Origin of the sequence: Stenotrophomonas sp. SMYL20, assembly GCF_036320045.1 — a bacterium.
Lineage (GTDB): Bacteria > Pseudomonadota > Gammaproteobacteria > Xanthomonadales > Xanthomonadaceae > Stenotrophomonas > Stenotrophomonas maltophilia_A.
This window is the reverse complement of sequence record NZ_JAWIRT010000015.1, coordinates 1-57,168: the sequence shown is the minus strand read 5'-3', so window position 1 is coordinate 57,168 and position 57,168 is coordinate 1. Positions and strand designations below refer to the sequence as shown.

General features: G+C 63.8%; 48 protein-coding genes (1 of these 48 only partly in view). 29 read left to right on the top strand and 19 right to left on the bottom strand.

Annotation, left to right across the window (positions count from 1 at the left end):
* From aceE to V3B48_RS12930, 5 genes are all read left to right on the top strand, one after another.
* Positions 1–676 carry the 3' portion of a pyruvate dehydrogenase (acetyl-transferring), homodimeric type gene (aceE, locus tag V3B48_RS12950; RefSeq protein WP_099551316.1) on the top strand. The gene continues 2,012 nt to the left of window position 1, outside the view, so 676 of the gene's 2,688 nt are visible here — the last part of the coding sequence; its start codon lies off the left edge, out of view; it ends in the stop codon at positions 674–676.
* A 143-nt stretch (positions 677–819) separates the two neighbouring features.
* A complete protein-coding gene (locus V3B48_RS12945; protein WP_329893838.1) occupies positions 820–1,539 on the top strand; it encodes a hypothetical protein in 720 nt (239 codons plus the stop codon).
* Between the two features lie 7 nt (positions 1,540–1,546).
* On the top strand, positions 1,547–3,811 hold the full coding sequence (locus V3B48_RS12940) for a DEAD/DEAH box helicase (protein ID WP_329893837.1): 2,265 nt from the start codon (positions 1,547–1,549) through the stop codon (positions 3,809–3,811).
* Between the two features lie 470 nt (positions 3,812–4,281).
* Positions 4,282–5,982 (top strand): DUF3578 domain-containing protein, encoded by a 1,701-nt coding sequence (locus V3B48_RS12935; protein ID WP_329893836.1) that lies wholly within the window; start codon positions 4,282–4,284, stop codon positions 5,980–5,982.
* A gap of 3 nt (positions 5,983–5,985) precedes the next feature.
* Positions 5,986–7,332, top strand: a complete 1,347-nt coding sequence (locus V3B48_RS12930; protein ID WP_329893835.1) for an McrC family protein — start codon at positions 5,986–5,988, stop codon at positions 7,330–7,332.
* 22 nt (positions 7,333–7,354) lie between these two features.
* Here V3B48_RS12930 and V3B48_RS12925 read toward each other — a convergent pair whose 3' ends face one another.
* The 3 genes from V3B48_RS12925 to V3B48_RS12915 all read right to left on the bottom strand — a co-directional run bounded on the left by V3B48_RS12925 (position 7,355) and on the right by V3B48_RS12915 (position 9,524).
* Positions 7,355–7,723: a hypothetical protein gene (locus tag V3B48_RS12925; protein WP_329893834.1), complete on the bottom strand. Its 369-nt coding sequence runs from the start codon at positions 7,721–7,723 to the stop codon at positions 7,355–7,357.
* Between the two features lie 453 nt (positions 7,724–8,176).
* A complete protein-coding gene (locus tag V3B48_RS12920) occupies positions 8,177–8,602 on the bottom strand; it encodes an energy transducer TonB (protein WP_329893833.1) in 426 nt (141 codons plus the stop codon).
* Positions 8,603–8,876: 274 nt separating this feature from the next.
* Positions 8,877–9,524 carry a HEPN domain-containing protein gene (locus V3B48_RS12915; RefSeq protein WP_182267144.1) on the bottom strand — a complete coding sequence of 216 codons (648 nt, stop codon included), beginning with the start codon at positions 9,522–9,524 and terminating at the stop codon, positions 8,877–8,879.
* A 906-nt stretch (positions 9,525–10,430) separates the two neighbouring features.
* On the opposite strand from V3B48_RS12915, the gene V3B48_RS12910 reads away from it, so the two are divergent.
* The 7 genes from V3B48_RS12910 to V3B48_RS12880 all read left to right on the top strand — a co-directional run bounded on the left by V3B48_RS12910 (position 10,431) and on the right by V3B48_RS12880 (position 24,091).
* Complete coding sequence (locus V3B48_RS12910) at positions 10,431–11,435, top strand: WYL domain-containing protein (RefSeq protein ID WP_004139622.1); 1,005 nt, start codon at positions 10,431–10,433, stop codon at positions 11,433–11,435.
* Between the two features lie 88 nt (positions 11,436–11,523).
* Positions 11,524–13,287, top strand: coding sequence for a dynamin family protein (locus tag V3B48_RS12905; RefSeq protein WP_032968364.1), 1,764 nt, complete (start codon positions 11,524–11,526; stop codon positions 13,285–13,287).
* Positions 13,284–15,503, top strand: a complete 2,220-nt coding sequence (locus V3B48_RS12900) for a dynamin family protein (protein ID WP_329893832.1) — start codon at positions 13,284–13,286, stop codon at positions 15,501–15,503. Before V3B48_RS12905 ends, V3B48_RS12900 begins: the two co-directional genes overlap by 4 nt.
* Positions 15,500–17,323 (top strand): dynamin family protein, encoded by a 1,824-nt coding sequence (locus tag V3B48_RS12895; RefSeq protein WP_329893831.1) that lies wholly within the window; start codon positions 15,500–15,502, stop codon positions 17,321–17,323. Before V3B48_RS12900 ends, V3B48_RS12895 begins: the two co-directional genes overlap by 4 nt.
* Before the next feature lie 530 nt (positions 17,324–17,853).
* Complete coding sequence (locus V3B48_RS12890) at positions 17,854–19,044, top strand: DUF6361 family protein (RefSeq protein ID WP_329893830.1); 1,191 nt, start codon at positions 17,854–17,856, stop codon at positions 19,042–19,044.
* 35 nt (positions 19,045–19,079) lie between these two features.
* Positions 19,080–20,879 carry a phospholipase D family protein gene (locus V3B48_RS12885; protein ID WP_232274004.1) on the top strand — a complete coding sequence of 600 codons (1,800 nt, stop codon included), beginning with the start codon at positions 19,080–19,082 and terminating at the stop codon, positions 20,877–20,879.
* On the top strand, positions 20,879–24,091 hold the full coding sequence (locus V3B48_RS12880) for a helicase-related protein (RefSeq protein WP_329893829.1): 3,213 nt from the start codon (positions 20,879–20,881) through the stop codon (positions 24,089–24,091). The genes V3B48_RS12885 and V3B48_RS12880 overlap by 1 nt, the downstream gene beginning before the upstream one ends.
* A gap of 54 nt (positions 24,092–24,145) precedes the next feature.
* Here V3B48_RS12880 and V3B48_RS12875 read toward each other — a convergent pair whose 3' ends face one another.
* Both V3B48_RS12875 and V3B48_RS12870 read right to left on the bottom strand, forming a co-directional pair.
* The gene (locus V3B48_RS12875; protein ID WP_049462930.1) at positions 24,146–25,438 is read right to left on the bottom strand and encodes an XVIPCD domain-containing protein; all 1,293 of its coding nucleotides are present in this window, start codon (positions 25,436–25,438) and stop codon (positions 24,146–24,148) included.
* 27 nt (positions 25,439–25,465) lie between these two features.
* On the bottom strand, positions 25,466–26,326 hold the full coding sequence (locus V3B48_RS12870; RefSeq protein ID WP_329893828.1) for a hypothetical protein: 861 nt from the start codon (positions 26,324–26,326) through the stop codon (positions 25,466–25,468).
* Positions 26,327–26,544: 218 nt separating this feature from the next.
* On the opposite strand from V3B48_RS12870, the gene V3B48_RS12865 reads away from it, so the two are divergent.
* Positions 26,545–27,471: an XVIPCD domain-containing protein gene (locus V3B48_RS12865; protein WP_329893827.1), complete on the top strand. Its 927-nt coding sequence runs from the start codon at positions 26,545–26,547 to the stop codon at positions 27,469–27,471.
* 42 nt (positions 27,472–27,513) lie between these two features.
* Here the strand turns inward: V3B48_RS12865 and V3B48_RS12860 are convergent, their stop codons facing one another.
* Positions 27,514–28,296 (bottom strand): hypothetical protein, encoded by a 783-nt coding sequence (locus V3B48_RS12860; protein WP_134951349.1) that lies wholly within the window; start codon positions 28,294–28,296, stop codon positions 27,514–27,516.
* Between the two features lie 219 nt (positions 28,297–28,515).
* Between V3B48_RS12860 and V3B48_RS12855 the strand changes: the two genes are divergently transcribed.
* From V3B48_RS12855 to V3B48_RS12840, 4 genes are all read left to right on the top strand, one after another.
* A complete protein-coding gene (locus tag V3B48_RS12855; RefSeq protein ID WP_049421153.1) occupies positions 28,516–29,661 on the top strand; it encodes a YncE family protein in 1,146 nt (381 codons plus the stop codon).
* 143 nt (positions 29,662–29,804) lie between these two features.
* Positions 29,805–30,380 (top strand): hypothetical protein, encoded by a 576-nt coding sequence (locus tag V3B48_RS12850; RefSeq protein WP_329893826.1) that lies wholly within the window; start codon positions 29,805–29,807, stop codon positions 30,378–30,380.
* 77 nt (positions 30,381–30,457) lie between these two features.
* Positions 30,458–31,033 carry a hypothetical protein gene (locus V3B48_RS12845; RefSeq protein WP_329893825.1) on the top strand — a complete coding sequence of 192 codons (576 nt, stop codon included), beginning with the start codon at positions 30,458–30,460 and terminating at the stop codon, positions 31,031–31,033.
* A gap of 40 nt (positions 31,034–31,073) precedes the next feature.
* Positions 31,074–32,141: an XVIPCD domain-containing protein gene (locus V3B48_RS12840; protein WP_329893824.1), complete on the top strand. Its 1,068-nt coding sequence runs from the start codon at positions 31,074–31,076 to the stop codon at positions 32,139–32,141.
* Positions 32,142–32,204: 63 nt separating this feature from the next.
* On the opposite strand, the gene V3B48_RS12835 is transcribed toward V3B48_RS12840, so the two are convergent.
* The gene (locus V3B48_RS12835) at positions 32,205–32,621 is read right to left on the bottom strand and encodes an XVIPCD domain-containing protein (RefSeq protein WP_329893823.1); all 417 of its coding nucleotides are present in this window, start codon (positions 32,619–32,621) and stop codon (positions 32,205–32,207) included.
* 75 nt (positions 32,622–32,696) lie between these two features.
* Positions 32,697–33,176 (bottom strand): nuclear transport factor 2 family protein, encoded by a 480-nt coding sequence (locus tag V3B48_RS12830; protein WP_329893822.1) that lies wholly within the window; start codon positions 33,174–33,176, stop codon positions 32,697–32,699.
* A 221-nt stretch (positions 33,177–33,397) separates the two neighbouring features.
* Here V3B48_RS12830 and V3B48_RS12825 point away from each other — a divergent pair, with 221 nt between their 5' ends.
* On the top strand, positions 33,398–34,210 hold the full coding sequence (locus V3B48_RS12825; RefSeq protein ID WP_329893821.1) for an alpha/beta hydrolase: 813 nt from the start codon (positions 33,398–33,400) through the stop codon (positions 34,208–34,210).
* Between the two features lie 9 nt (positions 34,211–34,219).
* Positions 34,220–34,393: a hypothetical protein gene (locus tag V3B48_RS12820; protein ID WP_097048477.1), complete on the top strand. Its 174-nt coding sequence runs from the start codon at positions 34,220–34,222 to the stop codon at positions 34,391–34,393.
* Positions 34,394–34,484: 91 nt separating this feature from the next.
* On the opposite strand, the gene V3B48_RS12815 is transcribed toward V3B48_RS12820, so the two are convergent.
* Entirely contained in the window at positions 34,485–35,165 is a 681-nt protein-coding gene (locus V3B48_RS12815; protein ID WP_329893820.1) for a hypothetical protein, read from the bottom strand.
* A 133-nt stretch (positions 35,166–35,298) separates the two neighbouring features.
* Between V3B48_RS12815 and V3B48_RS12810 the strand changes: the two genes are divergently transcribed.
* Both V3B48_RS12810 and V3B48_RS12805 read left to right on the top strand, forming a co-directional pair.
* On the top strand, positions 35,299–35,958 hold the full coding sequence (locus V3B48_RS12810) for a hypothetical protein (RefSeq protein ID WP_182267155.1): 660 nt from the start codon (positions 35,299–35,301) through the stop codon (positions 35,956–35,958).
* A gap of 70 nt (positions 35,959–36,028) precedes the next feature.
* Positions 36,029–36,997, top strand: a complete 969-nt coding sequence (locus V3B48_RS12805; protein ID WP_329893819.1) for a polysaccharide deacetylase family protein — start codon at positions 36,029–36,031, stop codon at positions 36,995–36,997.
* 3 nt (positions 36,998–37,000) lie between these two features.
* Here V3B48_RS12805 and V3B48_RS12800 read toward each other — a convergent pair whose 3' ends face one another.
* From V3B48_RS12800 to V3B48_RS12790, 3 genes are all read right to left on the bottom strand, one after another.
* Positions 37,001–37,843: an MnmC family methyltransferase gene (locus tag V3B48_RS12800; protein ID WP_121504770.1), complete on the bottom strand. Its 843-nt coding sequence runs from the start codon at positions 37,841–37,843 to the stop codon at positions 37,001–37,003.
* Positions 37,844–37,970: 127 nt separating this feature from the next.
* Positions 37,971–38,294, bottom strand: a complete 324-nt coding sequence (locus V3B48_RS12795) for a hypothetical protein (protein ID WP_049399132.1) — start codon at positions 38,292–38,294, stop codon at positions 37,971–37,973.
* 69 nt (positions 38,295–38,363) lie between these two features.
* Positions 38,364–38,780, bottom strand: a complete 417-nt coding sequence (locus tag V3B48_RS12790) for a hypothetical protein (protein ID WP_164079999.1) — start codon at positions 38,778–38,780, stop codon at positions 38,364–38,366.
* 90 nt (positions 38,781–38,870) lie between these two features.
* Between V3B48_RS12790 and V3B48_RS12785 the strand changes: the two genes are divergently transcribed.
* A complete protein-coding gene (locus V3B48_RS12785) occupies positions 38,871–39,155 on the top strand; it encodes a hypothetical protein (protein WP_132809020.1) in 285 nt (94 codons plus the stop codon).
* 119 nt (positions 39,156–39,274) lie between these two features.
* Here the strand turns inward: V3B48_RS12785 and dmeF are convergent, their stop codons facing one another.
* Positions 39,275–40,252 carry a CDF family Co(II)/Ni(II) efflux transporter DmeF gene (dmeF, locus tag V3B48_RS12780; protein ID WP_329893817.1) on the bottom strand — a complete coding sequence of 326 codons (978 nt, stop codon included), beginning with the start codon at positions 40,250–40,252 and terminating at the stop codon, positions 39,275–39,277.
* Between the two features lie 48 nt (positions 40,253–40,300).
* Between dmeF and V3B48_RS12775 the strand changes: the two genes are divergently transcribed.
* Complete coding sequence (locus tag V3B48_RS12775; protein ID WP_032130410.1) at positions 40,301–40,585, top strand: metal-sensing transcriptional repressor; 285 nt, start codon at positions 40,301–40,303, stop codon at positions 40,583–40,585.
* Positions 40,586–40,854: 269 nt separating this feature from the next.
* Here V3B48_RS12775 and V3B48_RS12770 read toward each other — a convergent pair whose 3' ends face one another.
* Positions 40,855–41,229 (bottom strand): MerC domain-containing protein, encoded by a 375-nt coding sequence (locus tag V3B48_RS12770; RefSeq protein ID WP_107431316.1) that lies wholly within the window; start codon positions 41,227–41,229, stop codon positions 40,855–40,857.
* Positions 41,230–41,298: 69 nt separating this feature from the next.
* Between V3B48_RS12770 and V3B48_RS12765 the strand changes: the two genes are divergently transcribed.
* Entirely contained in the window at positions 41,299–42,624 is a 1,326-nt protein-coding gene (locus V3B48_RS12765) for a GTP-binding protein (protein ID WP_032130408.1), read from the top strand.
* Between the two features lie 72 nt (positions 42,625–42,696).
* Here the strand turns inward: V3B48_RS12765 and V3B48_RS12760 are convergent, their stop codons facing one another.
* Together V3B48_RS12760 and V3B48_RS12755 are read right to left on the bottom strand one after the other, a co-directional pair.
* Entirely contained in the window at positions 42,697–44,304 is a 1,608-nt protein-coding gene (locus V3B48_RS12760) for an ATP-binding cassette domain-containing protein (RefSeq protein WP_329893816.1), read from the bottom strand.
* Between the two features lie 306 nt (positions 44,305–44,610).
* Positions 44,611–45,510, bottom strand: coding sequence for a LysR family transcriptional regulator (locus tag V3B48_RS12755; protein WP_285302111.1), 900 nt, complete (start codon positions 45,508–45,510; stop codon positions 44,611–44,613).
* Positions 45,511–45,738: 228 nt separating this feature from the next.
* Between V3B48_RS12755 and V3B48_RS12750 the strand changes: the two genes are divergently transcribed.
* Together V3B48_RS12750 and V3B48_RS12745 are read left to right on the top strand one after the other, a co-directional pair.
* Positions 45,739–46,917 carry a serine hydrolase domain-containing protein gene (locus V3B48_RS12750; protein WP_329893813.1) on the top strand — a complete coding sequence of 393 codons (1,179 nt, stop codon included), beginning with the start codon at positions 45,739–45,741 and terminating at the stop codon, positions 46,915–46,917.
* Positions 46,914–48,098, top strand: coding sequence for an MFS transporter (locus tag V3B48_RS12745; RefSeq protein ID WP_329893812.1), 1,185 nt, complete (start codon positions 46,914–46,916; stop codon positions 48,096–48,098). The genes V3B48_RS12750 and V3B48_RS12745 overlap by 4 nt, the downstream gene beginning before the upstream one ends.
* A 317-nt stretch (positions 48,099–48,415) precedes the next feature.
* Here V3B48_RS12745 and V3B48_RS12740 read toward each other — a convergent pair whose 3' ends face one another.
* Positions 48,416–50,032 (bottom strand): EAL domain-containing protein, encoded by a 1,617-nt coding sequence (locus tag V3B48_RS12740; RefSeq protein WP_032130444.1) that lies wholly within the window; start codon positions 50,030–50,032, stop codon positions 48,416–48,418.
* A gap of 228 nt (positions 50,033–50,260) precedes the next feature.
* Here V3B48_RS12740 and cycA point away from each other — a divergent pair, with 228 nt between their 5' ends.
* A complete protein-coding gene (gene cycA, locus V3B48_RS12735; protein WP_049399140.1) occupies positions 50,261–51,634 on the top strand; it encodes a D-serine/D-alanine/glycine transporter in 1,374 nt (457 codons plus the stop codon).
* Positions 51,635–51,852: 218 nt separating this feature from the next.
* On the top strand, positions 51,853–52,629 hold the full coding sequence (locus V3B48_RS12730) for a lytic transglycosylase domain-containing protein (protein WP_125892404.1): 777 nt from the start codon (positions 51,853–51,855) through the stop codon (positions 52,627–52,629).
* A gap of 42 nt (positions 52,630–52,671) precedes the next feature.
* Here the strand turns inward: V3B48_RS12730 and V3B48_RS12725 are convergent, their stop codons facing one another.
* The gene (locus V3B48_RS12725; protein WP_329893811.1) at positions 52,672–54,192 is read right to left on the bottom strand and encodes a hypothetical protein; all 1,521 of its coding nucleotides are present in this window, start codon (positions 54,190–54,192) and stop codon (positions 52,672–52,674) included.
* A 165-nt stretch (positions 54,193–54,357) separates the two neighbouring features.
* Here V3B48_RS12725 and V3B48_RS12720 point away from each other — a divergent pair, with 165 nt between their 5' ends.
* Positions 54,358–56,439, top strand: a complete 2,082-nt coding sequence (locus V3B48_RS12720; protein ID WP_329893810.1) for a gluconolaconase — start codon at positions 54,358–54,360, stop codon at positions 56,437–56,439.
* Here the strand turns inward: V3B48_RS12720 and V3B48_RS12715 are convergent.
* On the bottom strand, positions 56,417–56,824 hold the full coding sequence (locus V3B48_RS12715) for a YciI family protein (RefSeq protein WP_100437764.1): 408 nt from the start codon (positions 56,822–56,824) through the stop codon (positions 56,417–56,419). The genes V3B48_RS12720 and V3B48_RS12715 overlap by 23 nt on opposite strands.
* Positions 56,825–57,168: the final 344 nt, after the last annotated feature.

Below are 57,168 nucleotides of genomic sequence, written 5' to 3'. Positions count from 1 at the left end.
AGTGACGGTGATCCTGCAGCACGGCACCAAGGCGATGATGGAAGATCAGATTGACGAGTATTACTACGTCACCCTGATGAACGAGAACTACACCCACCCGGAAATGCCGGAAGGCGCGGCCGAAGGCATCGTCAAGGGCATGTACCTGCTGACCGACGCCGGCAAGCCGAAGAAGGGCGAGCTGCGCGTGCAGCTGCTGGGTTCGGGCACCATCCTGCGCGAAGCCATTGCCGCTGCCGAGCTGCTGGACAAGGACTTCGGCGTGACCGCCGACATCTGGAGCTGCCCGAGCTTCAACGAACTGCGTCGCGATGGTTTCGACGTGGAACGTGCCAACCGCCTGCATCCGGAAGGTGAGCAGCGCAAGGCCTACGTGACCGAGCTGCTGGAAGGCCGCCAGGGCCCGGCGATTGCCGCCACCGACTACGTGCGTGCGTATGCGGACCAGATCCGTGCGTTCGTGCCGATGTCGTACACGGTGCTGGGTACCGATGGTTTCGGCCGTTCGGATACGCGTGCAAACCTGCGTCGGTTCTTCGAGGTTGACCGGTACTACATCGCGCATGCCGCGATTGCGGCGCTGGCGAAGGAAGGGAAGATGACCGCGAAGGATGTGGCCCGGGCGATCAAGCAGTACAAGATTGATCCGGAAAAGGCTAATCCTGTTGGGGTTTGATACACAGCTATGAAGTAGAAAAAGCGGCCTTTGTGGCCGCTTTTTTTTGGCTGACCTAGGTGGCTTGCGTATAGAACTAAAGAAGGTCACTGCCTCCCCGATATTTGGTAAGTTGTACAAATGCATTGCATACGGGGGAAGGGATGTCCGCTGGAACTAGTTGTACAGATGTTGACTGGGGGTGCGAGCACTCACCAATGGCGGGGGACGCCGCCCTTTCCATCGTATCCTGCAGAGTTTCTGTAAAGGATATCTCCAAGCTTTCCGCGCGATTGGCCGAGACTGTCGTCGACACATCGTGGATGGCCGCTCTCGACAAAGGTACTCAGCGTGCATACCGAAAGACTGTTGAGGAAACTTCGGCAATTCTCTGCGAGATCTTCAAAGTCGTGCCGGGATCTCCGGTAGCGGAAGAATTTGGCGAGCTCATGGTGTCGATGGGGTCCGCTCGAGCCCTTAAGTCGCTTCTCGGCCATACAGAGGTCCCGTTGGCAGAGCTGTGGAAGCCTCAGCGGAAGCAGAACGAGGGCTTCGACTTCCACACAATATGCGGAAATGGAAGGCTGAACTTCGGGGAGGCAAAATACTCTGGAAACGGATCACCTCATGGTTTGGCAATTTCCCAGGTGTCTGACTTCATTGAGGCTGAAAAGCATCACCGGGACTATGTCCATCTATCTAGCATCTGCCCCGAGCCCGCAGAGCTCTTGGCAAATGACGAGTTTGGAGTGGTAGCAGCCTTCTCGATTAACGGGAAGAACCACGTGACTATCATGAACAATGCTCTGGCGTCAGCCATAGAGCTCTCCAAAAAATTCGGACTCAAGCAAATTTTTCTGGTGGGGGTTTCTAATGACGCCTGAGTTTGTTATGAATGATCCCGCTCCAATTCAGACGCTATCTAAAGTTCTTGAGGATCTTCATAAGAATGGGCCAGACTCCCAGGAAAAGTTGGAGGCAATAAGCCTTTATAGGGAATTTCACCCTCAGTGCTTCGAAAGATTCGAGCAAGATATAATCGCCTCTATGGGGCTGTTCTACAAACTTGGAGCGCCTGAAAGCCTTTACTCATTTCTCATTTCTAGAATGGGTGAGGCAAATAGAGTGGATGGTGATCATATCCTTACTCCTGTGCAGGCGAGCCTGGTGTCTGCCATTAGGGATCATAATTTGGTCTCTATCTCGGCACCGACAAGTGCTGGAAAATCTTACTCAATTAGAGATTTTATCTCTAAAGGGGAAGGTGACGCCGTTATAGTCGTTCCATCTCGGGCGCTAATTGCTGAATATGTAGGGTCTCTTCGGCAGTACTTTTCTGGAGAGAAGGGCGTTATGGTGATGCCCTTCGTCGATTCTGTATTTAAGGCTAGATCTCCAAGAAAAATACTGGTGCTAACTCCGGAGCGCGCCAGGGAAATATTTGACAATTCTCTCGATCTGAATATTAGGGTCTTCTTCTTTGATGAGGCTCAGGTTTCTGAAGAGGGTATGAGGGGTGTGGTTTTCGATCATCTTGTCAGACGGGTGTCTAAGGACTTTCCTAATGCCAAGATGATATTTGCTCATCCTTTCGTGGCCAATCCTGATGCGCAGTTTAAGAAGCATGGATTTGACAGCAAAAGTGCCTTCTCAAGATCGTATGAGCAAGGGGCTGTTGGTAAAATATTCATACAGAGACACTCGAACGGAAAGGATTACTACTTCAGCCCGTTTGCTGATCGCGGCAATTTGCTTTCCTCGTGTATTGAATTCCAAGGGGGGTTCTCGGAATTCGCTTTTAGTTCAGGAAAATCGATACTCGCCTACGTAAGCAAGCAGTCGATTTATGATGGCAAGTTTATGGGCGAATTTGAGAGCTACGTCGGCTCCCTGCCTTCGCTCTCAAACGAAAAGGCTCTATCGATAATTGATGAGATCAGTCAGATTGTCGGGGCAAATCATATTAATCATCGATCAAAGATGATTGAGCTTTTGCGCAAAGGAGTGGTCATTCATCATGGCTCCGTTCCTCTTGAGGTTAGATTCATGCTGGAGGATTATATTAGGCTTGGATACTGCCGGATTTGCTTCGCGACTAGCACCCTCGCTCAGGGCGTGAATATGCCTTTCGACGTCGTATGGCTGAATACTATGTCGATTCGCGCTGAAGATGAGGCTAAGCGCTCCTTAGCATTTAAGAATCTTATTGGTCGTGCTGGTCGATTGTCCGATTCTGGAAATTTTGATTTTGGTTATGTTTACACCAAAAGTGCCAGGCTTCTTATGGATCGTTTGAAGGATGAGTACAGGCTGTCCGATGAGTCAGTAATCGAGTTTATTGACGGAGAAGCGGCGGGTCATGACATGGAAGTGGTGGAGGCAATAAGAGATTCTGAATTCGATGACGAGCTACATATCCCGAATAGTAGGGCCGCGCGCCTCCAGTCGAGTCCATCCATTGAAGCAATGAATTCCGTTCTTGGTCTCCTGTATGTGGAAGGAACGCCGGTTAAGCAGGCACTTCGAGGAGATGAGAGGCGAACGGAGCGAGCACAGTTGGAGGCGGGCCTGAGGCTGATCTACGAAGCCTACATGGGTAGAGCGCTATACGACGGAGAGAGTGCTGTTTTCAAAGAAGCGATATTTATACTAATTCAATCCTTCTCCGGAAGGACTTTTAGAGAGATCGTCGGCATGCGCTACAGTTCGATCTCTCGCCGCGATGAGAGGGATAAAGTACACGCAGACTTTTCCCAGCCCGCGACCACTCTCCCCGACTCCGCACTGAAGAGAAGGTTCTCGCTCTATCCTGAAAATACGCCAAAGAGTCGCGTTAGCTATGATGTTGTAATGTTTGATACATATGACTATCTTGACAAGGTTATATCATTCAGCTTGTTTGACGTATTCGCTGCTGCAGCGCGCATCTACTACAGCCAAACAAAGGATGAGCGCGCACAGAAGTTTATTGAGCTACTTAGATTCGGAACTAACGATCAGGTCACTGTGCTTTTGATGCGGTATGGTTTTCTTCCTGATCAGATAGAAGAGCTCATCCCCCATGTCCTCCGAATAAGCGATGAGGAGATTGTGTTCAAGAGGAGTGTTTCGGATGTCAACCAAAAGCTCAGACCTGTGGTTGATTGGTATCTATAAATGACTTGGGTGAGTTATGCCTGCAAAACCTGTAAAGATCGGAGAGCGAGAATTCGCGCGCCAAAAAGATGCTTTGGAATTCTACCGTAATATGCTTAATTCGTATCGTCGGGGCGAGCGCGTATCCGATGCAGACGCAATCGAACTGAATTCGCTTCTGTCTCGGCATATCAGCGTGAAGGAAAAGATTGGGGTAGGAGTGGACTACTTCGTGGTTGATTCAGATGAATACGGTGGGCAGTGCTTCTGGATTGTTCGCCTCGATTCCACCCGCGTAGACTTTACCTACAAACGATGCGTGACAGGCATTTGGTAGGAGCACCGGATAAATTAAGAGCGTTGGCACTGTTCTCGATTAACCTTGTGGAATTCCACCCATTCTTACGGTTTCGTTGAAGATGTTGCCCAGTGAAGTTGATGGATTCAGAGCCTTACGCTACTGTTGTCGTATTCGGCTCTGTTGACGGGGCGTGGCTTATCAGGTGCGGGTGGAGATGGAAAGTGAACAGCAGAATGGGGCTGAATCGATCGGTTGGCTGATTTCCTCTATTCTTCGCCAGTATGGAAAGGCTCGTTCAGAGGTCGCCTTCAGTAGCGGCAGTGATGTCCAGGTACTTTTTGGCTCTCTCAAGCGGCGCATTGAAGATAGTTCGCCAGTGCAGGCGAACGGCAATCTCAAGGTTGTCGCGGGCTATGGAAAAGGGAACTGGGCTACGATCCCGTGGCTGTCGATTTTGGATGGAAGAGAGACCGATAGCACCCAGCGGGGCATTTACATCGTATATCTGTTTAGTCAGACGGGTGACGAGGTCTATCTAACCATAGCCCAGGGTGTCACTGAACTAAATTCGCTTGCTCGCAAGGAAGTGGTTCGAACTCTCAGTGAAAGGGCTGTGGAAATGAGAAGCCTGATTCCTGAGCTGAGTTCGGCCGGTTTTAAGTTCGATGAAGGGATTAATCTGCGGTCCTCGCACGATAAGGCGAAGATGTACGAAGCATCTACCATCGCGTATCGACGCTATGGAGTCGAAGAACTTCCTGAAGACGTAGATTTGATAGCCGACCTGGATGCCGCTATCCGATCCTACGATGCCCTGGTAAAAATTCGTCAGCTGAATTCCATCCCCTCGCCAGCCATTAGCGGGGAACGCGGGAGCCAGAGCACGTCCGCTGCCCAGTCTAAGCTAGCTCCCTCCAACACCATCTTCTTTGGCCCCCCCGGTACCGGCAAGACCTATGGTGTGGTGGATAAGGCTCTGGAGATCCTCGATTCGGAGTTGCTGGCCGCCACCAAGGGCCAGGGGGCTGGCGCGCGAGCCGTGCTCAAGCAACGCTTCGATGCTCTGCATGAAGAAGGACGCATCCGCTTCGTCACCTTCCACCAGAGCTTCGCTTATGAGGACTTCGTGGAGGGCCTGAAGGCTCGTGCAGGTGCAAGCGGTGCGCTCGAATATGGCGTTGAGAGCGGGATCTTCCTCGAACTCTGCATCGATGCGCAACACAGTGACCTGCCATACGTGCTCATCATCGACGAGATCAACCGGGGCAACATCGCCCGTATCTTCGGCGAGCTCATTACCCTCATTGAGCCCAGTAAGCGGCAGGGTATGGATGAAGCGTTGTCCGTTCGCTTGCCGTACTCCAAGCAAGATTTTGCGGTGCCAGCTAACTTGCACATCATTGGCACAATGAACACTGCGGATCGCTCGCTAGCTGCGATGGACGTAGCACTGCGCCGACGCTTCCGGTTCATCGAAATGCCGCCCCAGCCGGAGCTGCTTGATTGGGACGTCGACGGTATTCGCGTGGGTGAACTGTTAAGTACCCTAAACAACCGTATCGAAGTGTTGCTCGGCCGGGACCATCTCATCGGTCATGCGTACTTGATGGGCGCCAAGGATCTGCCTGGGCTGGCTGAGGCGTTCCGCTTGCGCATTCTGCCGTTGCTGCAGGAGTACTTCTTCGAAGACTGGCGTCGCATCGCTTGGGTACTGAACGACGATGCGAAGCCGCTGGGTGAGCGCTTCTTGCGCCAGCGAGAGCTGCAGTTGAACCGCCTGTTTGCTCCGGAGGCAAAGCTCGCACCTGACACTGCCAATTGGTACATCCATGAGGCAGCGTTCGAGCAGGCAGCCAGCTACCGGGGAATTCTCGTCGGCCAGGCAGACTGACCGATGGCTGTGCTCACTGTGCGCGAGTATGCGCGGATCGGCGTTTCAGAAGGCGGTCCGCGGCAGGAGGGGCTGGATGCCGCCTTCTTGCCGCAGGCGTCCTTTGACTGGCTCTGTGGTGAGTTCGAGCGCTTGCGCGCGGGCGGTGCGGCTCTCATGCAGCGCGATGGCGCACGCTGGCTGCGTCTGGACCAGTATGTGGGTGTAGTGGAATGTCCCGACGGCACCACATTGGAGGTGCTGCCGAAGCACGTTGAACATCCGGATGATGCGCTGGGCGCGAGGCGGTTGCTGCGCCGCATGCTATGCACCGTGCTAGACCTCCCACCGAGGGAAGGTAGTCCCGCCGACGTGACTCTGTTCGATACGCCCTTAAATGAATGGGTCATGGGGCGATTCATCGGCGCGCTGGATGAACTACTAAAGCGCGGACTTCGCTTCGACTACACACAGGTCCGCGAGGAGCAGTTATTCCTGCGTGGTCGCCTGGATATGTCGCGTCAGCTACGTCAGTCGCCCACTCGTGCCCACGTCTTCAACATCGAGCACGATGTGTTTAGCGAGGACAGGCCTGAGAACCGGCTACTGCGCGTCGCCCTGGATCGCGTGTGTGCACGTACGCGCAACGCGGGAACCTGGAGACTTGCCCAGGAGTTGTCTACGCGTATGGCCAGCGTGCCACGAAGTACCCAGGTGGCTAACGATCTGCGCGCTTGGGGCAGCGACCGGCTGATGGCCCACTATCGTGAAGTCCGTCCGCTATGCGAGCTGATCTTGTCGGGCCAGAGTCCCTTGGCATTGGCGGGCGATTGGCGCAGCCCAAGCATGATGTTCCCCATGGAGCGGCTGTTTGAGCGCTACGTGGGCGCTTGCCTAGCGTGCCAGTTCGCGCCGGAGTGGCGGGTTGGCGGTGCAGCGTCGGAGTACCTGTGCAGCCATGGCGGGGCAAGCTGGTTCAATCTGATTCCAGATTTTCTGCTGCGACGAGGCGATGAGCTCCGCGTACTTGACACGAAGTGGAAGGTGCTGGATGCGACGGCCAGCGATGCGCGTGAGAAGTACGGGCTCAAACAATCCGACTTCTATCAAATGTTTGCCTACGGGCAGAGCTACCTGGGTGGAGCAGGGCAGATGGCGCTGGTCTATCCGCAGCACGCGGGATTCGCGCAGCCCCTTTCCGCCTTCGATTTCAGCGCCGAACTACAGCTTTGGGTGTTGCCCTTTGATCTAGAGCGTGGATTGCTGGTGATGCCTGAACACTGGAGGCCGAATGGCAACGTCTCTCCTCAAGTGAGCCCACCCGCCGCGCATAGCGGCGAGCTCAGTAGCTGGGTTCCCTTAACTATCTGAGCCGGCCGCTCATGCACACGTGCTACTCCCGCACCTGCAACCGCTCAGTCACCTGCGCCGTCAACGCCACACACGCCATCTTCAATCCTTCCATAACCCGATCCCCCAGGTACTCCTCGGGCGCACCGTTCTGCCGAGTCCGCTCCGCAGCCAAGATCAGCTCCGCCACCACGCGCAGCCCAGCCAGCGCGCAATCCGCGTCCGCCAGCTGAAGACACCGCCCAGGCAATTGATGCCGCTCTGGCCAAGGCTGGCCATCCGCAGCCGCACCAGTTCCGATGCGGTGCAGCGTGGCGACGAAGGCGTTGGGATCGACGGACGGTTCGCGCTCGGGTTCGGCGTTGTCCGGATCGTACTGCGCGTGCAGGTAACGGAAGTCCGAAGTGTTCATGGCAATGCTCCGTACAGGACAGATAGCAGCGCCACCAATAAAGGTGGCGGACGGTGCGGGCTCGAAAACCGGTGAATACCCAAGCCGGCGGGCCCGAAGGCCCCCACGCACCGCCCGCCATGGAACGCGAACGGATTACCAGCCGGCGCCATCCGAAGATGACGCCGACTGGCAAGCGCAAAGCATTGGGTATTCAGACGGGTTTTCGAGTCCCGCGCCACCCTTTTCCGGTGGCACGCCAAGAGATACCCGTGCAGCTGCCAAATGCCAAGAAACCACAGGACTGATCATTGCCAGTCCTGACGCTTTCGGCATTGTCGCACACGGTGTTAAGCCGGCAAGCGATTGCGCTGCAACGGTCTTGAAGGGCTTGGCGCTATTGGCCTCAAGCGCAGGAATGCCCGCAGCCAGGGCCATGGCGTAGGACCAATTGCGACAGATTGGAGCAGCGGTTCAGCCAGGAGGCGCCTCGGCCGAAGGCACGAAGCTCAAACGCACCCGAACCCGCGCATGCAGCGCGACGCCGTCAACCACGACCGGATCAAAGCGCCATTGGTCCACTGCGGTAAGGGCCGCACGATCAAGCTCCCGCAGTCCGCTGGACCGCGCCACCATCACGTTGGAAACGTGGCCAAGCTCATCCAGTTGAGCAACCAGCAGCACCTGCATGGGAGCCTGCGGGAAGGTATCGGGCGATGTGGTGAGGGCCGTTGAATACACAATGGCGGGCGCCTGCTGCAGCTTGAAGGAGGGGTTGTCACCGGCCTCTACGAACACTTCAGTGGAAACCTGCGGGTCTGCAGCCATGGCCATGGCAGGTGTGGCGCCCAGCAGCATCAGAACGAGGTTCAGTGCCAGGGCGGTGTTCAAACGGGGCATACGTGGTTTCCATTCCGGTGCGCTGCCAGCATAGCGGCCATCCCCCGGCTGGCTCCTGCCTGGACCGGCTGGCCGCGCCCAGGCCGACGTCGTAGTGGCGGGTGATAGCGCGTGGGTAGAACCTTCCAGCCGCCCGGCGAGGATCGTGGGCATGATCATCCCCTTGGGGGTGGGGGATGGCGTGGAGCGTGCATGGCTGGGGCGGGTCCCAGCCATGCGCTCAGTCCCTAAACCGCGTTGCCGGGCCTGCCGAAATCTCTGGCCGTGCCGTGGTTCAGATGTGGATCATCGGGTAGGCGACTTCACCCAGGTCGGGCGCGTCGTCCCTCATCATCAGATGCAGGATTGCCGGTACCAGTTGGCCCAGGATGGCGGCGCCATCTCGCAACTGCTCACGATTGGCATGGCTGTCCCACGTGGCCCCGCCATGTACCAGCTGGTTGCGCAGTACGTACAGCCGGTCAAGCACGATGGAGAGCACGACTTCAGTACGCCGCTCAACTACGGCCTGCAGCGCCGAGCGCTGGTCCTTGGCAAAGCGCTCTGCCCACTGGTTGCTGCTGTCATGTTCCCGCAGCGCCTTCCAGAAGCGTGCATAGACAAAGCGATTCCCGATAAGGGTTCGGATAGGCCCGGGAAACTGTTTGAACAGGATGTCCTGCAGGCTTCCTTGCTTGTCATGCCTCAGCAAAGCATCGAAGAACCTGCGCAGTTGTTCGCGCTCGGCATTCTCGAATCCGAATTCCTGGGCATAGGCTGCGTTCAGCGCAATCCACAGAAACAGGAATCGCGCGTCCGTATCCTCGTCTTCCTGTTCGGCGCGGTTGAGCCAGCTGATGGCGCGGTGTAGGCGCACGCGCGTCGAGTCCGGCTGTGCATCGCGAATCTGACGATGCACTTCCTTCAGAGCAGTCGAATCCATTTTTCCCCCCTGTAAGATTTGCCATTATGCATGGCACCTCCGGCTGGGAAACTACTCCGAACGTCGCGCACTCCGCCAAGCCTCGGGTAATCCCTGCCAAAGCGCATCCAGAGTGGCTGCGCTGCCGCACGCCAGCGCAGTGGAGCGGCACTCGGGGCAGGTGCGGAACCAGGTCAGTCCCTCGATACGCGCATCCCCGGACGAAGGCAGCGTCCGCTTCCAGCCGCAGTCTCGGCAATGGTAGGTCGACTTTTGCGCCAGTCCCCACATGCTCTGCCGAGCCTCAGTCATCTGCGCCGACAAGCTGCTGGTCCGTCAGCCAGCGGCCCAGCCCATACAGCGCGAAACCGTAAACCACCGTGGCACCGATAATCTTGAACATGCAGTCCCTCTTCCTGGGTAGTAGCGGGGCGTCCAATGCCCCTGTTCCGATCCTTCGGCGTCCATTCTGCAGAGGGGTGCGACAACCTGTGTCGCGTCACCCGGGCCGATACTCGGCGCTCCCGGGATCGTGGCGGCGCGATTGGATTTCAGACCATTCCTAAAGACATCGCGCGCGAGTTGGCGATAGATTCTGCTGCAGAGCGATCCACCACGAGGCGCCCCGTGCAGGCATGCGTCGCTGCCCGCCGAGCGCCGTGCCATTGGCATCCGTAGCCGGCCGCTATCGGCTTGCGTTTGGATTACTTGATCCTCCATCGGAACACACATCGTTCCACATCCGCACCCGCAGATGGCCCTGTGTCTGCTGTGAAATCGTGATCGGATTCAAGATAATCACGAGACCAAGGGAAGGAACCCGTTGTTGGCCGAAGTGGCTTCTTGCGACATCAGATGTCGCAGCTTTCGGTTGAATCGGCTCATCCCCTGCTGGGATGTCGTGGAAACATACAAAGGACTGGCAACATGGACACCGATAACCGCTCCTCGCTGGCGCGCCAGTGGCGTCTGCTGCAGCTGCTGCAGCCTGCTCCGCACTACCGCACCGTGAAGGAGCTCGCCCAGACCTTGGCGGCGGAGAGCTACAAGGGGGGTACTCGAACCATCGAGCGGGATCTGAACGCCCTGTCGCTGCAGTTCCCCATCGAGAGCAATGATCTTCAGAAACCCTATGGTTGGGCATGGATGCGCGGCGCGGCCGCCTTCAGCATGCCGGGCATGTCCGTCTCACAGGCGGTGGTGCTGCTCACCGCGCAGCGCAACCTGCAGGGACTGTTGCCAGCCAATCACTGGCCTGCACTGACGCCGTTCTTTGACCAGGCAGAGAAGACGCTGGCGGCGGTCCGCACGACGCGTTCCACGCGGCGCTGGCACGAGAAGGTCGCCGTCGTGCCAGCCAGCCAGTCCCTGCTGCCGGCTGCGGTGGACACCGACGTGGCGGTCAACGTGCACCAGGCGCTTTTCAACGAGAAGCAGCTGCGCTTGTACTACGTGGCCCGTGGCCGTAGCGATGCCAGTGAGTACGTCTTCCATCCCTACGGGATGATCCAGCGTGGAACGTCCAGTTACCTGGCTGGACGGATTGATGGGCGCACGGAGACCACTACGCTGTCGCTGCACCGGGTACAGCGTGCAGAAATGCTCGACGCCGACACCGAAGGTGCTGAGTCCTTCGAACTCGGAAACTATGCGAGCCGGGTTGCCGCTGGCTTCGAGAGCAAGGGACCTCTGTCCGTTGAGCTGGAGCTTGATGAAGCCCTGGCCCAGCACCTGGCGGAGACACCGCTCTCCCGTGATCAGAAGCTGGACGTCGGGGACGGTCTTGTTCCCCGTCTGCGGGCCACCGTCGATGACTCCGCCCAACTGCGCTGGTGGCTGCTCGGCCTGGGCGCATCGGTACGCGTTCTGGCTCCCGCAGCACTGGCCGACGATATCGCCGCTCGCCACCGAAGCGCCGCACAGCGTTACTGACGTGTGGGTGCGACGCCGGATGTCGCACGCCCGCAACACAATCTTTCCGCGCTACTCCTTCGACCTACACGCCACACAGGGGAAACAGATGTTCGCTGTTAAGAATCAATGCCTTGGTCTGTTGGACCGGATTACGACGCTGGCTGACAGCGCAGCGATCGAACTGCCTGAAAACCACTCGCTCGCCGAAGAAATGCAGCGGGCCGAACTGTTGGTACCGATCATCGGTGCGTTCAGTGCAGGAAAGAGCTCGCTGATCAACACCTTCCTGGGCGCGGACATCCTCCCGGTCGGTATCACCCCGGAGACTGAGCTGGCCACCGAGTTGCGCTTCAGCCGGGATCCCCACGTTCTGGCGCACCGTGCCGATGGTGGCAGTGATCGGCTCGCCGTGGAGGACTTGCTGTCCATCAAGCCGCGGGCCTCGTCGTACACGCACCTGGAACTGCATCTGGACGACCCGCGCCTGGAAGCGCTGTATCCACAGGTTCTCGTGGACATGCCCGGCTTCGGCTCCTCGCTGGACAGCCACAACAAGGCCATCGCCCATTATCTGCCGCGTGGCGCGCACTTCATCGTGGCCGTGAGCGTGCCCGACGGTACTCTGGCCGAGTCGACGCTGCGCCAGCTTGAAACCATGCAGACCTATGAGGCTGGATTCTCGATCCTGCTGAGCAAGGCGAACCTGCGTTCGGCCGAAGAAGTGGATGCCGTGGAAGTGGCTGTACGGGAGCAGCTTGAGCTGCGCCTGGGCGTTGCGCCGGCCATGGCACGCGACGACCGCAAGCAGGGCAATGGACTGGCCAGTCTGCTGCCCAAGATCAGTGCAAGTGATCTGTGGATCGGCCGCTTCCTGCCGCGAATCTCGCGCCAGCTTGCCCACGCTCGTGCCCAGGTGAAAATGGCACGCAAGGCGTTGGATCAGAGCGATGCGGATATTGATCGCAGCGTACGTCAGCTGAATGATGCCCTGGATGATCTGAACGCCCAGCGCGACGCCCTCGTCGCCAAGCTGGGCCGTAGCCGCCTGAGCCAGGTGGTCGAACAGTGCGTTGAGGAAGTAGGCCAGGCCCTTCGCGAGGCCTCCAGTGAGCTGCAGGCGGCCGCTGCCGGTGGCAACAACCCGCGGTTTGCGCAGGTCGTCAGCGATATTTCCCGCCAGCGCTTGAGTCGTGTGGTCAAGGAACGCATGGAAGGGCTGAGCCAGCAGGCGATTGGTGATCTGGCCAAATCCCTGTCTCAGCGCGAGGTGGATGAGGTTGGCAGTGTCGGCGGACCGGACTGGACGCAGCAGATGCAGACGCGCGTGCAGGAGACGCTGACCCAGACCGGTCAAGCGCTCGAGCGCTGGCAGGGCAACCTGCAGAAGGCGCGTGAAGACGAGAAGCTGCTGCGTCCCTATGCCGGTGATGACGAGAATGATCGGGAGAAGACCCAGAGAGCCCGAGTTGCCTTCCGCAGTATCACCACCGTTCTGGCGGTCACCACCAGCGTCGTGGCTCCGGCGATCGAGCTGGTCGTGATCTTCCTGCCGGAGATCCTCGGGTTTGTGTCGCGCAAGCTCCGCGAGGAGGAGCTGCGCAAGACCATCGACAACCAGGTTATTCCGTCGGTACAGCGCGAGTTCCGGACCAAGCTGCCCGAGTTGCTGCAGGCACAGGTTGATGGCCTGATCGAGCAGGCCGTGCATGAGTTCAAGACGGCCATCGAGGAAAAACGGCAGCTGCTGGAAAGTGTTGTGGCCGAGCAGAGCAGTCCTGCCCGCGCGGCACGCGTGAAAGCACTTGACGCTGCGGAAGCTGGTCTGACCTCCGTTGCGAACGAAGTCGTCGCGCTGGAGTCCGCCCGATGAGTGCTGAAGTGATCCTGGACCGTCAGCAGAAGTTGATCACGTGGCTTGCAGCACACGCCGACATTCTCAATGGCGCCGTCGGGGCTTCGTCGCAGTGGGAGATCGACACGATCGATAGCCTGAAGGAAGCGTTGTTGCGACTGGACGACGAAAATCGCCTGATGGACATTGGCATTGTCGGCCGGGTCAAGGCCGGCAAATCGACGCTGCTCAACGCGCTGGTTTTCAACGGGGAGTCAGTACTGCCGCAGGCGGCGACGCCGATGACCGCAGCACTGACCACGCTGACCTACGGCGAGCGGTTCAAGGCGACCGCGCGCTTCTACTCCCAGGCGGATCTTGCCAACATCGAGCAGGCTGCTGCTGTGTACAGCGACCTGCTTGAGAAGTCGCTGATCGAAGAGCTGCGACGCACGGAAGGGCGTGCGGGCCTGGACCCTGAGCGCCGAAGGGAGCTGGCCGAGCGGGGTGCCCGACGGGCACTGGCCACCCAGCAGCCGTCCTTGCAGGCCTCGCACGAACAGTGGGCGAAGATCACGGCGTCCGGCCTTTCGCTGGCCCGCCTGAAGGAGGACAAGCCGCTGGAGGCCGACGACGTAGAGGGCCTGGCGGCGTTGCTGGCGGACTACGTTGCCGCGGAAGGTCACTACATGCCTGTAACCAAGAGCGTCGACATCGAGATGCCGGTGGAGGCGCTGCGCGGGCTGCGCATCATCGATACGCCGGGGCTGAATGACCCGGTCGCATCGCGCGAGGCACGCACCCATGATCTCTTGAAGTGCTGCGATGTGGTGTTTGTCGTCAGCCCGGCAGCGCAGTTCATGAGTCAGGAAGATCTGGACGTGATGGCGCGGATCACCGCTGCCGAGGGCATCCGCGAACTGGTGCTGGTTGCCAGCCAGGTGGACAACACGCTGCATGGTTCGGAAATGCAGGCACAGCTGCATGCTTCGCTGACCGGTCTGCGGCGGGAGCTTGCGGGCCATGCGGGCAAGGTGCTGGATAAGCTGAAGCTCTCCAACCCCGAGGTTGGCGATGTATTCCAGAGCCTGGTGGACAAGGGTGAGGATGCGATCATCCACAGTTCCGGCATGTGCCATTCGATGTCCGTCGAGTTCGACAGCGTGGCGGATTGGCAAGGTGGCCGCCTGACGGCATGGCAGAACCTCAAGGAAACCTACCCGGACTACTTCAGGGATGACAATCCAGGGCTGTCACGCACCAATCTCGATCAGTTGGCCAACATGGCCGGTCTGCATGAGGTGGTGGAACAGACCCGTCTAGCGAAAGCGCGCGTGCTGGCCGCTCGGCGCCAGGACCTGCTGGATGCCAAGGAGCGGAAGCAGGTCGAACTGCTGCGTGAGCTGCGCAAGAAGCTGGCGTTGCGCGCAGGTGACATTGGCGATGTGGGCCTGACTGATCTGAAGAAGAACAAACGGGCGCTTGAGCGCAAACGGATCGATCTCACGCGCGCGCTCGACGAAAAACTGATGCGGGTGAGTAGAGACTTTGTCGAGCATCTCGAAGCTTCCATGGAACGCGTCATCGATTCCGCATTCGACGCTGCCGATTCCGGCGTGAAGCGCACGGTTGGAACCGAGACCCGGAAAGTTCGAGTCGAGTCTCACGGTGCACTCAACTGGCTCGCCAAGAAGCTATGGGACGGCGGCTATCGTGAATACGACGAGACCGAGGCAACCATCCTGCCAGCATCGGTAAAGGCTTCGGTGTCGGCTTTCGCAAGTAAGCTGCGGACCGATCTCAACAAGGAAGCGAGGCATGAGCAGGTCAAGTTTGACAGAGCTCTGTTTTCGGAGTTGGTGAGCACGGCCCGTAATGAACTGGGCGATGAATTGGACATTGAAGCTGTCTACTCAGCACTCAAGAGCATCGTCAATAGCGTGGATTTTCCTAAAGTTTTGATCCGAGCACCTGTGCTGGGCACGCCGGCAGCGACCGTGAAGTTGAGAGGCGAGCAGGCGGGCCAGTATCTCGCGGAAGCAATGCATGCAATACACACTTTGCAGAACGCGGCTCAGGATGCGGTCAGCGGCTATGTGGAGGGCGTCTGGTCGAAAATTCCCAAGTCTGTTGCTGGCGAGTTCATTGGATATATCCAGTCGCAGTTCGATGCGCTGCAGAAGTTGATGGAGGAAGCTGAAAAGACGCGGGCGACACTGACCATGATGGATGCGGAGTTGGAGGCAATGCAGTGAGTGGTGATAATGGCAGGCCGTTGTTCGATGGCGCCAGCGCGCAGCACCTTACCTACCTCGCCGGGTGGAAGCCGTGGGGCCGTCGGCCTCACGTGACCGCCATCCAGGAGCAGATGGACGCAGCCAGCCAGCGTTGGATCTCCATCGTGGAGGACCATCGACGGCTCAACATCACGGCGGAGCAACGAGCGCTTGCCTTGGCAGAGCGGGAAGCTGAACTGAAGCACGCATCCGAGGCTCTGGCGGAGCGGGCAACCGAGCTGAAGGATGTGTCCAAGGCCCTGGCCGAGAGTGAGACCACCCGTAGTCGCGAGCGTGACGATGCGCAGACCCGCGAGCAGGCACTGGCTGGCGAACTCGATGCCCAGAGGCAGGTCTCGCAGGAGCTGCAGAAGGAGCTTCAGGAAGCGGGCAGGCGCGAACTGGACCTGAGCCAGCGCTACGGCGCCGAGAAGATGGCCCGGGCGCAACTGACGACGAGCCTGGTGGATGCCCAGGACCGCCTTAAGGTGCAGTCCATGCAGCATGCTGCAACCCAGGCTGCGCTTGAAAGCGAGCAGGAGCAGAGCCGCCAATTGGGTGGCGACCTGGATCTTCTGCAGGCCGAACATGCCGCAACGCAGATCCGCTTTGCGCTCGTTTCGCGCCTGCTTGCTGTGCCGCCGCCGCGAAATGAGGGAATCGAAGCCTTCCAGAAGCTGCTCGATGATGACTATATGCGCTTTGCGAGTGCCGAGGCGTCCCTCGCTGACGAAGCGAAGGCGCTGAGGTTGTTGCAGTCCATCCAGCAGGAGCTGCACCTGATGGCGGCCAATCCGGACATCTTCCGCCGCACGGTCGTGGGGGTGGTCGGTGGCTTCAGCAGCGGAAAGTCGGCCTTCATCAATAGCTTCCTCGGCAAGGATTTCAAGCTGCTCTCCAGCGTCACGCCGGCAACCGTCATCCCCAGCTACGTGTATCCCGCGCAGCAGACGCAGATCCAGGCGTATTCGTTCAACGGCGGCTGTATTGATCTGGATGCCGGGTTCTACCAGGAAATGTCCCGTGCGTTTGTCGAGAAGTTCAGCTTTGACCTCAAGCGGATCATGCCCTTGGTAAGCGTCGGTACCAGCATGGACACCGAGCGCACCGGCAACATCTGTCTGATGGATACCCCCGGCTACAACCCGGGTACGGAGGGTAGTTTCAGTCAGAGCGATCGCGCGGTAGCCGTGTCTCACTCGCGGAAGTCGGATGTGCTCTTCTGGGTCATCGGAATTGACGCCAACGGTACGACTCCGGATTCGGATATCGAATTCCTGAAGGAGATTGGTTTCGAGGGACGCCCTGTCTACGTGGTTCTGAACAAGGCCGATCTGCGATCAGCTGATCAGATTGAAGAGATCCTGGGGCAGATCGAGGACGAAATCGAGCTGAATGGAATCACGGTTGAGGGCATCAGTGTTTACTCCTCAAAGTACGGCAAGGAGTACGAATTCCGTGGAAAATCCATGCAGGACTTCCTGCGTGAGCGTCCCAAGGGTCGTCTGCCGATGGAGCATGTCGAGGATCGGATCAACGAGGTGTTCGAGCTTTATCGCAGTGCCATCACCGAATCCATCGCGACGGCGAAGGCCTGCCGCTCGGCCGCGCGTGCGCTTGCATTGGACCTGATGCAGGGAGATGTCCAGGATGCGGCAACCATGCGTTCGGCAACCCAGAACGTGGAGACCATCAACGCGGCGATGAACCTCGACGCCCTGTCCAGACTTCTTGTCGATGCGGACCAGATCAATGCCGCTTTCCTCGATGCAGCAAGACGGGTGCTCACGCCCGCTTGATGCGGGTGTGGCCTGGCATGACCTGTCTTTGCCTGAATGTCGCTATGGCTTGGGGCCTGCCTTCCGCCAAGCCTCAGGCAGACCGTCCCAAAGGTGGTCGAGGGTGCGGGTGGGGCGGCCAGAGACGGCGGGTGACCTGCACTGCGGGCAATGGGAGAAGTGCGTCAGCCCCGGCAGACGCACATCCCCCGCTGGCGGGGTGATACGAAGCCAACCGCAGGCTGGGCAGTGATAGGTCCAACGTTGTGTACGTCCCCACATGGGCGGCTTGCCTCCGTATGAATGGCGGGGGCATCCCTGCCCATGGTGCGTCCTGCTGGTCCATCTTCTTTGAGGGCGCGACAGCCAGTGACGCATTGATCGGAAGAATGGCTGGCCGGCACATGCAAGAGCAATCGAGCAGCACAGATACAAGCGTCACCCACACCAGAAACAGGAACAGGGGAAAGTGATGAACCAGCAGACCCAATGCACGCGCCATGTATCGCGCCGTGCATCCACGCGCGCACGCGCCTGCGGGAGGATTTGAGATGCCTTCCAGCCTGACATGGCTCGACCATGACGCTGCGGCACAGGCACGCAGCGCTACGCTGCTGGCCCTTCTGGACCAGCCCGGCACCCGCGACGAGCTCGGATTTGGCGGTATCCGCGATGCGTTGTCCGACCAGCTGTTCCCCGGCACCTCCGTCATCCAGACGCGGCTGCGATACATGCTTCTGCTGCCGAGGATGTTCATGGGCCTGGAGGCTTCTTCGGTACGCCCCAAGGATTTTGCAGAGCGTGCGCGGCAGGATGAGCTGAAGCTCAATGATTGCCTGGCGGAGGAGGAGGGGGCGTTCGGTCGTGATTCCGGCCACACGCTCAAGCGCCTTGCCAGCTCCGTCTACTGGGCGGGCATGCGCTCCTGGGGCATCTTCGCGCGATCAGGCTCCCAGCAGGACTACTTCTCGGCCATCGAGCAGATTCGCAGGGAGCGCAGCTGGAAGCAGCAACGCGACGACGGGATGGAGGACGCTGAGCTGATTGCACAGACCTGGCATCCCTCACTGGAGAAGCTCGTACCGGTGGCCGCACTGGAAGAGGGATCGCTGTCCCTGACCGCGGACGAGGCGGAGTTCATCCGCGAGCAATGGAAGGTTCATCACCCGCAGACCCTGCTGGTGTGGCTGGCGCAGGACAAGGGGCGATTGGGCGACTGTGCCGACGCCGGGTTCCCATGGCTGCATCCACAGATCCGCCAGGCTCCGCAGCCGCTGCGTGAGCTCGTGGAACACGCGCGTCAGTTCTCCCGTCTCGCCAACGGTGCGTCGCTGGTCTACAACCTTGCCCTGGCGGAGGCGTCTTCCAACGATGAACGTCGTGAGGAGTACGGCCAGGAACTGAAGACCTGGATCGACGGCGTTCCGGCTTCGCAGCTGGGCGAATGGGACATGGTGCAGTTCTGGGAGCAGGTGGAACGGGTGGGGCGTCCGATTCATCCGCGCACCCGCGAGTTCGTGAGCAGCTGGCTTGCGCTGGTCAAGGCCGGCCAGGCCGACAGCCCGCAGTCACGCAGTCTCGTGCGTGAGCGGGAGCGCTCGCTGAAAGGCAATCTCTCGCGCTTCAATCCTGAAAACCTCGATCGCTGGAGCGGTGCGTCCGGCCTCGGAATCCTCAATTACCGGTGGGGCATCACGCGCCGTCACCTTGCCGACCTCCTGCACGGCCTGGAGGCCGCATGATCCATCCATCTGCACGCAGTACTCTGACCGAGGCCTTGCAGCCCCCCAGCGGCTACCGGTTTGATGCCGGCGTCGCCACTACGTACAGCCTGTCGCTGGGCGCGTTGCTGGGATTGCCTGCACATTTCGCCTTGCTCGGCGACCACGACAACAGCGCCGAAGAAGATCCTTTGCGCCTCGTGGAAGGGCTGCGCCGGGCAAGCCGCAGGCTTGCGGTGTTCTGCGAACGGGGACGGATGGAAGCACCGCCAGCAGGCAACGCATTGGCGGTGCTGGCTGAGGGCATGGTGCATGAGGTCTGCGCCCCACACGGCGGCGCCTTCCACCCGAAGATCTGGGCGCTGCGCTATGTGGCCATCGATGCGGCCGCCGAACCTGCCACCGTCGTACGTCTGCTGGTGCTGACCCGCAATCTGACCTGGGACCGCTGTTGGGACGTGAGCCTGCGCCTGGATGGTGTGCCAGGAAAGGCCAAGGAGGCCAGCAACAAGCCGCTGGCGGATTTCCTGCGCTGGCTGCCGCTGAATACCGAAGGGGCGTCGCCGGACCTGGAGCGGCAGGCGATGATCGTATCGTTGGCGAAGGACATCGAGCGCGCTGACTGGGAAAAGCCTCCGGGCTTCACCCAGCTGGCGTTCCACGTGCTGGGTACTGCAAAGCGGGCAGTGCCGTGGAGTCCGCTCGAGGGCGGTGGCAAGGCCCAGGATGTGTTGATCGTCTCTCCCTTCGTACGCGCTGGCGCGCTGCAGACGCTGCGCGAGCACTGCAACGGCGACTTCATGCTGGTGAGTCGCGCCGATGAGCTGGATAGGCTTCCGGCCGGCGCCTGCCTGGCCGATGACAGTGCCTACGTGTTGAAGCCTGACACGCTGCTCTCCGAAGGTGAAGAGGCTGGACAGGCCGATACGCTGCAGGGCCTGCACGCCAAGGTGGCCGTGTTCCAGCGCGGCCAACGGGTGCACGTTGCAGTCGGTTCGGCCAATTACACCAACGCGGTTGTGCAGAACGGCAGCAACGTTGAAGTGGTTGCGGAGCTGAGCGGTCCGGTGAGCAGGATTCCCGCGCCGAGGCAGTGGCTTGACGAGCATCTCCAGCCCTTGCTGGACACGTACACGCCCGGTGGGGGCGAAGATGCGGAGGGCGCAGAGCGTCGCCAGCTGCAGGACCAGCTGGAGGCCATCCGTCGCCAGATTGCAGCTGCCGCCTGGACGCTGCACTGCGAAACCCATCCGGTCTCGGGATGGAACCTCGCGCTTTCGTGCCCGGGCCTTCCGCTTGACGGTGCCACGCTGCACGCGTGGCCGTTGGCGGTGGTTTCCGAGCGGGCCCGTCCTGTACAGGCGGGTCAGGTTGATCTGGGAACCTTTGCCGGCCATGAGGTGAGTTCGCTGGTTGGCTTCCAGGTCACGCCCAACAGTACCCGCGCCGAGGAGCTGGCCGTCCCGCCGTTGCGCTTCGCGCTGGAAGTTTCACTGGAGGGCGCTCCAGACGACCGCGCGGACGCGCTGGTGGCACAACTCCTGGGTAACCGCGCGGCGTTCCTGCGCTATCTCGCGCTGCTGCTGGATGATCCCCAGGCCGCAGGCTGTGGAGCGCGCAATCGATCCGAAGGCAGCGGCGGCGGCAGCAGGGATGCGAGTGGCCTCATGGCGAACTACCCGCTGTTTGAACAGCTGCTGCGGATCTATTCCCGCGAGCCTGAACGACTTGAAGCGATTGATCGCATGGTGAAGCGGTTGAAGGACAAGCAGTTCGATGGGCAGCCCTGTCTGCCCGATGATTTCCTGGCCCTCTGGGAAGTTGTGGGAAACGCTATTGGCAAGGAGGCTGCGTAATGAACAGGAATACAGATCTTTCGGATCCGACCCCCGTTCTTGAGCGGCTGAAGGGCTTCCAGCGTAGGACGGTGAACTATGCGTTCCGACGCATGTACGAAGATCACGATCCGGCACTGCGTTTCCTGGTCGCCGATGAGGTGGGGCTGGGCAAGACGCAGGTGGCCAAAGGTCTGATCGCGCGCGTGGTTGCCCATAAGGCAGCCAGCAAAGAGCGCATGGACATCATCTACATCTGCTCCAATGCTTCCATCGCATCGCAGAACCTGGAGCGTCTTCGGCTTCGTTCGACCAAAGCGGTTCGCGCTACCCGGTTGACCCTGCTGCCGCTGGCGCTTACCGATGGCGGTCTGGAAGGCGACGGTGTGAACTTCATCAGTTTCACACCAGGTACTTCGTTTGAAACAACCAGCCGTGGAGGACTGGCCCGCGAGCGCGTGCTCATCCATCGCATGCTGCAGGGCGTATCCAGGCTCAATGCCAACGGCTTGGCCTGGGTGCTGCGTGGCGGTCTGGGAGATGGCTGGCGGCAGCATTTTGAGCACGAGGACGGCGTGGATGAGCCGGATGAGGCCATCACCCGTACGTTTGTCAAGTCGTTGGACAAGAAGCGATTGAGACAGCTTGTCGAAGTCTGTGACAGGCACGCCGGTCGGCGGACGCGTGCACTGGACAGTGACGAGCGCGCCGAAGCCCTCGAGCTGACATCCTGGCTGCGCACCACGCTGGCGCACTGTTGCCTGAAGGCACTGAAGCCTGATCTGGTTGTGCTGGATGAGTTCCAGCGCTTCCGCGAGCTTCTTGCCGTGCAGGATCCTGACTCCGATGACGAGGCTGCCCCGGCATCTTCTGCTGCAAAGCTGGCGCAGGAGTTGTTCGACCATGAGAACAGGCCTCGCGTGCTCCTGCTTTCGGCCACGCCCTACAAGATGTTCGTCGCCCAGCAGGAGCAGGAGGATCACTACCGCGACTTCCTGGCAACGGCGTCATTCCTGTTCAATGATCCAGAAGAGGTGACCGCGCTCCGCGCTGACCTCGCCGCATTCCGTGCATCGCTGGTGGGCGTGGGGGCATCGCAGGATGATGCACGTGTGCTCAAGGGTGCAATCGAGAGCCGACTCAAGAAGGTGATGTGCCGGACCGAGCGCGTGGGTATAACCCGGGGCCGCGATGCGATGGTGAGGGATGTCCCGCTTCCGTTGTCGCTGACATCGGAGGACCTGGCGGACTACGCCTGCGTGGATGCGCTTGCAAGAGCGGCGGGGACGAATGATGTCATGGAGTTCTGGCGCTCCAGTCCCTACCTGCTGAACTTCATGCGTGAGGACGGATACACCTTCAAGCGTTGCATGATGGATCGACAGGGCAAGGCGGCTCTGGGGCGGGCGTTGTCCCGGCATCCGCAGTACAGGACGCTGAATCAGGATGCGCTGCAGCGGTACAGCCCGTTGGTGGCGGCAAACCCGAGAATGGACGTGCTGGCCAAGGATATGGAGGACCAGGGCAGCTGGCGCTTGTTGTGGGTTCCTCCTTCCATGCCTTACTGGCCTGGAGAGGGTGCGTACGCACAGGTATCCCATTTCAGCAAGACGCTGGTGTTCTCAAGCTGGAACATGGTTCCTGATGCGATTGCCGGCCTTCTTTCCTACCATGCCGAGCAATTGGCCATGGCGGGGCATGCGCTCCAGCCCGGATACGACGCGCCTGGCAAGAGCCTGAGTGCTCGCTTGCGCTTCAACAGCGGCAAGAGCGGGCATGAGGACATGAACGCGCTCACTCTGCTGGTTCCTTCCCTCGCGCTGGCCACAATGGTCGATCCCTTGGCGATGTCGGTCGCTGCAGGTGGCTCGCTGCACTTGGCAGATGCCAGGCGTGAGGCTGCCGGTCGGATCAGGGAGAGGATGGAGTCGCTTGACCTGCCAGCGTCCAGGCACTCGGGGCCGCCTGACGTGCGCTGGTACTGGTTGACGCTGCTTCTGCTTGAGCGTGCGCATGTCCAATCGCATGTGGACCCGTGCTGGGGTTCGGAGGACCTGACGATTGGTGCGGGTGAGGATGAGGAAGACGGTGGCGCCAGCGTTTCAGGGCAGGGGTTCTCCCGTCATGTGGCCTACTGGCGACAGGTATGGGGGCGCGGTTTTGACGAGCCCTCTCTGCAGACGCTTGGGCCACGTCCCGACGACATTGCCGAGGTACTGGCTGATCTCGCATTGGCGGCACCAGGTGTGTGTGCTTTGCGTGCATTGCTGCGCCTGCTGCCGGGAGACAATGAGGCCGACCTTCGCCAGGCCGCCATAAAAATTGCGGACGTGTTCCGCCGACAGCTGAATATGCCCGAAGCGGTCGCCATCATCACTCACGAGGAAGGTGGGGTGTATTGGCGGCGGGCGGTGGCCTACTGCGCAGAAGGCAATTTGCAGGCTTTGCTTGATGAGTACCTGCATCTGCTGCACGAGCAGAAAGCAGCGGACGAGAAATCTACCCATGCTCAGGCCATCGCGAAGGGCGTGAGCGATGCGGGCCACGTGCGCGCAAGCCAGCTTCACCCTGAGGGTGTGAAGCTGCTGGATGGAAAGCTCGTGCGCGATGATGCACTGTCATTGCGTTGCCGGTATGCGATGCGGTACGGAAATGCAACCGAGGACGACAAGGTGGTTGCCCGCAAGGACGCGTTGCAGCATGCATTCAACTCGCCCTTCCGTCCCTTCGTGCTCGCATCCACTTCGGTGGGGCAGGAAGGGCTGGACTTCCATTCCTGGTGCCACTCAATCGTTCACTGGAACCTGCCTGGCAATCCGGTGGATCTTGAGCAGCGGGAGGGGCGCGTTCATCGCTACAAAGGACTGGCCGTCCGCCGAAACGTTGCGCGGCTGGCAGGGTTCGTGGCCGACCAGGCCGCCGGTGACCCATGGGCGGGACTATTCACCAATGCAGAGTTGCCTCACAAGGACACGCCATTGGCGGGCTTGATTCCCTACTGGATCTGCGAGGCACCGGGCGGTGTGGCGGTCGAGCGAAAGGTGTTCCATTTTCCTCTGAGCCAGGACAAGCATCGCTTTGATCGGCTGAAGAGCAGCCTGGCGCTGTATCGCATGGTCTTTGCACAGCCGCGCCAGCAGGATCTTCTGGGGCACCTGCAAGCGCGTGCGGAAGGCGGCGAGGATGTGCAGGCATTGCTGGATACCTGGCGGATCGAACTGCTGCCGGACTGACCGGGTCGGCCGGGCAGGGCGCATGCGCTGCCCCCTGCCTGGCCCACGGAAGGCTCACGCCATCCGCATCCCCTCCCGCTGCACCTGCTGCGCGCTTTCCACATCCTGCGTCTGACGCTGCGCCAGTGCGTCCAGCTGCCGGTAGCTCTGCTCGGCCGGCGCCTGCACGGCCTGTTCGGCGGAGATGGCCACCCGCAGGTGGGCCGGATCATCCAGCGCGCCCTGCACCAGGAACAGGTTCTGCCCCGCACCCCCAGGGCCGTTGGCCTTGCCGAGCATCACGTGGTCCACCTGGCTGAGGTTGTTCTCTTTGGCCAGCACCGCCAGGCGAGCGGTCACGCCATCAGGGTTGTTGCCCAGTACCAGGCCGTGCTCGGCCTGCAGGCTGGCCACCTGGCCGCGGATCTGCTGGTACACCGGATCGTTGGCGTGGTCGGGGCGGTTGGCGGCCAGCTGCGTTTCGCGGCCATCGCGCTCCAGCGGCTCGTTCATCACCACCTTGGGCGTTTCAAGGCGGGTGCGGTAACTGTCCTCGGGGTGGAAGTGCGTGGCCTTCTCCGCGCGCTCCAGGCGCACGGCACGGGCGTCGTCCAGCGAGGCGATGATCCTCGGGTTGTGCTCACGCAGTGGGATGCTACCTGGCACCTGCAGGTACCAGGCCTGCTCCTTTTCCGAATACATGTGGTACGAACTGCGCGAGCCGATGACATTGGGATCGCTGCTGGGCAGTGCCTCAGCCATGAGCGAGCCTTCGTACAGGCCCAGCCGGCCGACATAGCCGGTGGCGCTCCAGAAGGGCATGGCCAGGTACGCGCTGCCCAGCGTGTTGGCCGCGCGCTGGGTACCACCGACGTCGTTGTTGAGCATCTCCTTCCAGACTTCCTCGGCCTTGCCCTCTCCGCGTTCCTTGCGGGTGGCTTCCAGCAGCACACGCGGGGTCCAGCAGTTAGGGTCGAGGTGGTGGCGCTTGAAGGCTTCATCGTGCGCCTGCTGCACATCGCGGCCGGGCAGATTCAGGGCCAGATCGGGGCGCTTGGCCTCCATCCAGTGCTCGCGGCGTTCCAGGTCGCGGTGCAGCAGGGTCTGGCCGAAGGCCTCCCATTCGCGCTCGGTCAGGTTGCGGTTCTGCAGGGCCGGGTTGCGGTCGTGCTGGTCACGGGCCTGCGACTGCGCGTAGGCGTTGGCGACCTGGCCCGGCAGGTTGTCGTTGCGCACCACGCCCAGGGCCAGCAGACCGTAGCCATCGGAATGTTCCTTGTGCGCCAGGTAGCTCCAGTAGCGCTCGCGGTTTCCGCTGTCTGCGTATTCCCTGAGGATCTCCAGATCCTTGCGGGTCAATTCACCCATGTGTCGTTCCTCCTGAACCCTGGTCGGTTACCGCAGCTTGTAGCGGGCCAGCAGGACGCGCGTGGCGTCCTCCACGGCCTTCCAGTCCTTGAGCAGCACGCGCGGGTAGATCGCGCGCACCGACAGCCCATCCTGCGGGTCGGTGAAGGTATGCGTGCAGGTGGCCACCGGCACATCGGGGTCATCCACCAGCGTGGTGCCCTGCACGGTCAGCCCCTCGCGCCCATCCTGCGGCGGATTGCAGGTGATGAAGGTGGCCAGCGCGCCCTGTGTGTCGCGGGCGATGTACCACTCCTGGTCGGTTTCGGGCGTGCGCACCGGCGGCGTGCCGCGCTGCGCGGCATACGCCTCGGAAAACCGCGTCATGCGGGCTTCGTCGATGGCGTACGGGGTGAGCCCGAAGTGCGGCGTACCGGCGTTGCGCAGGTCCAGCCGGCGGCGCGGGTCGTCACGGTTGATCGAGCCGTCCTCGGTGGTCGCTTCGGTGCTGGTCTTGCGCGGCAGCAGCTCGGCGATGGGGAGGGCGTCGATGTAATCCAGCGACAGGTTGATGGCGCGGTGGTGGTCGGACATGCTGCGCGAGGCGCGCGTGCCCGGCGGTGCCGCCTGCAGGTCGGGCCACAGGAGGGTGAGGCCGATGCCGCCGCCCACCGCCGGACCCATCTGGTCGTCGTACAGGTTGGCGGGGAAGGCGTAGCGGTGTGGGCCCAGCGTGGCTTCCACGGGGGCGGTGGTGTAGGTGTAGCCGTCCACGGTGTGGGACTGTGCGGTGTCGGTCATGGGGGTCTCCCGGTGCTCCGGTTCCTTGGAGGGGGCCTTGCTGCAGGCCGTGCTGCTTGCCAAGGCGATGGCCAGGGCCAACCAGCGGCCCGGCGGTGGCAGGTTCATGCGGCCGTTCCTTGAGGTGTACGAGGCACTATAGGACAGGTTCTGCGGCGTATTCCACAGAGCCGGTCACGCTCCATATCTGCATCCGGTGCCCCAGCGTTCGCTGGTTCACACATTCAGCATGCCTCCACTACGGGCTCCGTGCTCCTCCACTTGCCCCCATCCCACCTATGCCATCATCCAGTCAGGACCGCAGCACTCATCAAGGCTGAACAGGCATGGAGCAGGCAACACGCTACACCGCAACGCTGTACCTGGCCGCCCCCGGCACCCCACTGAAGAGCGGGGGCATCTCGCCGCGCGGCCATATGTACCTGCAGGTGGCCGCGGGCGACGAGGCCCACAGCTACGGCTTCGCACCACCGCGCCACGCGCCGGGCGAAACCCCCACCGGCGTGCAGTACGCGCAGGTGCGCCACGACGATGCCGACGAGCATCTGGACCCGTACTACAGCCGCACCCTGGAAATCACCGAGGAGCATTACGGCTGCCTGCGTGATTTCACCGAGGAGCCGGCCGAGTTCGAATTCGATGTGGATCGCCCGGCCACCATCAACCGCTGCAGCGATTTCGTCTGGGCGGCGCTGCACTACGCCGGCCTGCATCCGCTGCCGGCGCCGCTGGACGGCGGCAGCAACCTGGGCGAGTTCGCGGTGCTGTTCAACCTGCCGGAAATCCAGTGCATTGCCGCGCCGTTCCCGGGCAGTGATCTGAATGCCGAAACCCATCATGCGATGCCCGAGCGCGAGGCCGAACACCATCGCCAAGGCGACCGTGGCAGCGATGAGCCGCCGCCGACGCCGATTGAAGTGGCCGGCACGCTGCTGGACCCCTCGCATCCGGACCATCGCCTGTTCGCGCAGCTGATCCAGAAAGTGGCCGAGCTGGACGCCGCGCATGGCCGCCCGTTCGATGCCGCCAGCCAGCGCATCAGTGCCAGCCTGCTGGTGCTGGCCAAGCAGAACAATCTCTCACGCGTGGACCACGTGCTGCTCAGCCAGCCGACCCAAAGCAGCCATGCCGCCGAGAGCATCTTCATCGTGCAGGGCGATCGCAACGACCCGGGGCACCGCCGCGCCAGCATCGCTACAGAAGTGGCGGCCAAGACCGATGTGGCCGATTCGCTACGGTTGAAGGAGCAATAGTCCGCGCCAACGGTTGCTTGCTCGGCTGTACGCGCTGTGTCATCAACGGCCGATTAGCAGGCGAATCGCAGTTGGGATTCGATTGGCTTGCTCGTAGTCGCGGCCCAACTGTTGATGCAGCTCGAACACTGCCCACTCCGCATTCTGCAAGCGGACGATATCCTCGAATGGCGGTGCACTTGATTGTGTCGTCAGCAGAAGATGTTCGTTCACGCCGGCATCCAGCAAAGTCTTCGTCATCAGGATGTCCGTATACAGCGAGCCCTTGGCTTCGCCAATATGAACGCTGAAGATTTGCTTGGTTCCCTCCATCGTCTTCACAGCCCTGTCGCGATTGGTCAAGACCTGCAGGAGTGCTGAGTTCAGTTCCTGAAGGCGCATCTTGGAATCATTTGGGTCTGAAGATCCAAATCCGTCCAGATGTTGGACGTAGTTACTGATGTCGTCGAGTATGCCCTTCCAAACGTAAGTGTGCTCAGGGTCGAAGTATCTTTGCCTCGCTCTTGCTGCGTCGGCCGCCAGGCGATTGATGCCTGTAACGTGATCAATCGTAAGCTGCTGCTCGCCAATGAAGGGGAGGTTGTGCTCGGCGCGTGTCTTCTGCATTCGTTCTGCCAGTTCATTGCTGTAGTCGCGTATTTCCTTCAGCGATGTCTGACCCGTTTCACTAGAGACCAAGGGCGTATATATCGTCAATGATGACCACGCCACGTAGCTGATTGCAGCAGCCAGCAATAGCCAGACGTAGATTTTTGCGCGTGTCCTGATTTCCAATTTTGCTCCGAAGCGTGGATTGCCCACTGTGGCAATCGGCGAGTTGGCCAAGTTCTTTAGGCCGTACATCTTCGGGGAGCGGAGATGCCAACGAGCGGTTTCTCGTCCTCACACTGTGGCCGAGACCGATTGGCGCATCGCCAATTGAGAACTGCTACCATTCCCCCGCTACCCAGCCAGCCCACCCCGCGCAGACAGATGCAGGTCGGGCCGTCGTAGAACGGCCCAGCGAGCCAGGACACCCTCCCGTGCCCATTCAAGGACGCTCGCATGTTCCGTAATCCTCTCTTCCGCTCGGCCGCCCTGGCCGTTGCCGTTTCGCTCAGCCTCGGCGTGCCCTCTGCGTTCGCCGACAACGCACCCGCCGCCAGTGCCACCGCCGCCGTGCAGCGCCAGGCGGTGGCCAAGGGCCTGTACGAGCTGGCCTACAGCCCGAAGCAGAATGCCGTGTTCGTGGCCTCGTCCGGTGGTTTTGGCGATGACGCCGGCCCGGCCCAGGTGCTGCGCCTGAACCCGGCCACGCTGGCCGTGGAAACCCGCATCCCGCTGGAGCGCAAAGCGTTCGGCGTGGTGCTGGATGACGCCCACAACCGCCTGTACGTGGGCAACACCGTGGACCTGTCGGTGACCGTAGTCGACACCGCGCAGAACAAGGCCGTCGGCACCATCCAGCTGATGGAGAAGAAGACCGGTAAGGACGGCAAGGCTGCTTACACCCACGACCTGCGCGAACTGGTGGTCGACAGCGCGGCCAACCGCCTGTACGTGACCGGCCACAGCAGCCAGCCGGACGTGAGCAGCGTGCTGTTCGTGATCGATACCACCACGCTGAAGGTGATCAACACCATCGACGGCCTGGGCAATGCCAAGGCACCGGGCCTGGCGCTGGATGCGGCCAACAAGCGCGTCTACACCAGCAACCTGCTGGCCGATCTGGTGGTGGTGGGCACCGATTCGAACAAGGTGGTGGCACAGCACAAGATCGCCGCCGAGCAGCCGATGAACATCGCGCTGGACCCGGCCGGCAAGCGCCTGTTCGTGACCGACCAGGGCTCGGAATTCCTGCGTGGCTACCAGGCCAAGAGCAGTGGCCTGGTCAGCAAGCATCCGGGCCAGCGCGTGCTGGTGCTCGACCGCAGCACTGGCAAGGAACTGGCCAGCATCCCGACCGACGCCGGCCCGCTGGGCATCCTGCTGGATGCGCCGCGCAAGCGCCTGTACGTGACCAACCGCGAGGCCGGCACGGTGACCGCCTACAACAGTGACAGCTACCAGAAGGTGGCGACCTACACGGTGCCGACCCACCCGAACAGCCTGGCGCTGGATGCGAAGAACAACGTGTTGTTCGTGAGCATCAAGAACGGCGAGAAGGATGACAAGGGCGCCGACGAGAGCGTGGCGCGGATTCAGCTGTAATGCGATGACGCCGGGCCACGCCCGCCGACGTGCCGCGTGAAGAAGGCAGGGTGCAGACCCTGCCTTTTTCTTTGCCCGGTTGCAGTGCCGGAGGCCGCCCGCTAGGGTTGAAGCCCATGGCAGGGAGCCAAAGGGTCTGAATCATGCTGGGTACCCATCGCTGGCTGCGTGCCGGCCTGTTCTTCATGCTGGCGGGCGCACTCGGCGGCTGCAGCAGCCGCGTACCGGACGCGCCGGAGCCGCTGGATCTGGTCAAATCGATCGACGTTGCCGAACCCGGCCAGGAGGTGCGGTTCGAATTCGAGACGAATGCCCGCAACTTCTATCCGGGTCGCACGTATGCGCTGGAGCTGGAAGTTGAGCATCAGGGGCCGGAGGACACCCGCGAGCCGAGTATCGCCACGATGCAGATCCCCTTTGAGGTGTCCCTGCAGCGCTTGACCGCAGGTGCTTGGCAGGACGTTGCGACCTACGACAGCTACCAGGCAATGGCTCGCAACGCGGGGGCAGCACTTCCAGAATGGCATGCATCCAGCGAATGGCGGTATACGTCGCCGCACATGGGCAGTGACGGCCAGTACACGCTGAGCTTGGTTGCTCTGCCACTGGAAATTGACTCCCGCTACCGCGTGGACGTGCGTACGGTGCAGAGGACAGAGGCACTGCAGGATTACTCGGCCCGTTTGCGGGTCCATGCCGCCCGTCCCGCTGGAAAGTAATCAATCGCTTGGTTGTGGCGCCTTTGTTCGCTCGCCAGGGTAGAAACTTCATGGCAGGGAGCCAAAGGGTCTGAATCATGTTGGGTATCCATCGCTGGTGGCTTGCCGGCCTGATCTTCACGCTGGCGGGCGCACTCGGCGCCTGCAGCAGCCGCATACCGGATGCGCCGGAGCCGCTGGATCTGGTCAAGCCGATCGACGTTGCCGAGTCCGGCAAGGCGGTGCGCTTCGAGTTCGAAACGAATGCCCGCAACTTCTATCCGGGTCGACCCTATGTGCTGGATCTTGAGGTGCAGCGACACGGACCCGCGCCTGACAGTGAGCCTGACATGGACAGTGTTCATGTTCCCTTCCAGTTGTCCCTGCAGCGCTGGGTCGCAGGTGCCTGGCAGGACGTTGCTACCTCTGATGTCTATCAGGTAAGGGCGCGCAATCTGGGTGAGCCGCTCCCCGAATGGCATGCATCGGCAGACTGGCGCTACGCGCAGCAGGTATCGATGGACGCCAGCCGGTACAGGTTGAGCATCGTTACGCTGCCGATGGAAACGGGTGCCCGCTACCGCCTGGATGTACGCACGGTGCAGCCCACCGCCGTGCTCCAGCATTACCCGGCACAGCTGCGGGTTCATGCTGGCCCTCTCTCTGGAAAATAGTTACCGACCTACTGCTGAAGGGAACTGAAGGATTCTTCCTATGGACAAGCCACGTTACGTCGTCGAGATCATCATCGCCGCCCCCGGCACGCCGCTGATAGACAAGAAAACCGGTAGCCAGGAAGTTATTGATGGGGTGCCGCAGACTTCCGGGCCAGGCCACATGTTCTACGTGCTTCGTGCGCCCGGTCAGCAGCCTCAGAGCTATGGGTTTGCACCCATAGAACACGGAAGCGTGAACGGCCAAGGCAAGGTCATGAATGATGATGCGACGATCTACAAGGACCCCCATTACAGCCGCACTCTCGAAATCAGCGAGGAGCAGTACAAGAAGCTTGAAGCGTTCGGCACGTACCCAAGTAAGTACGGCTTCGATCTGCAATACAAGGACGTGCGCCACAACTGCGTTGACTTCACCTGGGAAGCGTTGAACCACGCGGGCATCGAGCGGAAAAAGAGCATCGACGTGAACGCGCTGGGAGGTGGCATTGGCCAATTGCTTCCCGATGTCCGCATTCCCTTGGAGAGCAAGGGCGCAGGCAAGGATGGATTCCGACCGCTGCGCAACATCCATGGCGTGGACAGCATTGACCCGCCGTTTCCGGACAGCGAGCTCAATCAGAAGAAAACCAATCCCTTGCCCGCGCGCAGCTTCCAGCAACGCATCCTGAGCGACGCTGAGGGCATGGGCGAACAAAGCGGTGATCATCTCGCCAGGCACGGCAACGATTTGCTGCTCTCGCAGATCCACCAGGGCGTGGCCCTGCTCGACGCAGAGCGGGGCCGAGCCTTCGATGCCACCAGCGAGAACATCAGCGCCAGCCTGTACGCCCTGGCCAAGGCAAACGGCCTGACTCAGGTCGACCACGTGCTGTTGAGCGATCGCACGGCACAGGCCGATGTGGCGCAGAACATCTTCATCGTGCAGGGCGAGCGCGACGACCCGGCACAGCTGCGCGCCAGCATGCCAACTGCGGTGGCCGCGCAGACACGGGCAGAAACCTCGTTCGAGCGTGCCGAGCAGCTGTCGCAGTCTGCGCAGTCGCGCACGCAGGATGAGCTGCAGCAGCGCCAAGTGCAGGAGCAGTCCGGGCCGCGCATGGCCTAGGGCGGCAAGCGCCACGGCGAGCCGGCATTCTCGCGCGGGGCCGCCAGAAACGCTGGAGCCGGTTCAGCCCAGGCGGTGTGCCGGGTTCTGCTGCTGTTCCTGCTCACGGGCCTGCTGGTCGGGCAGCTGCCCCATGGCGGGCTGCTGCGGGGCAATGCCCAGCTTCTGCATCGACTGCTCCACCGGCGTCTGCACCGCCACAGCGGTCGGCATCATCGCGCGCAGGTGCGCGGGGTTGGCGGGGTCGCCCTGCACCACGAAGACGTTGTGCCCGGCCGGGTGCTGGGAGGTGGCGTTGCTGACCAGCACATGGTCGACCTGCTGCAGGCCCTGCTCGCGGGCGAGCACGGTCAGGCTGGCGGTCAGGCGCTCGCTGGTCTGGTCGAACGGACGGCCATGCTGGGCGTCCAGTGCGGCCACGCCCTGGCGGATCTGCTGGTTGAGGCCGTACTCGGGATGGTTGGGGGTGATCTCTGCCATGGCGATCGAACGGTAACGGTGGGTCGTGGTGGACCCCGCCAGTATAGATCCGGCCCGTGAAGCACGCCCGATGGGTCAGTCTGCCGCATGGTGGTCGTAGCTGATCACCCGCTCGGCCAACCAGCGTCCGTCCACGCGACGCCAGACCTGGATGAAGCGGGCCTGGCCCACCCAGCGCTCCACGCCGTCCTTGCCGCGTTCATGGAAGCGGTGGTCGCCGATCTCCAGCGCCCGCTCGTCGTGCAAGGGGAACACCTGCAGCGAAGGTTCCACCAGCTCACGGCGCAGGCTCCAGCCGCCCTTGCGCGCATTGCTGCACATGTTGGCCACGCTGCGGCGGAAGTCCTCGCGGTTGCTGGCCGACTTGCCGTCCTTGTCATGGAAGAACTCCATGTCTTCGGTGGTCATCGCGGCGGCCCTGTCGGCATCGCAGGCCTCGAAGGCGACGGCGAACAGCTGGGTGTCGGCCTGGCGGATCTGTTGGCGCAGGTCGTCGGTGGACGGCGCTGTGGCGACGAGGCCGGCAGCCAGCAGGGGCAAGGTAGGCAGCAACATGGCGAGGCTCCAAGGGTGGTTCACGCAGGCTCGCATGGCGTTTGGGCCGTTGCAGCCGGCTTCCGATGAAACGGGTTTTCCACGGAGCGAATGCCCGCATTGGCGGCCCGGCCGAGGCGTCGTCGTCTGTGCAGGCGATGTCATGGCGACCGGCGATTCCATCACGGTCGCGATAGGCGGCGGTCAATAGCCTGAAAGCCTCCCCTTCCACAGGAGCTCCCATGCCTGCTTCCCGCATCCGCCTGCACGTTGAAGACACCGGTGGTGACGGCCGCCCGGTCATTCTGATCCACGGCTGGCCGCTGTCTGCCGATGCCTGGAAACAACAGGTGTCGATCCTGCGCGATGCGCAGCATCGGGTGATCAGTTACGACCGGCGTGGTTTCGGGCGTTCCGAGAAGCCCGCCGAAGGCTATGACTACGACACGCTGGCGGCGGACCTGGCGGGGTTGATCGAGGAACGTGACCTGCACGACGTCACCCTGGTCGGCTTCTCGATGGGCGGCGGTGAGGTGGCGCGCTATGCGAGCAATCATGGGCAGGACCGTCTGCACAGCGTGGTGTTTGCAGCGGCGGTGCCGCCGTTCCTGCTGCGCAGTGATGACAACCCGGAAGGCCCGCTCACCCAGGAAAAGGCCGATGAAATGCGCAGCGGTCTGGAGAAGGATCGTGAGGCGTTCTTCGATGGCTTCACCCGCGATTTCTTCAGCGCCCATGGCCAGTTGATGGTGACCGAAGAGACGCGTCAGGCGGCGATCGCGTTGTGCCATCAATCCGACCAGAACGCAGCGCTGGGGTGCATGAAGGCGTTTGCTACCACCGACTTCCGCGAAGACCTGAAGAAGATCACGGTGCCGACCTTGATCCTGCACGGTGACAGCGATGCCATCGTGCCGTTTGAAGGTTCTGGCCAGCGCACGCACCGAGCCATTCCGGGCAGCGAAGTGGTGATCCTTGAAGGCGCGCCGCATGGCTGCAACACCAGTCATGCTGATCACTTCAATCTGGCGCTGTTGAACTTCCTGAAGCAGTAAGCTGCGGCCATGCGTGAACCGAAGACGCCCCCGTGGAAGAAGCCCAATCCCAAGGGCCAGACGTCGCAGCCGTTGTCGCCTGCGCAGAAGGAGGCAGCCCGGCAGCGTGCGGAAGAGAACGGGCGGCGTTATCCCAATCTGGTGGACAACATGTGGGCTGCGAAGCTGCCGCGCGGATCGTGATCTGTAGAATCGAGCCATGCTCGACTCCGCTCTGCATCCATCCATGCATGGCGTGGATCTACTGCAACAGCAGCCGAGCATGGGCTCGGCTCTACAGGTCGACCAGCGGCTTCCAGCCGGGTTCCAGCCAGGGTGAGATCTCGCGCTGGCGGACGGTGATTGCCTCCGTCGGCAGCCCCGCCAAGCGCGCAAGCTCTGCACGCAGCAGCTCGGCATCCACCGGCACTGCCGTAGCCACCTGCAGGCGATCCCCCTGATGCCTCACCCGTACCGGTAGCATGGCGTGCGCATCATGCTCGCCGCCGGTGCGTCCGATCGGGTAGCGCATCGTTACCGGCCGCGACAGTTGCGCCAGTGCTGGCTGCCACGCCTGCAGTACGAGGGGCTGCCCGGCAGCGGGAACATGTACTTCAGCAATCGTAGCCGGGTAGCCGGTGATGCTCTCGACCATGACCTGGAAGCGCGCGCCATCCGGCACGACCAGCACGGTGGCGATCAACGTGAAGAGCGAAACGAACACCGCTGCGAGGTTCCAGCTGCGCGGCGCGGAGGCCGGGCGAGTTGCGGTACGCAGACCTGGCTTTCGCCGCAGCTTGCGCGCGTAGATGCGCCGGTCCTTCCTGCGCGGGCTGCTGCTGTGCTCGGGCAGGTTCAAGGGAACCCGTGGAAGGCGCGACACGCGGGCCTTGATCAGGCGCGACAGCAGCATCCAAGCGATCACGAACGCCAGCAGTGGAAGCAGCGTTCGCACCCACAGATACAGCGTGACCATCCACAACACCTCTACATACGACCATCCATGCTCATCCACATCCTACCGGGACCGCGCGCCGGTTGTCGTATCCGCCAGCCGACAAGCACAGGGCGCTTGGTTAGGATGGTCCTTTGTTGTCATGGATGAACCGATGGTCTCTGCTGCTACCCGCTTCTGTCGTATCTGTGGTCCTGGCCCGATCCTGCTGGCACTGCAGGTGGTGGCGCTGCTGGCGGTAGCCCTTGCAGTCGGTTTCTTCCACTACCGTGTGGGACTGCTGCTGGAGCCGGTGGATGACGCATGCGGTGGGCCCGACCCTGTCGCGCGCATGCAGGTGGCCGAACAACTGCTGGCGCGGTCCACTGCGCTTGCACCGTGGCAACCCTTGCAGTGGATTCCGATGGCGGGCGTGGTACTGGCGCTGCTGGGCGCGATGTCGATCAGCGTCTACCGGCTGGGCCGCCTGTCGGAACGCCTGCGACGTGCCAACTGGGGGCTGATGGCGCTGCACGCCGCGATCCTGGCGCTGGCCCTCAGGGCATTGCACCTGTACGACCTGGCATGGACTGGCGTGGCCAAGCTGTCCCCAGCGGCGTGCCTGGTGGAGCTGGGCGAGCAGGGCCGGTTGCCGCTGGCACAGGCGCAGCAGGTGGTGTTCGAGATCCTCACCCATGAGCATGCACCGCTGCTGCGCAATCCCGATGATCTTGCCCTGGTGCTGGTCGCGTTGATGCTGATGGCGATGGCTGCGGGATTCATGTTGTGGCGGGCGATCGTGCGCGAACGTCAGGTGCAGTCGCCCGGCCCATAGCGGGTGTGGGGCCGGCCGCGCGCCCGCAATCGCGCTAGAGTCAGCACTTCGCCCCTGCAAGGATGTGCTGATGCGTTGGTTGCTGCGTGCGGTGCCATTGCTGCTGTGTTCGTTGGCGGTACACGCCGCCGAGGTGGATCGCCGGATCGCGATGACCATCGACGACCTGCCGTGGGCGCGGGTGGACGAGATCGTTCCGCCGGACCTGCAGTCGCGGCACGAAGCGCTGATGGCCCAGCTTCGCCAGGCGGGTGTGCCGGTGGTCGGCTTCGTCAACGAGAACAAGCTTGAGATCAACGGACACGTGCAGCCCGCGCGGGTGCAGATGCTGCGCGACTGGCTGGACGCCGGGTATGTGCTGGGCAACCACACGTATTCGCACATGGATCTGAACGCCAGGGGTGTGCCTGCGTTCCAGCAGGATTTCCTGCGTGGTGAAACGGTGCTGCGGCCGTTGCTGGCCGAACGTGGACTGAAACCGCAGTGGATGCGCCATCCCTATCTGCGTGCCGGACGCACACCGGAAGAACGCGCGGAGATGGACATGTTCTTCAAGCAGCACGGCTACCGCGTGGCACCGGTGACGGTCGACAACGGGGAGTGGGTATGGGCGTTTGCCTATGCCAACGTGATGAACGAGCAGCCCGATTCCCCGGCGCGCGAGGCGACGCTGGCGCAGCTGCGCAAGGGCTATGTGCCGTACATGCTGAACAAGCTGGACTACTACGAGAAGCAGTCGCAGGCGCTGCTGGGCTACGCGCTGCCGCAGGTGTGGCTGATGCATGCCAACGAACTCAATGCAGCCACCTTCGCCGAACTGGTGGCGGCGACGAAGCGGCGCGGCTATCGCTTCATTTCACTGGATGAGGCGATGCGCGATCCTGCTTACGGGCGTGGCGCCGAGGGCTACAGCGGTCGCTATGGCCCGAGCTGGCTGCACCGCTGGGCGATGGCCGAGAAGAAGCCGAAAGACTTCTACGCCGGTGAACCGGAAGTGCCGAAGTGGGTGATGAAGCTGGCGAAGGTTGACTCGGAATGAAGCTCAGCGCTTGACGGCCAGCACGCCGTCCAGCGCCAGCTCGGCCTTGAAACCGGCCTTTTCCAGGCGCTTGGCCACTTCGCGCGGCACGTCGCGGCCGCTGGTCAGCTTGTTCGGCGCGCCGGTGTAGTGGAACAGGCGCCCTCCCTTGCGGATGGCGCGGGCGAGGTGGTCGTAGAACACCTGCGAGTACAGTTCGCCGGCGATGCCGAAGCGCGGCGGGTCGTGCAGGATCGCGTCGACACTGTTGCTGGCCACCTGTTCGATCTGCTGTGAGACGTCACCGTGGCTGAACTGCAGGCGGCCACCGGCGGCGGCCGAGTCCGGATCCGGCGACCACGGGTTGAGCGTGCGCAGCCACATCACATCGGCGTTCTTCTCGAATGAGCGGATCTGGCCGACACCGGCCTCCAGCGCGCAGGCGGCGAAGTAGCCCAGGCCGCCGCAGGTATCGAGGATGACCTTGCCGGCCGGGGCGACCAGCTCGACCTTGCGGCGCGCATCCTCGAACGGTGACAGCTTCGAGGTCGGCAGCATCTTGATGCCGTCGATCTCGAAGGTCGGTGCGCCCCATCCGGTCGGCACCAGCTTGATCAGCGAGCCGCTGTAGCGCGAGATCGGTGCGAAGTCCTCGCCGTCCCAGTAGTACAGCGTGCGGTCCTTCAACTTGCCCGGCCACGGGTAGGCCTGGCCACGGAAGTGGAAGCCGTCGGCGTTCAGGGCCACGCTGTCCTCGCTGCGGCCAAGGTCGAGCGAGCCCTGCCAGTCGGCAGCGCCCTTGTCATGGGCACGGCGCAGGGTGTCAGCGCTGTCGCGGGTCAGCAGGGGGCCGGTGTAATGGGGCACGGCGGGTACCGGGGCGGTTCGGGGGAGGGCATGGTACCGCAGCTGTTGCCGTGGCCACGCGTGGCTGCTGCAGTAGATCCACGCCATGCGTGGATGTAGACGGGAGGAGCCGAGCGTGGGCTCGGCGCTACCGCTGGCTGGTGCAGCTGTAGCCGTGTGTGGTTCCTTCCCCTGAAATCACGCCGACGCCACGCGACGGCTGCATGCCTACTCGCGCGCACGACCGACGATGGACCTCCTGGGTTTCCGGTGGCTGCCGATCAAAGTCGTAGCGCAGGCTGCCGTCTTCCTGCATCAGCCAATGCACGGTAACGCGCTCATGGCGACCATCACCGAGATCCCAGTCCAGGGTGCGCATGATCAGGGTCTGGCCATCGGGCAGCTGCCGGACTTCGTCATAGGCACCCTGGGTCTTCGGCGCGCTTACCGCAAGCAGCAGAAACAGCAGCATTGGCATCGCTCCTCAAAGAAGACAGGATGTGCCCATATTGCCCTGAGCCGCCATCAGAATCATTGCGTCTTACGGGCACTTGACCGCATACACCGGCCCAGCCCCGATCAGCATCAGCGCCATGTAGTCACTATCACTGGCCTTGCCCTTCAGCGTCGCGCCCTTGTTGAAGTGGAAGATGCCGAAGCCACCGGCCATGCGGATCAACGCGCTGTCGATCTGCTCGGCGTCGTCGCGGAAGTAGCGGCTGATTTCGCTGCGGGAGGCTTTGTGCAGGGCGTTGGGTTCGCGCTGCCACTGCTCGCCACGGCTGAAGGAGACGAAGTACTGGCCGCCTTCCTTGTCGATGCGGAAGTCAGCCGGTTTGCGCGCGCCGGTGGCGAAGCAGCCCTGCAACGGGTCGGCGCTGAAAGGAAGCCCGGCATCACCACTGCAGGCGGTGAGCAGCAGGAGGGCACCGGGCAGCAGCAGGCGGAGCGTGCGCATGGGATGTCCCGACGGGGCAGGTGCGGCTAGTGTAGGCAGCACACGGGCGTGGTCCGTACAGAAATTCGGCAAGGACACAGGGGTTTTCGGATGGCGAAGGGCAAGGCACCGTGGTGCGGCGTGGCCAGTTGGCTGGGGATCGCTGTGGGTTGGGGCGCGGGCACGTTGGCTGCGCAGGCGGCGGTGGCCGCAGGCGGCAATGGCATGGCTGCGGGATTGGGCGTGGGGGTGCTGGGCGCGGCGCTGGTGGGCTGCGGTCTGGCGGTGGCTTCGCGCGTGCGCGGCGAGCGCTGGCCGTGGATCGGCATCGGTGGTGCGGTGCTGAGTGCGCTGCCGCTGCTGATGTACCTGCTGCGGATGATGTTGAAGCTGTAGTTGTAGAGTCGAGCCATGCTCGACTTGTGGGCAACGCAGCCAGGCATGGCCTGGCTCTACTGGTCAGCGGCGGCCGGAGCATGCCATGCCGGCCAGCGGCCGGCACTACCCGGCGTGGATCATGCGCTGCGGTGAATCTCCACCGTCACGTGCACCAGTTCCTCATGAATCGCCAGCGCGTTGCGCACGGTATCGGCATCCAGACTGACGTCGCTGGTGACCACGCTGGCGCTGACCGCGTACTTGCCGCGACCCACCTGCCAGACGTGCAGGTCGGCCAGGCGTGCCGGCCACGGGCCCTGTTCGATTACCTCGCGCACTTCGGCCACCACCGGCGCATCCATCTGCGCGTCGAGCAGGATGCGGCCACTGTCGCGCAGCAGGCCGATCGCCCAGACCGTCACCAGCACGGCGCCGACCAGGCCCATCACCGGGTCCAGCCAGGTCAGGCCCAGCAGCTTGCCGCCAAGCAGGGCGACGATGGCCAGCACCGAGGTGGCGGCGTCGGCCAGCACGTGCACGTAGGCCGAGCGCAGGTTGAGGTCGTGACCGTGCGCATGGCCGTGATCGTGGTCGTGCCCGTGATGATGGTCATGCCCATGCCCATGCCCATGCCCATGATGGTGATGCGCGTGGCCCGGGCTGTCGTGCAGCCACCAGGCGCAGAGCAGATTCACGCCCAGGCCCACCGCTGCAATGGCGATGGCTTCGTCGTAATGGATCGGTGCCGGCACCCACAGCCGTTCCAGCGATTGCACGGCCATCAGCGCGGCGACGCCGAGCAGGGCGATGGCGCTGGTATAGCCGGCCAGGATCTCGATCTTCCAGGTGCCGAAGGCGAAGCGCGGATCGTGCGCGTAGCGCCGCGCGCAGCGGTAGGCGAACACCGAGAGGCCCAGCGCCAGCGCGTGCGAACTCATGTGCCAGCCGTCGGCGAGCACGGCCATGGAGTTGAACCACCAGCCGCCGACGATCTCCACCAGCATCATGGCGACGGTGAGCCACAGGGCGCGGCGGGTATTGCGTTCGGCCAGCGGGTTGCCGTCGTCGAAGCGGTGTTCGTGGCGACGGGCGGCGGCGAGGGCGTCCAAGTGCATGGCGGCGGGAGCTGGAGTTGATACCCCCATAGGGTATATGATCCCGCCATGGCCCATGTACACAAGAATCGAAAGCAGCTGCTGACCCGGGTGCGCCGCATCGCGGGTCAGGTGGCGGCGTTGGAGCAGGCGCTGGACAAGCCCGAGGGGGAAGCGGGGGACTGCGCGGGCGTGCTGGTGCAGGTCGCCGCGGTGCGCGGTGCCGCCCACAGCCTGCTGATGGAGCTGCTGCACGAGCACCTGCAGGAACATGTGGTGGGTGCCGATGACCCGCAGCAGCGGGCGGACGAGGCTGCGGTGCTGGTGGAGCTTCTTCGCCGCTACGGCAAATAGCAGGGGTAGTGCCGGCCGTTGGCCGGCAACTGCAGGTTGCGTCCGAAGCTCATGCGGTTGCCGGCCGGCGGCCGGCACTACCCGTGGCGTCCGAAGCTCATGCGGTTGCCGGCCAGCGGCCGGCACTACCCGTGGCGTCCGAAGCTCATGCGGTTGCCGGCCAGCGGCCGGCACTACCCGTGGCGTCCGAAGCTCATGCGGTTGCCGGCCAGCGGCCGGCACTACCCGCGGCGTCCGAAGCTCATGCGGTTGCCGGCCAGCGGCCGGCACTACCCCGCGTGCCGGTGCCGCGCGTTCCAGATATGCGTGGCGGCCAGCAGCAGGCTGCCGGTGACCGTCATCGGCGTTTCCCAGTCATGTGAGGGCAAGGCCAGCGCTCCGGCCAGCAGCAGGCCGAGCCCGGCGCCGGCGGTGGCCCAGGCCAGCACGGGCAGTGGGTGACGGCGCTCGGCCCGCCACAGCGCGTAGCCGGTCAGTGGCAGGGCAATGGCCACGAACAGCAGATGCACCCATTCCGCTTCGGCCCACGCGCCGAACAGGGGCAGTGCGGCGGCCAGCAGAGGCAGCGCCAGGCAGTGCAGCAGGCACAGGCTGGACAGGGCGACCGCGCCGGCATCGAGCAGGGCGGCAGAAGGCGACTTCATCGGGGGAGGTTCCTTGCACGGCAATTGTTATACAGTAACATTTCCGTTCCGCAGCCAACCCGCTCCGACATGAACACTGTTTCCCGCGCCGACCGTCGCCTTCCGGTCACCGTGCTGTCCGGCTTCCTTGGGGCCGGCAAGACCACCCTGCTCAACCAGATCCTGCGCAACCGCGAGGGCCTGCGCGTGGCGGTCATCGTCAACGACATGAGTGAGGTCAACATCGATGCGCAGCTGGTGCGCGAAGGTGGTGCCGAGCTGCGCCGCACCGAAGAGACGCTGGTGGAGTTCAGCAACGGCTGCATCTGCTGCACGCTGCGCGATGACCTGCTGCAGGAAGTGCGGCGCCTGGCTGATGCGGGTCGCTACGACTACCTGCTGATCGAATCGACGGGCATCGGTGAACCGATGCCGGTGGCGGCCACGTTCGCGGTGCGCGACGAGCACGGCTTCAGCCTGAGTGATATCGCGCGGCTGGACACGATGGTGACGGTGGTCGACGGCAGCGCGTTCCTTGCCGACTTCGGCTCGACCCTGCGCCTGGCTGAACGCGGCCAGCAGGCCGGGCCGGAGGACGATCGCGGTGTGGTCGATCTGCTGTGCGAGCAGGTGGAGTTCGCCGACGTGATCGTGGTCAGCAAGGTCGACCAGGTGGACGACGAGGTGCTGCAGGACACGCTGGCGGTACTGCGTGGCTTGAACCGGGATGCGAAGCTGCTGCTGTCCAGCTTCGGTGATGTGCCGTTGGCCGAGCTGCTGGATACCGGCCGCTTCGACATGGAGCGTGCGCAACGTGCGCCGGGCTGGGTGAAGGAACTGCGGGGCGAGCACACACCGGAAACCGAAGAGTACGGCATCGGCAGCTTCGTCTACCGTTCGCGGCGTCCGTTCCACCCCGCGCGATTCGCCCGCGCGCTGCAGTCCGGCATGCCCGGCGTGATCCGCAGCAAGGGCTGGTTCTGGCTGGCCAACCGCATGGATTGGGTAGGCGAGTTGAACACCGTGGGCGCGGCGACGCGGACGCAGGCGGCGGGCTTCTGGTATGCCGCGCGCGATCGCGTGCGTGCCGGTCTGGAAGACACTGCGCCGTTGTTGCCGCCGACACCGCTGCCTTACAGCGACCTCGGCTGGGCGCGGCAGCAGGCCGATTGCTGGAGCGCACCGTTGCCGGGGCTGGAAGAGTTTCCGGATGCAGCCGCGCACACGGCGATGCAGCGGCTGTGGCACCCGTTGTGGGGTGATCGCCGCCAGGAGCTGGTGGTGATTGGTGTGCACATGGATGAGCGTGCGGTGCGCGCGGAGCTGGATGCGTGCCTGCTCAATGACCAGGAGCTGCGGGCGGGGCCGCTGCTGTGGCAGCAGATGCCACAGGCGTTCCCGGTGTGGAAGCGCTGATGGTGCATTGAGGTTTCCTGGGCTGCCGGCCAGCGGCCGGCACTACCCCGGGTCGATACGCCATGCGTGGATCTACAAGGCGTCACGCCACTGCCAGCCCTCGGTGCTCACCTGCAGCACCTGGGTCGGCCGCAACGCCTGCAGCAGGTGCCGGTCGTGGCTGACCATCACCGGTGCGCCCGGCCATGCCGCAAGCAGTTCTTCCAGCGCCTGTAATGCACTGAGGTCCAGTGCATTGCCGGGCTCGTCCAGCAGCAACAGTTGGGGCGCGGGATCGGCATACAGCACGCTGGCCAGCGCACCCTTCACCCGCTCGCCATCGCTGAGGCTGCTGGCGGCGCGCTGGATGCGCTGTGCGTCCAGACCCAACAGGGCCAGGCGCGTGCGCAGCTCCCCGGGGTCGGCACTCGGGTTGGCGGCCTGCACGCTGTCGAGGATGCTGCATTCGCCGGACGGCCCCAGCAGCTGCTGATCGAGCAGCGCCAGCGGTGTGTGACGTTGCACGGTCCCATCGCGCGCGGGCAGCTGACCCGCCAGCACCCGCAGCAGTGTCGACTTGCCGCTGCCGTTGTCACCGACCACGGCAATGCGCTGGCCGCGGCGGATCTCCAGCTGCAACGGGGCGCTGCAACCATGTGGGAGGACCAGATCCTGCGCCTGCAGCAGGCGCGTGCTGCCACGTTCCCCCGCACCGGCAAACAGCGCCAGTTCCGGCGCGGTGTGAACCGCCGAGGCCGCTGCGCGCAGTTGCTCTGCGCTGGCCTGCAGGCGTTCGGACTGCACCTGCTGCGCGCGCCCATGACTGGCTTCGGCGCGCTGCTTCTGCCGGCCAAGCAGGATCGGTGCCTGGTTGGCCTGCTTCGCATCGCGATTGCCGCGTGCCTGGCGTTGCTGCTGACGTTCGTGTTGTTCGCGAGCGCTGCGTTGCTGTTGCCGATGCTGCGCACGTGCATGGTCAAGCTGGGCGGTGGCGGCTTCACGTTCGGCGGCGCGTGTGTCGGCGTAGTGCTGCCATGCGCCGCCATAGCGATGCAGGCCACGCCCATCGAGTTCGACAATCTGCTGCATTCGGCCCAGCAACTCGCGATCATGACTGATCACCAGCAGGCCACCGCGCCACTGCTGCAACTGTTCGTACAGCTGTTGGCGATGGCGTGCGTCGAGGTGGTTACTGGGTTCGTCCAGGATCAGCCAGCCGGCACTGCTGGCCCAGGCGCCGGACAGCGCCACCTGCATGGCCTGGCCGCCACTGAGGCGCGCAGCAGGCTGGGCGTGATCGAGATCATCGGGCAAGCCCAGCGCCTGCCACTGCTGCTGCAGGCGTTCACGCAGATCCCAGCGGTCGCCTATGCAGGTGAAGTCGGCCTCATCGACGCTGCCGGCTTCGATGCGTGCGAGCGCGGACAGGGCTTCACCCACACCGGCCAACTCACCGACGGTACCGGTAGGTGGATAGCCCGGTGTGGGCAACAGGAACACGCGGCCACTGCCACGCACCTGGCCACTGTCGGGCGACAGCCGCCCGGCCAGCAGGCGTGCGAGCACGCTTTTGCCGGTGCCATTGGCACCGACAAGGCCGGTGGCGACCGGTTCGAAGGAAAACGACAGATCGGAAAACAGCACACGGCCGTCGGCCAATCGATACGAAACGCGATCGAGCGTGAGGGGATACGGGGTCATGCGACCTCCATGGATGCCGGGTTCTCCCCTGCGCGCAGGGGCGGGAAGAGTCAGGCCGTCTAGTGGAAAGACGGCGGCATCAATGGCGCATTGGTCGCGAGCCTCTGGGAGGAATGAGCGGCCAGTATAGCGGGGTTGGCTGAATGGTCGGGTGCGGCGGCCGCTGGCATGGCCCGGCGCTACCAGTGTTCGAGTGGTTCCGTTGTAGAGCCGAGCCCATGCTCGGCTGCGCTTCGCCTGGCAGACGCTGAGTCGAGCATGGCTCGACTCTACAAGGGCATCCACGCATGGCGCGGATCTACCGGCCTACGGCACGGTTTCCAGGCGCGCGCTGACGAAGTCGATGAATACCCGCAGCTTCGGAAGCACGTGGCGGCCCGACGGCCACAGCAGGTGGAAAATGCCGCAGGAGTGCACATGCTCGTCGAGCACGGTCAGCAGGCGTCCATCGGCCAGTGCATCGCGCACCGAGTGCACCGGCACGAAGGCCAGTCCGATATCGCGCAGTGCCAGCGCCACGCGCGCTTCGATGGTGTTGGCCACCATGTGCACGGGTAGTTCCTGCGGTGCTTCCTTGCCGGGCCACTGGATCGGCCACAGCTCCAGCTTGCCGGTGCTGGGGAAGCGGTAGTGCAGCAGGGTGTGTTGGAGCAGGTCGGCCGGCGCACGCGGAACGCCGCGGCGCTGCAGGTACGCCGGCGAGGCAACGATGCGGCGCGGGAACACGCCCAGGCGTCGGGCGTTCATGCGTGAGTCGCTGGGTTCGCCGACGCGTAGCACAGCGTCGAAGCCTTCCTCGATGACATCGACCAGCCGGTCGCTGAAATCCAGGTCCAGACGGATGTCCGGATACGCGGCCATGAACTCGGCCATCAGCGGCAGGGTCAGGTCACCCACCAGCGGCAGGCCGATGCGCAGTGTGCCGCGTGGCGTGGCGTGTGGTTGTGCCAGCTCGGTGCGCGCGGCATCGCGCTCGTCGAGGATGCGCCGGCAGCGTGCCAGGAACAGCTGACCCTCGGCGGTGAGGGTGATGCTGCGCGTGCTGCGGTGGAACAGGCGCACGCCCAGTGCCTGTTCCAGCCGGGCAACGCATTTGCCGGCGGCCGAGGCCGAGATGCCCTGCAGGCGCCCGGTCTCGACGAAGCTGCGGGTGTCGGCCGCGTGCACGAAGGTCTGCAGGTTGGCGAGGTTGTCCAGGACTGACATGGGCGTGCGGGCAATGAAAGCGGCAGGGTAGGTCGGCGCGGCTGTAGCGGACGGCTCCGCCATCGCAACACTGTGGTGCGAAGTGGTGTGGAGCCCGTTGCGGCCTTGCAGTTCCGGCCATCATGCCGATTGCGGACTGCACGGTCCATGATGCCCGGAGCGGCAACCGGCTTTTTGCACGAGGGCGTGGTGCCTAACGTGGCGGGCCTCTCCCCACGGATCACCGCGATGAACGCTGTTCCTTCCCTTGCACCTGCGCCGACGCTGCCGTCGGTGCAGCGGCTGCTGCAGCAGGTCCACCCACAGCGCCTGGTCGGTACGGTGGTGCTGGTGCGCGAGCACGGTGTGCTGCGCCACGCCGGCGCGACCGGGCTGGCCGATCGCGAGTCGGCCACGCCGATGCAGCGCGATCAGTTGTTCCGGCTGGCATCGGTCAGCAAGCCGCTGTTGACCACGGTGATCCTGCGCCTGGTAGCCGAAGGCGTGCTGGACCTGGATGCGCCGGTACAGCGCTGGCTGCCGGACTTCCGCCCGGCGCTGGCCGATGGCAGCACGCCGCCGATCAGCCTGCGCCAACTGCTCAGCCATAGCAGCGGGCTGGGTTACCGCTTCCTCGAAGCCAATGCGGATGGCCCGTACGCACAGGCCGGCGTCAGCGATGGCATGGATGCGAATCCGCTGACGCTGACCGACAACGTGCATCGCATCGCGCAGGCGCCGCTGTTGTTCGCGCCGGGCAGCCAATGGTTGTACTCGTTGGGCGTGGACGTCGCGGGCGCCGTGGCTGAAGCCGCGACCGGTGAAACGCTGCAGGCACTGTTCGAGCACTTGTTGGCCGCGCCACTGGGGCTGGCCGACACCGCATTCGCGACCACCGATGCCGCACGGCTGGCCACGCCGTATGTGAGTGACACGCCGCAGCCGCATCGCCTGCAGGAAGGCGAAGTGGTCGCACCGTTCGAGGGTACGGTCGGCATCGAGTACAGCCTCGCCCGTGCTACCGATGCCAGCCGTTTCCCTTCGGCCGGTGCTGGACTGATTGGCAGCGCCGACGAGGTGATGGCGGTGTTGGAGGCCTTGCGCGATGTGCAAGCTTCGAATCTGTTGCCGCCCGCGCTGGTGGCGGAGATGGCCAGCCCGCAGGTGGGCGAGCAGGGGCCGCCGGAACCGGCCGGCTGGGGCTTCGGGTTGGGCTTTGCGGTGCTGCGCGATGCCGCCGCCAGTGGCACACCGCAGAGCGAAGGCACCTGGCGCTGGGGCGGTGCCTACGGCCATAGCTGGTTTGTCGATCCTGCGCGTGGGCTGAGCGTGGTGGCGCTGACCAACACCCTGTACGAAGGCATGGACGGTGCCTTCGTTGATGAGCTGCGTGACGCGGTCTATGCCGATCTGGAGGCTGCACGATGAGCGGCCATGCTATTGATGCGGCGAGTCCTGCCGGCGAAGCTACACGCCTGCCGTGGGCCGGCCTGCTGGCGCTTGCAGGTGGCGGCTTCATCACCCTGCTGACCGAAACCCTGCCGGCCGGTGTACTGCGGCCGATGGGCGAGAGCCTGGGCGTGAGTGATGCGGCGGTGGGCCAGCTGGTCAGCGTGTACGCGCTGGGATCGGTGATGGCCGCACTGCCGATGACCGCGTTGACCCAGCGCCTGCCGCGACGCCCCTTGTTGCTGGCCGCCATTGCCGGCTTCGTGGTGGTCAACACGCTGACCGCCGTGAGCAGCAGCTATCCGCTGATCCTTGCCGCGCGTTTCCTGGCCGGTGTGAGTGGTGGCCTGCTGTGGTCGCTGGTGGCCGGCTACGCGGCGCGCATGGTGGTGCCGTCGCTGCAGGGCCGGGCAATCGCGGTGGCGATGGTTGGATCGCCGTTGGCGCTGTCGCTGGGCGTACCGGCGGGCACGTTGCTGGGCCAGCAGATCGGCTGGCGCTGGGCGTTCGCGTTGATGAGCGTGCTGGGGGTCGGCCTGCTGGCGTACGCGCGCTGGGCACTGCCGGCGCTACCGGCGGTCGCGGCCGGTCAGCGCATGTCGTTGGGTACGGTGTGGCGCATGCCCGGCGTGCGCAGCGCGCTGGCGGTGATGGTGCTGTACGTGCTGGCGCACAACGTGCTGTACACCTACATCGAACCGCTGGCGGTGGAGGCAGGCGCCGGCCGGTGGCTGGACCGTCTGCTGCTGGCCTTCGGCGTGGCTGCCATCGTTGGTATCGGCATTGCCGGTTGGGGCGTGGACCGTCATCTGCGCACGCTGGTGTGGGCGGCCGTGATCGGTTTCATTCTTCCGGTGTTGGCCCTGCTGTTGTGGCCAGGACAGGCCACACCGCTGCTGCTGGCAACGATCCTGTGGGGCGTGGCGTTCGGGTCGGTTGCGACCCTGTTCCAGACCGCGCTCGCACGCCGTGCTGGTGCTGCCGCCGACCTGGCGCAGTCGATGCTGGTGACCGGTTGGAACCTGGCGATTGCCGCCGGTGGCGTAGCAGGCGGTGTGCTGCTGCAGGTCAGCGGCCCGAGCCAGCTGGGCTGGTTGCCGTTGCTGTTGCTGGCGGTGAGCGCGGCGTGGCTGCTGGCACGGCCGAAGGCCTGGGCGTAGGCGCAGACCAGACGTTACCGAGGTGCCGGCCAGCGGCCGGCACTACCGTGGTCCACGCCATCCACGCATGGCGTGGATCCACCGAGCGCAGCGACCCGCGTTTGCTTTTGATTTTCCTGTTGATTCCGTGGTGGGACGCCGCCGCAATGTGTCCGTGGCCGGGTGGGTGGGTTGCGCAGGGGCGTGAGCCGCATGGATGCGGCGACCGAGCTTACATGGACGTACTTGCAGCGCCCCCTGCGCGACCCATCCACCCGGCCCCAACTGATGGATCCACTGTACGCGACCCACCACGAGGGGCTCTGCCGTTGGCCGTCCTACTCGATCCCCTCACGCTCGATCGGCACGCTGCGCGGATTCTGCATGTGCTCCCGCGCCGCGCCATAGCGCTGCTGCCGCTTGTGATGGAACACCACGAACTCATCCCGCGGCAGCGGCCGCGAGAACAGCCAACCCTGCGCGAACTCGACCTTCCGGGTATGCAGATACGCCAGCTGTGCCTCGGTCTCCACGCCCTCGGCCACCACCCACAGGCCCAGCTCCTTGGCCATGTCGATGATGTGCGGGGTTACCGGGCTGGTGGCGCTCTCGGTGTCGATCGCATCGATGAATGATTTGTCGATCTTCAACGCGTCCAGCGGCAGCTGTTCCAGGTACTGCAGGCTGGAGAAGCCGACGCCGAAATCGTCAATGGCCACGCTGTGCCCGGCCCGACGCGCCTGCGCCAGCATCGTGCGGGCGCGGTCCAGATCCAGGAAGCCGCGCTCGGTGGCCTCCATCCAGATCTGCTGCGGCAGGATGCCGCTGCCGGCCATGTGCTTGGAGATCATCTTCAGCGCACGGCCGCTGCTGATATCTTCGGCGGCCAGGTTGATCGCGATGTGCGCGCTGCGGTCGGCCACCAGCAGTTCACGCATGTCGCGCACCACGTTCTCGATCACCAGATCGGTGACCGCGCCGATCATGCCGGCCTCTTCGGCCAGCGGAATGAACAGGTCCGGCCGCACCTGGGTGCCATCCGGGCGCTGCCAGCGCACCAGCGCTTCGGCGCCGACGCAGATGCCGGTATCCAGCTCGATGATCGGCTGGTAGTGCAGGTACAGCTCGCGGCGGCGGATCGCTGTGGCCAGCTCGCCGCGCAGGGACAGGCGGCGGCGCGACAGCCAGATCACCAGGCCGGCACCGGCAGCGGCCAGCAGAACGCCGATCGGCACGAACAGCCACGCCTGCTGGCGGAAGGTCGCGGCAAGCGCGGTACGCGGCATGGTCGCGATCGCCAACCACTCTTCGTTGCGGGCGGTGGCATACAGGGTGTGGTGGTCCAGGCCTTCATCGGGGGCGCGCAGCAGGGTCTCCAGCAATGCCGGATCCATGCCGTCCTGCCTGGCCAGGAGACGCCCATCGGGGCTGGCCAGGGCAAGGCGCACGTTCGGGTCGGCGATGACATCGACGAAGCGGCGCGGATCGACCAGCACGTCGTAGTTGCCGTACAGGATCGACAGGACCTGGCGCCGTCCGCTGGCCTCGGGGCGCACATCCACGGCGATGCCGGCGCCATCACTGGTGACGTGGTCGGCCTTGGGCTGGTTGACGTCGGACAGGAACGGCCCCCACGACGTACAGCGCAGCTTGCCACCCTCGAAGTAGCCCATCTGGTCGACCGACGGCGAGGTCATCACCAGCGTCTGCATGCGCCGGATATGGTCGGGCCCGCAGGCGTCGTGGGCGCCGACCTCGGCCGACTGCAGTGCGGCCAGCGCTTCCTGGTAGGACTGGTCGGCGCGGCGCAGGGCGCGACCGGCGATGTCGCGCAGCCGCTGCTGCTCGACGCTGACTGCACGGTCCCAGGTGGCATAGGCCATCACCGCGATCGGCACGGCCGCGGCCAGCAGCGCCAGCGCGGTGCCACCAATGATCACGCGCAGCCGACTCAAGGCCGGAGCTCCAGCGGGGCGGGCAGGGCAGGGCACATGGTCGGGCCGATCCTTGGGCAGGTGCGGCTATCTGAGCATGACGCCGGGCCGGGCGGAATGGGACGAATCCGGTATTCGGTCACAATGTGATGAAAGCGACCATGATTGACGCAATCGGGCCGTCCAGCGCTGGCGCTCCGGGCCGGGGAGGACTAACGTCGAACGCTTCGCCCGCCCCAGTGCACGCCCATGACCGAGCCCGCAACGCCCCCCGAGCACCTGCGCCGCAGCCTGTCCAACCGCCACCTGCAGTTGATCGCCATCGGTGGTGCCATCGGCACCGGCCTGTTCATGGGCTCGGGCAAGACCATCAGCCTGGCCGGCCCGTCCATCGTCTTCGTCTACCTGATCATCGGCGCGATGCTGTTCTTCGTGATGCGCGCGATGGGCGAGCTGCTGCTGTCCAACCTGCAGTACAAATCCTTCATCGATTTCTCCACCGATCTGCTCGGTCCCTGGGCCGGCTTCTTCTGTGGATGGACGTACTGGTTCTGCTGGATCGTCACCGCCATCGCTGACGTGATCGCGATTGCCGCCTACGCGCAGTTCTGGTTCCCTGGGCTGGATGCGTGGATACCGGCACTGGCCTGCGTGCTGCTGTTGCTGGCACTGAACCTGGTGACGGTAAAGCTGTTCGGCGAGATGGAATTCTGGTTCGCGCTGATCAAGATCGTGGCGATCTGTGCGCTGATCATCACCGGCGCCGGGCTGGTGGCGTGGGGCTTCACCTCGCCCAGTGGCCACACCGCGTCGTTGTCGAACCTGTGGAATGACGGCGGCATGTTCCCGATGGGCCTTGTCGGCTTCTTCGCCGGTTTCCAGATCGCGGTGTTCGCTTTCGTCGGCATCGAGCTGGTGGGTACAACTGCCGCTGAAACCGCAGACCCCGAACGCAACCTGCCGAAGGCGATCAACTCGATCCCGGTGCGCATCATCATCTTCTACGTGCTGGCGCTGATCGCGATCATGGCGGTCACCCCGTGGCGCCAGGTGGTGCCGGACAAGAGCCCGTTCGTGCAGCTGTTCGTGCTGGCCGGCATTCCCGCCGCGGCAAGCCTGATCAACTTCGTGGTGCTGACCTCGGCCACGTCCTCGGCCAACAGCGGCATCTTCTCTACCAGCCGCATGCTGTACGGTCTGGCCGAAGAGGGCCACGCACCGCGCGGGTTGTCGAAGTTGTCACGCGCCGCAGTGCCCGCCCGTGGCCTGCTGTTCTCGTGCCTGTGCCTGCTGGGCGGCACGCTGCTGATCTACCTGATCCCCAACCTGGTGACCGCCTTCACCCTGGTGACGACGCTGGCCACCGTGCTCTTCATCTTCGTCTGGTCGCTGATCCTGGTGGCCTACATGGCCTACCGCCGCCGCTACCCGGAACGCCACGCCGCCTCGATCTTCAAGATGCCCGGCGGCGTCGCCATGTGCTGGGCCTGCCTGGTGTTCTTCGCCGCCGTGCTGGTGCTGCTGAGCCTGCAGGCCGACACCCGCCAGGCGCTGGTCGCCAGCCCGGTGTGGTTCGTGCTGTTGGGCGTGGGGTATTGGGTGCGGCGGAGGACCGCGAAGTAACCCAGCGTTTGCGTTCCATCGATTGATCCAGAGATCTCTCTGGAGTGGGGTCAGAGACCGTTGCGCAGCAACGGGATCCGACCCCCGCAGGAAATCGGCCGTTGCCGTTGCTGTTGAGGTTGCCGGCCAGCGGCCGGCACTACCACGGGTGCAGGGCGCAGCCCTGCCGACCCCCATTCACCCAGCATTAGCGGGCGCGGCCGGATGATCCGGCCGCCATGTTCCGTCGCCCTCTCCTGCTTGCGCTGTTGCTGCTGCCCAGCCTGTGGCCCGGGCTGGCCGCCGCGCGCACCGTCTACCGCTGCGTGCAGGGCAACACCGTCAGCCTGGCCACCGCGCCGGAACCCGGTTCACGCTGCACCCCGAAGGAAATCGACGACAACGCCATCCAGACCCCGAATCTGTGGGGCAACATGGGCGTGTTCAGTGGCGTGCTGTACGAGCGCGAGCAGGATGGCGCGCTGGTCTACTCCACCCGCAACCTGCCCGGCTCGCGGGTGTTCCTGAAGTTCACCATGGCCACGCCGCCGGGTGAACCTGCCCACGAAGGCCTGGGCAAGGTGGGCAAGCCGCAGCTGGCGCAGCATGCCAAACAGTTCAAGGCCGCCGCCAAGGCCACCGGCGTGGATGACGCGTGGCTGCGCGCGATCGCCCATGCCGAAAGCAACTTCGATGCACTGGCGGTGTCCAGCAAGGGCGCACAGGGCGTGATGCAGTTGATGCCGGACACCGCGCAGGAGTACGGGGTGAATGATCCGTTCTCGCCGCAGCAGTCGATCGATGGCGGCGCCCGCTACATGCGCGCGTTGCTGCGTCGCTACAACGGTGATCGGCCGCTGGCAGCGGCCGCCTACAATGCCGGCATCGGCGCGGTCACCCGCTACAAGGGCGTGCCGCCCTATGCCGAAACCCTGGCCTACGTGGACAAGGTGATGGCCCTGTACGCACGCTACCGCGAGGCGATGGGCATCCGTACCGAGGTGCCGGCGCGCTAGGCGGGTGGTGCTGCACGCACGTGGTTCTACATGGGAGCTTGCTCAGCGCGAGGTGGAGGTGCTGACCAGTTCGTAGCGTTCGATGCGGCCCAGGCGGGCAACCTCGGCCTGCACGTCGGCGCGCTGCTTCAGCGCACGCCAGGCCGCATCGATCTTCACGTCACCGGGCAGCGACGGATAGGTGCGCATGTCCTGCAGGCTGGCCAACGTTTCACCGCGTTCAACGGGTGAGCGCAACTGTTCGATCAGCACGGCAGCTGCGCCGTTGAGATTGCCCTCGTCCAGCAGCATTTCGCGCTGGAACAGGCGCGCGTCATCGCCCTGGGCCAGGATCGCTGCACGCGCGGCCTGTTCGGCCTTGGCATCGCCACGTTCACGGGCGGCAACGAACTGCAGCAGTGCCTGGGCCGCCTTGCCGTAACCGGCCAGGCCCGGCATGTCATTCACTGCCGTGGCGGCATCCTGCATGCGGCCCAGCGAACTGAACACGAAGCCGACGTTGAACTGGTGCTCGGCACCATCGGGGCCCAGTGCACCGATGCGTGCGGCCAGCTTGGCTGCCGCCAGCGCATCCTCGTTGCGACCCAGCCGGCGCAGCGCCGTGAGCCGGCTGTTGAGCAGCCATGCCACCCATTCGGCTTCTGCCGCCGAAGGCGCCTCGCCTTCGGCGGCCGCAGCGGCCATGCCATCGGTCAGCGCCAGCACTTCCTCGTTGCGGTCCAGCATCAGCAGCGTGCTGCTGAACTCGGCCATGCGCGCGTCCAGCGCCCGGTCGAGCAGGCCGGAAACCCGCAGTTCGTCGAGGTGCTTCTGTGCAGCCTGCACGGGATCAAAGCGCGGGTTGGCGCGGTCGACATAGGGATCGAAGCGCTTGTCACTGCGCAGCCGGATGATTTCGGCGGGCGCGGAGATGCGGGCCAGGGTCGCGGGGATGGCCTCGCCACGGCCGTTGTCGGCCTGCAGCGTGGCCAGTGCCAGCCACAGTCCGGTGGGTTCCAGGCCGCCGCTCTTCCAGCCGTTGTCGAACAGTGCCTGCAGCAGTTCCATACGCTGCTGCGGCTGGTCCCGCAGGCGGAACTGCAGGTAGTTGATCGCGTGGTGGTCCACCGGCAACGGCGCGTCGGCATGCTTCAGCGCCTGCACCAGGTGCTTGGTGGCAGGCGCCGGTTGGTTCTCGGACAGTTCCACCGAGACCAGGGTCAGCAGGATCTGCGCATCGTCCGGCAGTGCCTCCTGCGCGCGCTGCAGATAGCGGCGAGCCTGGTCCGGCTTCTTCTGCACCATCGCGGTCCAGCCGGCCACCTGCGCGGCGCGGCCGCGATGTTCAGCATCGAAGTCATCCAGCATCGGATCTTCCATCAGCCGTTCCATCGCGATCAGTGCGCCCAGCGTGTTGCCACTGCGTGACTGCTGGATCGCCTCATCCCATCGCGTGGCATAGGCCTGGTGCATCGCATCGGCGGTGACTGACGGCTTCTGTGGTGCCACCGAGATCGAGGCGGAGGCCGGCGTGCTGGCCAGTGCGGCCACCAGCAGGGCGGCGAGGGGGAAGATGCGGGGCATGGAGGATCTCCATCCGTGGGAAGAGCATTGAACCCGCTGTAGCCAGGGAGAACAAGCGCGACGCATGGAACTCTGGTATCCGGCAGTACGTTTGGCCGTGGCGGATCCTGCGTTCAGCGTCTATTGTCGGTGCCTCTTCAGACAGCAGGCAGGCAGCGCAGCACGATGGCACGGTGGCAATGGATGGCGGCAGGCGTAGCGTTGGCGACCGTAGTGGCACTGGCCGCGACCTGGTGGGAGACGCCGCTGCATACGCCGGCTGAACCGGCAGGTCCGGTTCCAACGCCGCTGGCGTGGACCGCGCAGATCGAGCCGCTGGCCGGCGATGGCCACCCGGGTGACCGCGATGGCGCGTCCGCGCAGGCGCGTTTCGCCGATCCCTATGCGTTGCTGCGCAGTGCCGATGGCAGCATCTACTTCACCGATGCCGGCGACAACAACCGGATCCGGCGCCGCCTTCCCGATGGCCGCGTTGAAACGGTGGCCGGGCAGGGCGAGGGGCGTATCGATGGCCCGGCACTGCGGGCCAGTTTCAATACGCCCTCGGGCATCGCCGCCGACGCGCAGGGCAACCTGTATGTGGCCGACACCGGCAACCACGCGATCCGCCGTATCGGCACCGATGGCCAGGTGACCACGCTGGCCGGTGGCGAACAGGGCTACGCCGATGGCCCTGCCGCGCAGGCGCGCTTCGATGCACCGATGGGCATCGCGGTGGACGCGCAGGGCCAGGTCTATGTGGCCGACACCTTCAACGACCGCATCCGGGTGATCGGTACCGATGGCAACGTGCGTACCCTGGCCGGCGGCGAGCGCCCGGGGCTGGCCGATGGCCTGGCGGGTGATGCACGCTTCGATACACCGGTGGCACTGGCCTTCGATGCGCACGGCGCGCTGCTGGTGGCCGACCTGTTCAACAACGCGGTGCGTCGGGTCGGTGCCGACGGCATGGTCAGCACGCTGCTGGGCGATGGCGGCGTGATCAATGGGCCGCTGTCGCTGGCCACCACGCACGACGGCGTGCTGTACGTGGGTGACCTTGATGGACGCATCGTGCAGGTGACGCCGCAGGGCCACCAGATCGCGCTGGTGGGCAACGGCCGCCTGCCGCGCCTGGCCCGCCCCAGTGGCCTGGCGATGGATGCCGATGGCAGCGTGCTGGTGGCCGATTCTGCCAGCTATCGCCTGCACCGCCTGCGCCCGCTGCCGGTGGGTGACCTGCCGGCACCGGCGCTGGTCGGGCCCGCTGCCGATGCAGCATTGCCGGACACCGGTGGGCGCTGGCCATTGGCACCCCAGGATGGCTGGCATGAAGTGGTCGGCACGCTGGGCGAAGTGCGCGGCAACTTCAAGGGCGAGAGCCGCCACCACCTGCACGGCGGTTTCGATGTGCGCGGCGATGTCGGCCAGACCGTGCTGGCGATCGCCGATGGCAAGATCAGCAGCCCGGTAGCGGCGTGGAGCCTGGGTGGGCAGGCCGAGGGCCTGGCCGTGGACCGCCTCAAGTACATCCACATGCGGGTCGGCCGCACACCGCGCGACCAGCCGTTCGATGCGCGCTGGCAGGCGCTGTACGACGAACAGGGCAAGCTGGAGCGGATGCGCGTGCGTCGCGGCACGCGCATCCACGTCGGCGATCGCCTGGGCAGCATCAACAACCAGGCGCACGTGCACCTGGCGGTGGGCACCGGCGGCTTCGAAACCAACGCCGTGGCGCTGGGCTTCCACAACTACGCCGACCACTTCGCACCGCGCATCACCGATGTGGCGCTGCTGGACGACAACGACCAACCGCTGGCGGCCGGCAGCGACGGCGTGGTGATGCTGGCGCGGCAGGGCCGCGGCGTGCAGATCGTGGTCGAGGCCTGGGACCAGGTCGACAACAACCTGCCGCGGCGCCGGCTGGGCATGTACCAGGTGGGCTACCAGATCCTCGATGCTGCCGGGCAGTCGCTGCAGGGTTATGAGCAGCCGCGCTGGAACATCGTGTTCAACCGCATGCCGCCGCAGACCGAAGCGGTGCGCGTGGCCTACGCACCGGACAGCGGCATCACCGTGCATGGCAGTGCGGTGACCCGCTTCCGCTACCTCGCCACCAACACCGTGCGTGACGGCCTGATGGAAACCGGGCGCTGGCAGCCGGCGGCATTGCCACCGGGCGAGTACACCGTGCGCGCCAGCGTGCGCGACTACAGCGGCAACGAAGGCGTGGGCCCGCGCGAGATCAGGGTACGGTTGCTGCCATAGCCGCAGCCGGGGCGCCGCAGCGTTCGCGCTCGGCGTCCATGTCTTCCAGCGGCCGCACCTCGATGCTGCCGAAGCGTGCCCACGGGAAATCGCGGGCGATGCGCATGGCTTCGTCGCGGTCGCGGGCGACGATCAGGTTGAAGCCGGCCAGCAGTTCGCGGGTTTCCGCGAACGGGCCATCCAGTACGCGGCTGTGGCCATCGCGCACGCGCAGGGTCTGCGCGGTGTCGACCGGCTGCAGCTTCTGCGCGGCCAGCAGCGTGCCTTCCGCCTGCAGTTTGTCGGCGTGGGCGAGGCAGTCGCGCATCAGCGCGTTGAATTCTTCGGTGGGCAGGGCCTGCAGCAGGGCAGGCTCGATGTAGATCAGAAGCAGGTACTGCTGCATGGCACGGTCCTGGCGGGGGCGGGGGCGGGGGCGGGGTGTCCATGATGGCGCAGGTTTGCCTGCCGGCATGCTGCAGCGCGAACGGCCGCCTGCGGCGGGCGATCGGCGAACGGCGGAGCCCCTCCGTGGTGGGGTGGGTTGGTTGCTGAAAGCTCGGGTTCTTGGATTGGGCCGGGTGGGGAGGCAGGGCAGGGGGCGCTGCAAGTACGTCCATGTAAGCTCGGTCGCCGCATCCATGCGGCTCACGCCCCTGCCCTGCCTCCCCACCCGGCCTTGGACAGATCTCTGCGGCTGACCCACCACGGGAGATCAACAACAAGAGCAAAAGCGGGTCGCTCCGCTCG

Coding starts and splice junctions, on each gene's coding strand:
- V3B48_RS12875 (WP_049462930.1), bottom strand. CDS start 25,438: ATGGGTGAATTGACCCGCAAGGATCTGGAGATCCTCAGGGAATACGCA.
- V3B48_RS12795 (WP_049399132.1), bottom strand. CDS start 38,294: ATGCTGCTGTTTCTGCTGCTTGCGGTAAGCGCGCCGAAGACCCAGGGT.
- V3B48_RS12880 (WP_329893829.1), top strand. CDS start 20,879: ATGAACAGGAATACAGATCTTTCGGATCCGACCCCCGTTCTTGAGCGG.
- V3B48_RS12850 (WP_329893826.1), top strand. CDS start 29,805: ATGCTGGGTACCCATCGCTGGCTGCGTGCCGGCCTGTTCTTCATGCTG.
- cycA (WP_049399140.1), top strand. CDS start 50,261: ATGACCGAGCCCGCAACGCCCCCCGAGCACCTGCGCCGCAGCCTGTCC.
- V3B48_RS12930 (WP_329893835.1), top strand. CDS start 5,986: ATGGCTGTGCTCACTGTGCGCGAGTATGCGCGGATCGGCGTTTCAGAA.
- V3B48_RS12900 (WP_329893832.1), top strand. CDS start 13,284: ATGAGTGCTGAAGTGATCCTGGACCGTCAGCAGAAGTTGATCACGTGG.
- V3B48_RS12745 (WP_329893812.1), top strand. CDS start 46,914: ATGAGCGGCCATGCTATTGATGCGGCGAGTCCTGCCGGCGAAGCTACA.
- V3B48_RS12750 (WP_329893813.1), top strand. CDS start 45,739: ATGAACGCTGTTCCTTCCCTTGCACCTGCGCCGACGCTGCCGTCGGTG.
- V3B48_RS12785 (WP_132809020.1), top strand. CDS start 38,871: ATGGCGAAGGGCAAGGCACCGTGGTGCGGCGTGGCCAGTTGGCTGGGG.
- V3B48_RS12825 (WP_329893821.1), top strand. CDS start 33,398: ATGCCTGCTTCCCGCATCCGCCTGCACGTTGAAGACACCGGTGGTGAC.
- V3B48_RS12940 (WP_329893837.1), top strand. CDS start 1,547: ATGAATGATCCCGCTCCAATTCAGACGCTATCTAAAGTTCTTGAGGAT.
- V3B48_RS12920 (WP_329893833.1), bottom strand. CDS start 8,602: ATGCCCCGTTTGAACACCGCCCTGGCACTGAACCTCGTTCTGATGCTG.
- V3B48_RS12905 (WP_032968364.1), top strand. CDS start 11,524: ATGTTCGCTGTTAAGAATCAATGCCTTGGTCTGTTGGACCGGATTACG.
- V3B48_RS12845 (WP_329893825.1), top strand. CDS start 30,458: ATGTTGGGTATCCATCGCTGGTGGCTTGCCGGCCTGATCTTCACGCTG.
- V3B48_RS12855 (WP_049421153.1), top strand. CDS start 28,516: ATGTTCCGTAATCCTCTCTTCCGCTCGGCCGCCCTGGCCGTTGCCGTT.
- V3B48_RS12840 (WP_329893824.1), top strand. CDS start 31,074: ATGGACAAGCCACGTTACGTCGTCGAGATCATCATCGCCGCCCCCGGC.
- V3B48_RS12830 (WP_329893822.1), bottom strand. CDS start 33,176: ATGTTGCTGCCTACCTTGCCCCTGCTGGCTGCCGGCCTCGTCGCCACA.
- dmeF (WP_329893817.1), bottom strand. CDS start 40,252: ATGCACTTGGACGCCCTCGCCGCCGCCCGTCGCCACGAACACCGCTTC.
- V3B48_RS12765 (WP_032130408.1), top strand. CDS start 41,299: ATGAACACTGTTTCCCGCGCCGACCGTCGCCTTCCGGTCACCGTGCTG.
- V3B48_RS12815 (WP_329893820.1), bottom strand. CDS start 35,165: ATGGTCACGCTGTATCTGTGGGTGCGAACGCTGCTTCCACTGCTGGCG.
- V3B48_RS12865 (WP_329893827.1), top strand. CDS start 26,545: ATGGAGCAGGCAACACGCTACACCGCAACGCTGTACCTGGCCGCCCCC.
- V3B48_RS12910 (WP_004139622.1), top strand. CDS start 10,431: ATGGACACCGATAACCGCTCCTCGCTGGCGCGCCAGTGGCGTCTGCTG.
- V3B48_RS12770 (WP_107431316.1), bottom strand. CDS start 41,229: ATGAAGTCGCCTTCTGCCGCCCTGCTCGATGCCGGCGCGGTCGCCCTG.
- V3B48_RS12805 (WP_329893819.1), top strand. CDS start 36,029: ATGCGTTGGTTGCTGCGTGCGGTGCCATTGCTGCTGTGTTCGTTGGCG.
- V3B48_RS12915 (WP_182267144.1), bottom strand. CDS start 9,524: ATGGATTCGACTGCTCTGAAGGAAGTGCATCGTCAGATTCGCGATGCA.
- V3B48_RS12835 (WP_329893823.1), bottom strand. CDS start 32,621: ATGGCAGAGATCACCCCCAACCATCCCGAGTACGGCCTCAACCAGCAG.
- V3B48_RS12820 (WP_097048477.1), top strand. CDS start 34,220: ATGCGTGAACCGAAGACGCCCCCGTGGAAGAAGCCCAATCCCAAGGGC.
- V3B48_RS12725 (WP_329893811.1), bottom strand. CDS start 54,192: ATGCCCCGCATCTTCCCCCTCGCCGCCCTGCTGGTGGCCGCACTGGCC.
- V3B48_RS12890 (WP_329893830.1), top strand. CDS start 17,854: ATGCCTTCCAGCCTGACATGGCTCGACCATGACGCTGCGGCACAGGCA.
- V3B48_RS12945 (WP_329893838.1), top strand. CDS start 820: ATGTCCGCTGGAACTAGTTGTACAGATGTTGACTGGGGGTGCGAGCAC.
- V3B48_RS12790 (WP_164079999.1), bottom strand. CDS start 38,780: ATGCGCACGCTCCGCCTGCTGCTGCCCGGTGCCCTCCTGCTGCTCACC.
- V3B48_RS12720 (WP_329893810.1), top strand. CDS start 54,358: ATGGCACGGTGGCAATGGATGGCGGCAGGCGTAGCGTTGGCGACCGTA.
- V3B48_RS12715 (WP_100437764.1), bottom strand. CDS start 56,824: ATGCAGCAGTACCTGCTTCTGATCTACATCGAGCCTGCCCTGCTGCAG.
- V3B48_RS12730 (WP_125892404.1), top strand. CDS start 51,853: ATGTTCCGTCGCCCTCTCCTGCTTGCGCTGTTGCTGCTGCCCAGCCTG.
- V3B48_RS12760 (WP_329893816.1), bottom strand. CDS start 44,304: ATGACCCCGTATCCCCTCACGCTCGATCGCGTTTCGTATCGATTGGCC.
- V3B48_RS12810 (WP_182267155.1), top strand. CDS start 35,299: ATGGTCTCTGCTGCTACCCGCTTCTGTCGTATCTGTGGTCCTGGCCCG.
- V3B48_RS12755 (WP_285302111.1), bottom strand. CDS start 45,510: ATGTCAGTCCTGGACAACCTCGCCAACCTGCAGACCTTCGTGCACGCG.
- V3B48_RS12925 (WP_329893834.1), bottom strand. CDS start 7,723: ATGAACACTTCGGACTTCCGTTACCTGCACGCGCAGTACGATCCGGAC.
- V3B48_RS12870 (WP_329893828.1), bottom strand. CDS start 26,326: ATGAACCTGCCACCGCCGGGCCGCTGGTTGGCCCTGGCCATCGCCTTG.
- V3B48_RS12775 (WP_032130410.1), top strand. CDS start 40,301: ATGGCCCATGTACACAAGAATCGAAAGCAGCTGCTGACCCGGGTGCGC.